General features: G+C 39.0%; 52 protein-coding genes (2 of these 52 cut by a window edge). 32 read left to right on the top strand and 20 right to left on the bottom strand.

Annotation, left to right across the window (positions count from 1 at the left end; all coding sequences use genetic code 11):
• Window positions 1-2,367 carry the 3' portion of a PVC-type heme-binding CxxCH protein gene (locus G9H65_RS09680; RefSeq protein ID WP_166375137.1) on the top strand. It extends 792 nt beyond the left edge of the window, so the window shows 2,367 of its 3,159 coding nt (coding positions 793-3,159); its start codon lies beyond the left edge, outside the window; it ends in the stop codon at window positions 2,365-2,367.
• A gap of 153 nt (window positions 2,368-2,520) precedes the next feature.
• Window positions 2,521-3,705, top strand: a complete 1,185-nt coding sequence (locus G9H65_RS09685; RefSeq protein WP_166375138.1) for a helix-turn-helix transcriptional regulator — start codon at window positions 2,521-2,523, stop codon at window positions 3,703-3,705.
• A 302-nt stretch (window positions 3,706-4,007) separates the two neighbouring features.
• Here G9H65_RS09685 and G9H65_RS09690 read toward each other — a convergent pair whose 3' ends face one another.
• Complete coding sequence (locus G9H65_RS09690; RefSeq protein ID WP_166375139.1) at window positions 4,008-5,711, bottom strand: hypothetical protein; 1,704 nt, start codon at window positions 5,709-5,711, stop codon at window positions 4,008-4,010.
• 173 nt (window positions 5,712-5,884) lie between these two features.
• Here G9H65_RS09690 and G9H65_RS09695 point away from each other — a divergent pair, with 173 nt between their 5' ends.
• The 3 genes from G9H65_RS09695 to G9H65_RS09705 all read left to right on the top strand — a co-directional run bounded on the left by G9H65_RS09695 (window position 5,885) and on the right by G9H65_RS09705 (window position 8,948).
• Entirely contained in the window at window positions 5,885-6,862 is a 978-nt protein-coding gene (locus G9H65_RS09695; RefSeq protein WP_166375140.1) for a glycosyltransferase family 9 protein, read from the top strand.
• A gap of 3 nt (window positions 6,863-6,865) precedes the next feature.
• The gene (locus G9H65_RS09700) at window positions 6,866-8,170 is read left to right on the top strand and encodes a GntP family permease (protein ID WP_166375141.1); all 1,305 of its coding nucleotides are present in this window, start codon (window positions 6,866-6,868) and stop codon (window positions 8,168-8,170) included.
• Window positions 8,171-8,258: 88 nt separating this feature from the next.
• Window positions 8,259-8,948, top strand: coding sequence for a hypothetical protein (locus G9H65_RS09705; RefSeq protein WP_166375142.1), 690 nt, complete (start codon window positions 8,259-8,261; stop codon window positions 8,946-8,948).
• Here G9H65_RS09705 and G9H65_RS09710 read toward each other — a convergent pair.
• The 5 genes from G9H65_RS09710 to rsmA are packed head-to-tail and all read right to left on the bottom strand — an operon-like array spanning window position 8,945 to window position 12,888.
• Complete coding sequence (locus G9H65_RS09710) at window positions 8,945-9,889, bottom strand: NAD(P)-dependent oxidoreductase (protein ID WP_166375143.1); 945 nt, start codon at window positions 9,887-9,889, stop codon at window positions 8,945-8,947. The two genes, G9H65_RS09705 and G9H65_RS09710, sit on opposite strands and share 4 nt — an antisense overlap.
• On the bottom strand, window positions 9,886-10,215 hold the full coding sequence (locus G9H65_RS09715) for a nucleotide pyrophosphohydrolase (protein ID WP_166375144.1): 330 nt from the start codon (window positions 10,213-10,215) through the stop codon (window positions 9,886-9,888). The genes G9H65_RS09710 and G9H65_RS09715 overlap by 4 nt, the downstream gene beginning before the upstream one ends.
• Entirely contained in the window at window positions 10,215-10,667 is a 453-nt protein-coding gene (gene dtd, locus G9H65_RS09720) for a D-aminoacyl-tRNA deacylase (protein WP_166375145.1), read from the bottom strand. The genes G9H65_RS09715 and dtd overlap by 1 nt, the downstream gene beginning before the upstream one ends.
• Before the next feature lies 1 nt (window position 10,668).
• A complete protein-coding gene (gene mgtE, locus G9H65_RS09725; RefSeq protein WP_166375146.1) occupies window positions 10,669-12,045 on the bottom strand; it encodes a magnesium transporter in 1,377 nt (458 codons plus the stop codon).
• Between the two features lie 60 nt (window positions 12,046-12,105).
• Window positions 12,106-12,888 carry a 16S rRNA (adenine(1518)-N(6)/adenine(1519)-N(6))-dimethyltransferase RsmA gene (gene rsmA / locus G9H65_RS09730; RefSeq protein WP_166375147.1) on the bottom strand — a complete coding sequence of 261 codons (783 nt, stop codon included), beginning with the start codon at window positions 12,886-12,888 and terminating at the stop codon, window positions 12,106-12,108.
• Between the two features lie 72 nt (window positions 12,889-12,960).
• On the opposite strand from rsmA, the gene G9H65_RS09735 reads away from it, so the two are divergent.
• From G9H65_RS09735 to G9H65_RS09750, 4 genes are all read left to right on the top strand, one after another.
• A complete protein-coding gene (locus G9H65_RS09735; protein WP_235927489.1) occupies window positions 12,961-16,260 on the top strand; it encodes a PAS domain S-box protein in 3,300 nt (1,099 codons plus the stop codon).
• Window positions 16,261-16,374: 114 nt separating this feature from the next.
• The gene (clpB, locus tag G9H65_RS09740) at window positions 16,375-18,978 is read left to right on the top strand and encodes an ATP-dependent chaperone ClpB (RefSeq protein ID WP_166375148.1); all 2,604 of its coding nucleotides are present in this window, start codon (window positions 16,375-16,377) and stop codon (window positions 18,976-18,978) included.
• 212 nt (window positions 18,979-19,190) lie between these two features.
• Entirely contained in the window at window positions 19,191-19,445 is a 255-nt protein-coding gene (locus G9H65_RS09745) for a type II toxin-antitoxin system Phd/YefM family antitoxin (protein WP_166375149.1), read from the top strand.
• Window positions 19,442-19,702: a Txe/YoeB family addiction module toxin gene (locus G9H65_RS09750; RefSeq protein ID WP_166375150.1), complete on the top strand. Its 261-nt coding sequence runs from the start codon at window positions 19,442-19,444 to the stop codon at window positions 19,700-19,702. Before G9H65_RS09745 ends, G9H65_RS09750 begins: the two co-directional genes overlap by 4 nt.
• 93 nt (window positions 19,703-19,795) lie before the next feature.
• On the opposite strand, the gene G9H65_RS09755 is transcribed toward G9H65_RS09750, so the two are convergent.
• The 3 genes from G9H65_RS09755 to G9H65_RS09765 are packed head-to-tail and all read right to left on the bottom strand — an operon-like array spanning window position 19,796 to window position 22,734.
• On the bottom strand, window positions 19,796-21,286 hold the full coding sequence (locus G9H65_RS09755; RefSeq protein ID WP_166375151.1) for an aldehyde dehydrogenase (NADP(+)): 1,491 nt from the start codon (window positions 21,284-21,286) through the stop codon (window positions 19,796-19,798).
• A complete protein-coding gene (locus tag G9H65_RS09760) occupies window positions 21,286-22,125 on the bottom strand; it encodes a fumarylacetoacetate hydrolase family protein (RefSeq protein WP_166375152.1) in 840 nt (279 codons plus the stop codon). Before G9H65_RS09760 ends, G9H65_RS09755 begins: the two co-directional genes overlap by 1 nt.
• 18 nt (window positions 22,126-22,143) lie before the next feature.
• Window positions 22,144-22,734, bottom strand: a complete 591-nt coding sequence (locus G9H65_RS09765) for an IMPACT family protein (RefSeq protein ID WP_166375153.1) — start codon at window positions 22,732-22,734, stop codon at window positions 22,144-22,146.
• A 26-nt stretch (window positions 22,735-22,760) separates the two neighbouring features.
• Here G9H65_RS09765 and G9H65_RS09770 point away from each other — a divergent pair, with 26 nt between their 5' ends.
• The 16 genes from G9H65_RS09770 (at window position 22,761) to G9H65_RS09845 (ending at window position 38,018) form a co-directional block, all read left to right on the top strand.
• A complete protein-coding gene (locus G9H65_RS09770) occupies window positions 22,761-24,314 on the top strand; it encodes an NFACT RNA binding domain-containing protein (RefSeq protein ID WP_166375154.1) in 1,554 nt (517 codons plus the stop codon).
• Window positions 24,315-24,411: 97 nt separating this feature from the next.
• Entirely contained in the window at window positions 24,412-26,085 is a 1,674-nt protein-coding gene (locus G9H65_RS09775) for a sodium/sugar symporter (protein WP_166375155.1), read from the top strand.
• A gap of 9 nt (window positions 26,086-26,094) precedes the next feature.
• The gene (locus G9H65_RS09780; protein WP_166375156.1) at window positions 26,095-26,745 is read left to right on the top strand and encodes a hypothetical protein; all 651 of its coding nucleotides are present in this window, start codon (window positions 26,095-26,097) and stop codon (window positions 26,743-26,745) included.
• A gap of 4 nt (window positions 26,746-26,749) precedes the next feature.
• A complete protein-coding gene (miaA, locus tag G9H65_RS09785) occupies window positions 26,750-27,658 on the top strand; it encodes a tRNA (adenosine(37)-N6)-dimethylallyltransferase MiaA (RefSeq protein WP_166375157.1) in 909 nt (302 codons plus the stop codon).
• A 183-nt stretch (window positions 27,659-27,841) separates the two neighbouring features.
• Window positions 27,842-28,033 (top strand): hypothetical protein, encoded by a 192-nt coding sequence (locus tag G9H65_RS09790; RefSeq protein ID WP_166375158.1) that lies wholly within the window; start codon window positions 27,842-27,844, stop codon window positions 28,031-28,033.
• 342 nt (window positions 28,034-28,375) lie between these two features.
• On the top strand, window positions 28,376-28,567 hold the full coding sequence (locus tag G9H65_RS09795) for a hypothetical protein (protein WP_166375158.1): 192 nt from the start codon (window positions 28,376-28,378) through the stop codon (window positions 28,565-28,567).
• A 403-nt stretch (window positions 28,568-28,970) separates the two neighbouring features.
• Complete coding sequence (locus G9H65_RS09800; protein WP_166375159.1) at window positions 28,971-30,002, top strand: sensor histidine kinase; 1,032 nt, start codon at window positions 28,971-28,973, stop codon at window positions 30,000-30,002.
• Window positions 30,002-30,721 (top strand): LytR/AlgR family response regulator transcription factor, encoded by a 720-nt coding sequence (locus G9H65_RS09805; protein ID WP_166375160.1) that lies wholly within the window; start codon window positions 30,002-30,004, stop codon window positions 30,719-30,721. The genes G9H65_RS09800 and G9H65_RS09805 overlap by 1 nt, the downstream gene beginning before the upstream one ends.
• 43 nt (window positions 30,722-30,764) lie before the next feature.
• On the top strand, window positions 30,765-32,072 hold the full coding sequence (locus tag G9H65_RS09810) for a PQQ-dependent sugar dehydrogenase (protein ID WP_235927490.1): 1,308 nt from the start codon (window positions 30,765-30,767) through the stop codon (window positions 32,070-32,072).
• Between the two features lie 6 nt (window positions 32,073-32,078).
• Window positions 32,079-32,543, top strand: a complete 465-nt coding sequence (locus G9H65_RS09815; protein WP_166375161.1) for a (2Fe-2S)-binding protein — start codon at window positions 32,079-32,081, stop codon at window positions 32,541-32,543.
• 2 nt (window positions 32,544-32,545) lie between these two features.
• Complete coding sequence (locus G9H65_RS09820; protein ID WP_166375162.1) at window positions 32,546-34,648, top strand: xanthine dehydrogenase family protein molybdopterin-binding subunit; 2,103 nt, start codon at window positions 32,546-32,548, stop codon at window positions 34,646-34,648.
• Between the two features lie 70 nt (window positions 34,649-34,718).
• A complete protein-coding gene (locus G9H65_RS09825) occupies window positions 34,719-35,294 on the top strand; it encodes a sugar O-acetyltransferase (protein ID WP_166375163.1) in 576 nt (191 codons plus the stop codon).
• Window positions 35,295-35,305: 11 nt separating this feature from the next.
• Window positions 35,306-35,779, top strand: a complete 474-nt coding sequence (locus G9H65_RS09830; protein ID WP_166375164.1) for a cyclophilin-like fold protein — start codon at window positions 35,306-35,308, stop codon at window positions 35,777-35,779.
• Window positions 35,780-35,822: 43 nt separating this feature from the next.
• A complete protein-coding gene (locus tag G9H65_RS09835; protein ID WP_235927491.1) occupies window positions 35,823-36,530 on the top strand; it encodes a carboxymuconolactone decarboxylase family protein in 708 nt (235 codons plus the stop codon).
• A gap of 1 nt (window position 36,531) precedes the next feature.
• Window positions 36,532-36,939: a (R)-mandelonitrile lyase gene (locus G9H65_RS09840; protein WP_205753294.1), complete on the top strand. Its 408-nt coding sequence runs from the start codon at window positions 36,532-36,534 to the stop codon at window positions 36,937-36,939.
• Between the two features lie 161 nt (window positions 36,940-37,100).
• Window positions 37,101-38,018, top strand: a complete 918-nt coding sequence (locus tag G9H65_RS09845; protein ID WP_166375165.1) for an alpha/beta hydrolase — start codon at window positions 37,101-37,103, stop codon at window positions 38,016-38,018.
• A gap of 215 nt (window positions 38,019-38,233) precedes the next feature.
• Here the strand turns inward: G9H65_RS09845 and G9H65_RS09850 are convergent, their stop codons facing one another.
• The 7 genes from G9H65_RS09850 to G9H65_RS09880 form a co-directional block, all read right to left on the bottom strand.
• Window positions 38,234-38,545 carry a helix-turn-helix domain-containing protein gene (locus tag G9H65_RS09850; RefSeq protein ID WP_166375166.1) on the bottom strand — a complete coding sequence of 104 codons (312 nt, stop codon included), beginning with the start codon at window positions 38,543-38,545 and terminating at the stop codon, window positions 38,234-38,236.
• On the bottom strand, window positions 38,542-38,895 hold the full coding sequence (locus G9H65_RS09855; protein ID WP_166375167.1) for a type II toxin-antitoxin system RelE/ParE family toxin: 354 nt from the start codon (window positions 38,893-38,895) through the stop codon (window positions 38,542-38,544). Before G9H65_RS09855 ends, G9H65_RS09850 begins: the two co-directional genes overlap by 4 nt.
• Window positions 38,896-39,655: 760 nt before the next feature.
• On the bottom strand, window positions 39,656-39,937 hold the full coding sequence (locus G9H65_RS09860) for a rhodanese-like domain-containing protein (protein WP_166375168.1): 282 nt from the start codon (window positions 39,935-39,937) through the stop codon (window positions 39,656-39,658).
• Window position 39,938: 1 nt separating this feature from the next.
• Window positions 39,939-40,238, bottom strand: coding sequence for a rhodanese-like domain-containing protein (locus tag G9H65_RS09865; protein WP_166375169.1), 300 nt, complete (start codon window positions 40,236-40,238; stop codon window positions 39,939-39,941).
• Window positions 40,239-40,242: 4 nt separating this feature from the next.
• Window positions 40,243-41,016 (bottom strand): PASTA domain-containing protein, encoded by a 774-nt coding sequence (locus tag G9H65_RS09870; RefSeq protein ID WP_166375170.1) that lies wholly within the window; start codon window positions 41,014-41,016, stop codon window positions 40,243-40,245.
• A 140-nt stretch (window positions 41,017-41,156) separates the two neighbouring features.
• Entirely contained in the window at window positions 41,157-42,491 is a 1,335-nt protein-coding gene (locus G9H65_RS09875; protein WP_166375171.1) for a Gfo/Idh/MocA family protein, read from the bottom strand.
• 29 nt (window positions 42,492-42,520) lie between these two features.
• Window positions 42,521-43,882 (bottom strand): 3-keto-disaccharide hydrolase, encoded by a 1,362-nt coding sequence (locus tag G9H65_RS09880; RefSeq protein WP_166375172.1) that lies wholly within the window; start codon window positions 43,880-43,882, stop codon window positions 42,521-42,523.
• Between the two features lie 205 nt (window positions 43,883-44,087).
• On the opposite strand from G9H65_RS09880, the gene G9H65_RS09885 reads away from it, so the two are divergent.
• From G9H65_RS09885 to G9H65_RS09915, 7 genes are read left to right on the top strand one after another with little or no spacing between them, the layout of a single operon-like run.
• A complete protein-coding gene (locus G9H65_RS09885) occupies window positions 44,088-45,251 on the top strand; it encodes a trans-sulfuration enzyme family protein (RefSeq protein ID WP_166375173.1) in 1,164 nt (387 codons plus the stop codon).
• A 3-nt stretch (window positions 45,252-45,254) separates the two neighbouring features.
• Window positions 45,255-46,343 carry a complex I subunit 1/NuoH family protein gene (locus G9H65_RS09890; RefSeq protein WP_166375174.1) on the top strand — a complete coding sequence of 363 codons (1,089 nt, stop codon included), beginning with the start codon at window positions 45,255-45,257 and terminating at the stop codon, window positions 46,341-46,343.
• 60 nt (window positions 46,344-46,403) lie between these two features.
• A complete protein-coding gene (locus tag G9H65_RS09895; protein WP_166375175.1) occupies window positions 46,404-48,815 on the top strand; it encodes a TonB-dependent receptor in 2,412 nt (803 codons plus the stop codon).
• A gap of 2 nt (window positions 48,816-48,817) precedes the next feature.
• Complete coding sequence (locus G9H65_RS09900) at window positions 48,818-49,972, top strand: DUF4249 domain-containing protein (RefSeq protein WP_166375176.1); 1,155 nt, start codon at window positions 48,818-48,820, stop codon at window positions 49,970-49,972.
• A gap of 36 nt (window positions 49,973-50,008) precedes the next feature.
• Window positions 50,009-51,019: a ferrochelatase gene (gene hemH, locus G9H65_RS09905; protein WP_166375177.1), complete on the top strand. Its 1,011-nt coding sequence runs from the start codon at window positions 50,009-50,011 to the stop codon at window positions 51,017-51,019.
• Window positions 51,020-51,023: 4 nt separating this feature from the next.
• Window positions 51,024-51,890, top strand: coding sequence for an EamA/RhaT family transporter (locus tag G9H65_RS09910; protein ID WP_166375178.1), 867 nt, complete (start codon window positions 51,024-51,026; stop codon window positions 51,888-51,890).
• A gap of 10 nt (window positions 51,891-51,900) precedes the next feature.
• Window positions 51,901-52,293 (top strand): DUF6941 family protein, encoded by a 393-nt coding sequence (locus G9H65_RS09915; RefSeq protein WP_166375179.1) that lies wholly within the window; start codon window positions 51,901-51,903, stop codon window positions 52,291-52,293.
• A gap of 134 nt (window positions 52,294-52,427) precedes the next feature.
• Here G9H65_RS09915 and G9H65_RS09920 read toward each other — a convergent pair whose 3' ends face one another.
• The 4 genes from G9H65_RS09920 to G9H65_RS09935 all read right to left on the bottom strand — a co-directional run.
• Window positions 52,428-53,318 (bottom strand): YicC/YloC family endoribonuclease, encoded by an 891-nt coding sequence (locus G9H65_RS09920; protein ID WP_166375180.1) that lies wholly within the window; start codon window positions 53,316-53,318, stop codon window positions 52,428-52,430.
• A gap of 4 nt (window positions 53,319-53,322) precedes the next feature.
• The gene (locus tag G9H65_RS09925) at window positions 53,323-55,758 is read right to left on the bottom strand and encodes a glycosyltransferase family protein (protein ID WP_166375181.1); all 2,436 of its coding nucleotides are present in this window, start codon (window positions 55,756-55,758) and stop codon (window positions 53,323-53,325) included.
• Between the two features lie 10 nt (window positions 55,759-55,768).
• Window positions 55,769-56,197 (bottom strand): FKBP-type peptidyl-prolyl cis-trans isomerase, encoded by a 429-nt coding sequence (locus G9H65_RS09930; protein ID WP_166375182.1) that lies wholly within the window; start codon window positions 56,195-56,197, stop codon window positions 55,769-55,771.
• 83 nt (window positions 56,198-56,280) lie between these two features.
• Window positions 56,281-57,671, bottom strand: the 3' portion of a protein-coding gene (locus G9H65_RS09935; protein ID WP_166375183.1) for an endonuclease MutS2. It continues 1,051 nt past the right edge of the window; 1,391 of the gene's 2,442 nt are visible here — the last part of the coding sequence; the start codon falls outside the window, past its right edge — the gene reads right to left on this strand; the stop codon is at window positions 56,281-56,283.

The following is a 57,671-nucleotide window of genomic DNA, read 5'->3' on the forward strand; positions in this document are numbered from 1 at the left end:
GAAGTTGAATCTCGTAGAGCTTTAGTTCAGGCGGCCGTGGACGAAAAAAACTGGATGTGGCATAATGATTTTAAGATACCCAATGGTGTACACGTATATGGTAGACGTTACAATCCATTTGGACCGGATAATTATCCTGCAGAGATTGAAAAAATTCGTCAAATGACGCAAGTTCGCCAACAGGCAATTTGGTTAGCTGCTCGGGAAGGGAAGGTATTAGATGTTGAAGCAGAGGACAAAAAAACAAGATCTTTACCTGCGGTAACGACCAATTACAATCCAGAAAAAAATGGAAGTTTACGTTACTTATATGGAGAGGAGGCACTAAAAACGATTCAGGTTCCAGCAGGGTATAAATTGGAGTTATTTGCTTCTGAGGAGCAGTTCCCCAATTTGGCTAAGCCATCTCAAATGACTTTTGATAATAAAGGCCGACTTTGGGTAGCGGCTATGCCGACATATCCACATTACAAGCCGGGTGATCCCAAACCCAATGATAAATTATTGATTTATGAGGATACGAATGGCGATGGTAAAGCAGATCGTGAGATTGTATTTGCAGATCATTTACAGTTGCCTGTAGGTTTTGAAATTACACAAGAAGGAGTTTTTGTGAGTCAAGGAACCAATCTGGTATTATTGAAAGATACCAATGGCGATGATAAGGCAGATAGCAAAGAAATCATATACAGTGGTTTTGATGACCATGATTCTCATCATGAAATCCATGCCTTTGTTTCGGATGAATCAGGAGCTATATACATGGGAGAAGGAGTATTTTTGCATACCAATGTGGAAACACCTTATGGAACCGTTCGTGGTACCAATGGAGGATTCTATCGATTCAATCCCACCCGCAGGCATCTAGAAAGAGTAGCTCAATTGTCGATTCCAAATCCTTGGGGAATAGCTTTTGACCGCTGGGGGCAGAATTTCTTTGCGGAGACATCTGGCCCAGATGTTCGCTGGATGATGCCGGGAAGTGTTTTAAGCCGATACGGTGAAGCCAACCATAAGTCCTATAATTTGATTGAGGAAGCACATCGAGTTAGACCAACCTCTGGATTGGAATTCATTTCCAGTAGACATTTTCCTGACGAAGTTCAAGGAGATATGTTGATTAACAATACCATTGGATTTTTAGGGATGAAACAACATCAAATCTGGGATGATGGTACAGGATATAAGTCCAAACACCGGGTAGATTTGGTTAAAAGTGATGACCGTAATTTTAGACCGGTGGATATGGAATTTGCACCTGATGGTTCACTCTATTTCATTGATTGGCATAATATCCTTATTGGTCACATGCAACACAATGCCCGCGATCCTTTGAGAGATCATACCCATGGTCGTATTTATCGAATTACCTATCCATCTCGTCCATTGATTAAACCAGCTAAGGTATTTGGAGCTTCTATTGATGAATTATTGGAAAACTTGAAGTTACCTGAATACCGTACTAGGTACAGAACGCGCCGTGAATTGAGGGGTAGAAATGTAACTGAGGTGATTGCAAAAACCAAAGCTTGGGTAGCAAAATTAGACAAAAAAGACCCATCCTATGAGCATCACGCTTTGGAAGCTCTCTGGGTTACTTGGGGGATGAATAAAATCGATCAAGTTTTGTTGTCTCAGTTGCTACAAGCGAAAGATTATCATGTTCGCGCTGCGGCTGTAAGAGCAGTGCGTTATAATGGACATCAATTGGCTAATCAAGCAGCTTTATTAAGTCAGGCTGCTCAAGATCAGCATGGTCGTGTTCGTTTAGAAGCCATCGTTGCTGCCTCTTGGATTGGTCCTGCGAAAGGTTTACCCATTTTAGCTTTGGCAAAAGCGAAGCCTTTAGATGATTGGATGATACATACCTATGAGACAGCCTTGGCACATTTAAGTGGAAAAGGAGTGGAGCGTAAAAAAGAAGTTTATGGTGCCACGAATTTAAAGGGGGCGGATTTAGCATCTTATACTGCTGGAGGTGCCTTATTTGGAAAGGAAGGATATTGTGGAACCTGTCATCAATTGGATGGAAAGGGACTTACTGCATCAGGATTTCCTCCATTATCGGGTTCGAAATGGGTGACAGGAAATCAAGATCGCTTGATCAAATTAGTCTTGAAGGGCTTGATGGGGCCTATGACAGTTAATGGAGTTAAATATTCTGGTCAAGTGCCAATGACTCCTTTTGGTGGTCTTATGAACGATAAAGAAGTGGCGGATGTGTTAACCTATATTCGAAATGCATTTGGAAATAAAGGTTCTGTGATTAGCCCACAAAAGGTGAAGGAAGTAAGAGCTACTATTATAAGTAAAAAGGATTTTTATCAAGTGGATAAGCTCCTTTCTGAACACCCATTGGAAGATTAATTGGGTCTTTCGTAAAAGCAGCTTATCATGTAGGCTGCTTTTTATTTTTTTTTACCAAGTATAATGTGTCATTTTGTACTTTATTATATTAAACTCTACTCTTAATCAAACATCAACCTTGGGGTTTAAATATCCTAGGTTCTTCCTTTTTTTATGGAAAAAATTACCATAAACTATTATCTGTATTTTTTAGGATTCTTATTTTTCGCATTTGGAACTAGCTTATTACTAAAGAGGGGCTTATTGGCAACTCGCTTTCTCGGCTTACAGTTCATCCAATTAGGAATTCAACTCTATTGCAGTTATTACATTCAATTACCTCTTATATTGGATCACCCAAATTATTTCAGAGTGATATCCCCTTTGTTTTATTTAATAGGGCCATTGTCTTATCTCTTTCAGCATTTTTTATTGTACCCAGAAAGAAAATTCAAGACAGTTTATTTTTTGCACTTTTTGCCATTTACTATTCATTTTTTAGAATTTTTACCCCTTTATCTAAGCCCTGAAGCCATCAAATTAGCTGAAATTAATCAGGTTATCAGTGAAAACACCTTCAATACTTCAAAGTCTAATTTTGGACTGATTTCGATGAAATATCACCTGTATTTTAAGAGTATATCCTATATTGCTTATTTGGCCTTGATATCTTATGAATTATTTAAATATTATCAATCTGTTTCGAAGTCATTCTTGGTAAAGAACAAGCTCATAGTTTTTTGGTTGACCGGGGATCTCTTTTTGAAAATTGTCGTTTTAGGATGTCATATTGCTTTTAATCTGATCTATCAAGATCAAGTGCAGATGATGGCTCGAGATTTTTTATATGCTGGGGAATTTGCTATTATGGCTTTATTTCTTTTTCTAAATCCACGATTATTGGATGGCCCATTTTTAAAAGGCTTAGTTTTTCAACATTCTCATCGAGAAATTCAAGAAAAAACAGAAGGTTTTAAGGAGTTTGGATTTGATAATTCAAAAATCAATGTAAAGAATAAATCAATTTTGGAAAAATTAGATCGATATTTTGAATCAGAGTTTATTTTTTTAAAACCCAATATTTCTTTGAATTTGGTTGCGCATAGTTTAAAAATTAAACCTAGGTTGATACGTATATGCCTGCAAGATGAGCTTGACTTTTCCTTTACAGACTATGTAAATTCGTGGAGAATTCAATACGCCGAGGAGCAATGTCGCGATAATCCTCGCTGGAAATCCTACAAAATCGAGGTTATAGCCACAGAATCGGGCTTTGGTACTCGTCAAAGTTTCAATGCGGCTGTGAAGAAGCTAAAAGGTGTTTCCCCCGGTCAGTACTTTGCTAAGTACATGAATTGATGTTCTCATGTTTAAATTTCATTTAAAATTTTAACAATCGATTTGTTCTCTTTTTAAAATTCGTAAAGAATATTTTTTAGTTAATTTTTCTTTACATGTACTCGAATTAAACATTTTGTGATTGCAAATTATTCGTGTACCTTTGAAGTGTTATAAAAATGAATTATCTCTTGAGACGGTTTGTGTTGTTTCTCTTAGAGTTTTCTTATAACCCCGAAACTGATATAATTTAGAACACGGAGTAATGTAAATCCAAGATTCAATGAATCTTGGATTTTTTTTGTGCCTAATTTGCAAGGTAATTATTTTAACACCAGAGTATGTAATTGGGAATCCACCTGAATGATTTGCTTCAATGCATATAATGCGTTCTTTGACGAAGGTACTTGTGTATCTAAATTCCAAAGATAGAGCTTGTATATCCCTGTTTTAAGTGATTCATGATTGATTCTAATGGATCCGTAATCAGCTCGATAGTTTTCCATGCTTAGGAAGTTCTTTTTTCCATTTAAAGCAAATTGTATCGGAAGAATGTAGCTGTGGTTTATTTTATCTGTTGGCTTTAGAATCATAAACCACTGTTTTTTGATTCCAGAGCTAAAAGGGAACTGTTGAAATTCTAACCAATAATAGTGATTCATCCAAGTAGCATGCTTTTGCTGCATGATTTCTTTATATTCCTTAGATTGAATTGGAATAGAAATTTCACTAATTGGTTTCGTATTTGACTGTTCTAATGGATTAATCCATGGATGATTCATCGAATATATTCCTTTCTTTTCAGCTTCTAGAAGTATAGGTTTGGCATTCATTAAAAATCCAGAACTGACAGATAAGATTGTTTGATTATTTTTCCAGTTGATTCTGTCTGCAATGAAACTCATTTTTTGGTATTGTTGGGCTATACTATGGTTAAAATATGAAAGCCCATAAAATGGAATACTATACAGTAGCATCCCTATTAAAAGTATGTTGTGATAGCGTTTATGGCTGTGTAACAACATATGTAAATATACAATGATGATGGATAAGGAAGCATATAATTGAAAGCGACTATAAATGGTATAATGTTCTGCAGATCGAACTAGTGCAATTAAACCTGCTGAAAAGAGTATAAAGGTTAAAATTCCTAAATATGTACCCTGGTCTTTGTTTTTTAAATTGAATTTACTGTGATCGATACTAAAAAAGGTGAAAATACTAACTACGATGAAACCTATAAACCATGAAAATACTAGTCCAATTTTCGGAAATTCCATAGCACTTGCTCCGATGAATCCCAAGAAAGACAAAAGGATATGCTTGATATTCCAATGAAATTTCACGGCTTGTCCCATGTGATAGATCTGTAAATAAAAAGCAAAGAATAGTAATAAGCAGATGCCTATGATGAAGGCATTTTTCCAATTCTTTTGTAATAAATAAACGTATGCGAGCGCAATAAAAACAATAAAGCCATTTCCAAATGTAAAAGATGCAAAAAAGGCTAATACGATGGACCATGTTAAGGCATAAGCTTTGTCTTCCGTAATTAAATAAAGACTAGTGAGTAAAAATAATGTTACATGTCCATGCTGTAGCCCTGTGATAGCCCAATTGGAAACTTCGTGGTATTGGGGTTGCAACCAAAGGAAAGCCACTGGAATGAAATAAACCAAATGGAGCTTTTGCCTTTTAAATAAGCGATATAATAAATATAGAATGAGGATTAATTCGCTTAAAGTAAGCCAAATTAAATGCTGGAAATTTACTTGGCCAACTAGTAAATAGTCTATCCAAGTAACAAGTCTAGGTATTACAATGGAATGATCGTTATCGACACGAAAAAGTGCTTGAAAAAAATCGGACCAGTTCCAAGGTGTATTTTTAGTGGTATTGATAAACTCTAATAAAGTGACATCATCTTGATAGGGGAAATCAAAACTGAAATAGAGTATGTAGCACACAAATATTCCAATCAAAGTTAAGATGAGTATGGCTGAAATAAAGGTAAGTGCTTTAGACATAGGCAAAATTAATCTCCAAATTTAAGGAAAATTTAAAGAATAGACTTGAATGAATTTAAGTCTTATTGTGGGTAAATATGCTAGGTTCTGATTTTTTAGTTTTATTTTTGAAAACCTATATAGATCTGGAAGAAATTTCTGGTTCTTTTAAACCTATTTAAATTTTATAAATCATGTTTCATCGAGTGACCTATGCGATAGGTTCATTGGCGTATTTTTTAAGCCTCAGTTGCCGTATACTTTTCAAACGTTTATTTCAACCAACTAAAGTACATATTGGTATTCTCATGGATGGCGATCTAGGAGATATGGTTGCCTCCGAACCTATTTTAGGGGCCTTACAGCAGAAATTCGGAAATGTTGCTATTTATTGGATTACCGAAAAACGCTATTTCCCCTTATTTTCTCAACACCCATTAATTTCCGAATTGCTGGATGAATATTCCTTGTTGGTAGCTCGGTTTTTATTGTCATGGAATCCTTTTACGCAATTTTATTTTTTACAATTAAGTGATTTCAGAATAGATCCTGTATTTCAGATTTCTTTACAAAATGAGAAAGCTGACGCATTGGGGATTCGATTGAACAATTACTATCACCAATATAATTTATTGGAAATTTCATCCCAATTAGCTGATTTAGGTAGGATGAAAGGCCAACCTCATTTGTATGTGGATGATCAAGAATTACGATTTGACTTACCAAAAACGTATTGGCTGGTTCATTGTAAATCCAATGCAGGATTACGAGATTGGAAGGATGAACACTGGCATCAACTCATTTTGGATGCTATAGCTACTTGGGGAGTTCATGTAGTAGAAATAGGTATGAAGAATCCATTGAAATTGAAACACCCTCAATTTACCTCTTTGGTAGGTCAATGTAATTTGATGGAAACTATGAAAATCATACAGGGTGCATCCTTTTTTATCGGTTTGGATTCAGGTCCCACTCACATGGCGAATGCTTTTCAAATTCCCGGATTGGTGATTTGTGGAGAATTTACTTACTTTAAAAAATATATGTCTTATTCTGGTTTTTATCAGGAAAGTAAGCAGACAAAAGTGATGTTTAATCCAGCGGGTAGGGCAGATGGATTAGGATATGATGAAGTTTGGCAACAATTAGTTGCCCTACAAGAAAATAAATAGCCTATGCTATTTCTGATTACTTTAGGAGCGATCATTTCTTTGGTTTTAGCTATGACTTGGCTAAAATTACCTCCATTTGTAGCTTTTACGGGGGTTAGTATCTTAGCGGGTGTTGCCTTTCAATTAAGTCCAGAAATTATATTTAAAGCTATCCAAGAGGGGATGGGCAGTACCCTAGGTTCCATTGCAGGCATACTTGCATTTGGTTCTATTTTAGGGAAGTGGGTCGGAATCAGTGGTGCTGCGCAAAAAATGACTGAAGTCTTATTGAAGCTTTCGGGTACTCGATACGCTCGAATTGCTTTTATGTTGGCTGGTTTTTTGGTAGGACTTCCACTTTTTTATTCGGTAGCCTTTATGTTGTTGGCGCCACTAGTGATTTCTGCGGCAGCTAAATTAAAACAACCTGCTACATTTTTGGCATTGCCCATGCTCGCCTCTTTGACGGTTACCCAGGGCTATTTACCTCCACATCCAGCACCCTTGGCAATTATGCAGGAGTTTGGTGCCGACTTGTCCAAAACAATGTTGTATGGTGTGGCTATAGCCATCCCGGCCATTTTAGTTTCAGGTTTGTGGTTTGGTATGACTACTAAAAATATAACCACTCCAGCTAATCAAGCATTTGTTTTTGTAGATAATGAAAAAAGAACCAATGGTCCTCAGTTATCCACGTTTGCTAGTTTCTTGATGGTTTTATTTCCAATCATTTTATTAGCTCTTGGCTCTTTTGGTTCCAATACCTTCCCATCCATTGCGGCGTATATTTCTAATCCTGTATTTTCCTTATTTCTCTCTGTTTTGTTGGCAGGTATTTTGTTAAAACGGATCGGATTTAGTTCAGATACCTTATTGAGTACCTCCATGGTATCGATCAAAGATATTGCAGGGATATTATTGATTTTTGGGGGTGCTGGGGCTTTGAAACAGGTATTAGTCGTCGCTGGGGTCAGTCTGGCCGTAGCAGATAGTCTAGGTTCCTCTACTTGGAATGTTTATGTATTAGGTTGGACTATGGCTGCTATCATTCGTGTTTGTGTCGGTTCTTCTACGGTGGCGGGTATTACTGCTGCAGGTTTTATGAAAGTGATTTTGGTGAATTCTACTGCGGACCCCAACCTCATGGTTTTAGCTCTTGGAGCAGGGAGTATGATGTTTTCACATGTGAATGATACTGGATTTTGGTTATTCAGAGAATATTTTTCCTTGAATTTTAAGGATACGATTCGATCTTGGACCCTGATGGATACGTTAGTCTCCATCACTGGACTAATAGGAGTGTTGGTTTTGGACCAAATTCTATTTTAGCGATGCTGTTTGATTCCCAACAGACTGACCTAAGTCATTGTTTCATCCATTAGATTTGTCTAATTTAGTTCGAACATCCCTAATTTGTATGAAAAATTTCTTGTACTCCCTTGTTCTACTAGCCGTATTTTCATGTCAATCTTCCCAATCTGAAAATCAAGAAGTGCTAGTTCCTAATTTGATTTTAAATGATGTGCTGGCTTGTAAAGATCTGGCGGGCTTACAAGCTCAGTATGGTAAAGAATCCCTCGTGGCAGATACTACTTGGATTTTGAATGAAGATACTTTGCGTGGTTCAATTCTGTATCCCAATACCAACAAGCAAGTTTTTATCATGTACCATCAAGGGCAAATATTGGATGTATCTTTGCTTGGAAAACAGTCTTTATGGAAAACGAATTCGGGATTATACTTGGGTTTAAAAGTACTTGATGTGGAGAAATTGAATCAAAAGAATTTTACTATATCGGGTTTCGATTGGGTTAACGGAGGCATGGTGGTTAGTTGGGAAGGAGGAAAACTGGGAGGGGATAATTTGACGCACGTGGTTCAATTTAGTAATGCTGAAAACCAACATGAAGGACTTTCCGATATGGAGTACGGTCAAATATCTGGAGAAGCTGAATTTGATATTCGCCATCCGTTGATTCAAAAACTAAATCCTAGTATAGATCAATTAGCCCTTGTGAAACCTTATGTACCTTCCAAATCAGAAGGTCAATCCATGGGTAAGCATATTACTAAATCTCAGATGCCCAAGATAAAGAAAAAGCATTAATTGACCTGATTGATTGCTTTTCCTGCTAAAAATCCAGCCAGCGTAGTGATGAGGCTTTGAATAATGCGTGTTCTTGCCTCAAAGCTCAACCAGGCATTATGCGGTGTGATGTAGGCATGATTAATTCCTAGTAAAGGATGATGTATATTGGGTGGTTCTTGATCTAATACATCCAATAAAGCCGCGGCAATTTGTTTTTCTTGTAGGGCTTTGGCCAATGCCAAAGAATCGACCAATCCACCTCGGGAGCTATTGATTAATATCGCATGCGATGGCATCCAAGCTAAAAATTCAGCATTGATGAGTTGATCTGTTTGTGGGTTTAATGGGCAATGTAAACTGATCACATCACAGGTTTGAGCTAATTCCTTTTTAGATAAATAAGTCCTGTTTTTAAGTTGTAAATCACGTGTATGGTGATAATATACTTGCATTCCCAGGCTTTCGGCCATATTGGCAAAACATTGTCCAATGTTCCCCATACCAATAATACCTAGTTTCTTGTCAGCTAATTCGGTCAAAGGACTTAATGAATAGGACCAATCGTTTTTACTCCATTCTCCAGCTTGTACGGATTGATTGTGTAGTTCCACTCGATTACACCAAGCCAATAAGAGGGCCAAGGTATGCTGAGCCACCGAATAAGTGCCATAGGCAGGGACATTGGATACTTGAATTCCTCTTTCTTTACATGCTTGAATGTCGACGGAATTATACCCCGTGGCTGCTACTAGGACTAATTTCAATTGCGTGAAATGAGACAACGCTTTTTCATTGACCAGGCATTTATTCGTGACTAATACGGCTGCGTTCGGGTCTCGTAAGTTAATATCAGCTTCATTGGTTTTTTCGTAGAAATCAACTTCTCCATAAGCACTCAATGAAGTTCTTGAAATATCTTGTTGAAATAAGGCTAAGCCATCTAAAATTACAATTTTCATGCTTTTAGTTTCGGATTATTGTGATGCCGATCTTGGTCTCTGAACGATTTTTTAGCTAAATTTTGCTCAAGGGCTTTTTCTAAATCGATGCCCGTTTGGTTTGCTAAACAAATTAGAACAAACAACACATCGGCCATTTCATCCCCCAAATCTTTTTGTTTGTCGGACTCCTTTTCTGATTGTTCCCCATACCTTCTGGCGATAATACGTGCCACTTCTCCCACTTCTTCCGTGAGCATGGCCATGTTAGTCAGTTCATTAAAATAACGGACACCTACGGTTTTAATCCATTGGTCAACTTGTTTTTGTGCTTCTTGTATCGTCATTAGTTTGGGTGTTGAGAATCTATGATGATGGTTACTGGGCCGTCATTGACTAGGCTAACTTGCATGTCGGCTCCAAATTTGCCTGTTTGTATAGGGAATCCTAGCTTGTTTTCTAATTGATCTATGAGGTGATGGTACAAAGGAATGGCATGTTCGGGTCTTGCCGCTTCGATAAAACTGGGTCTATTTCCCTTTTTTGTTTGGGCATGTAACGTGAATTGGCTCACCAAAATGATTTGGCCCTGAATGGCTTTGATATCCAAATTCATTTTGCCTTCAGCATCTGAAAAAACTCGAAGGGCACTGATTTTATTGGCTAAATAAAGGCTGTCTGCCTCGGTATCTTGCTGATGTATCCCGACTAATATTAAAAAGCCTTGTTGTATTTGGGCATTGATTTGACCATCAATTTCAACTTTAGCTTCCGAAACACGTTGAATGACCGCCAGCATGTTAGAGCAATAAATAGACGATTAGGAAGTAAACCCCATAACCCAGAATGTCATTGGTTGTCGTTATGAATGGTCCACTGGCTACCGCAGGATTGATGTTTAATTGATTCAATACCAAAGGTGTAATGGTTCCCATCAGCGAGGCTAACATAACTACGGCGAACAAAGAAATTGAAACTGTTACCGAGAGCATGATTTCACCATGATCCACTAACATGGAGCATCCAAATGCAAATGCGGCTGCAATTAGTGCATTGATCAAGGCCACAATCAATACTTTTTGAAGACGTTTCCAAAGTGTAGTATCCAAGCCACTTTTATCCGCTAAACTTTGTACGATCAGCGAAGAAGATTGAATTCCTACATTGCCTCCCGTGGAACCAATTAAGGGGATAAAAGCTGAAATAGCCGGCATGATGGAAATAGAACTATCAAAACGGTCAATGATTTTAGCGGCTAAAAAGCTACCAACCATACCTCCGATTAACCAGGGTAAACGGGAACGTACTAATAACCAAATGGAGTCATCTTCCTCTACGTCTTCCGAAATACCGGCCATGACCTGAATATCTTCTTGTGCGGATTCGGTGATGAAATCGACCATGTCATCGATGGTAATTCTGCCTAATAAACGTCCTTGTATATTAACGACAGGAATCGCTTCTAGGTCATATTTTTGCATTAAATCGGCTACTTCTTCTCCAGAAATATAGGTTTGAACCGAAACGATTCCATCGGCATCAAATACATCTTGGATTTTGGAACCTCTTTTGGCTAAAATGATTTTTTTCAAGGAAACAGTTCCCATCAATAAACCATCGTCATCAACTACGTATACGGCATATACTTTTTCAACATCCTCGGCTTGTCGACGAATCTCTTCTACACACTCGGTGACCGTTTGTTTGACATTGATTTTGATTAACTCTTTTTGCATTAAACCACCGGCACAATCTTCATCGTAATGCATTAAATCAATGATGAAACGGGCTTGCTCCCGGTCTTTTAATAGGGCAATTACCTCCTCGCGTACGCGTACAGGTTGCTCATTTAATATATCCACTGCATCATCGGAATCGATGACATTGATGTAACTAGCAATTTCTTTGGAATTGAAATTTTTCAGAAACTTTTTACGGTCATCTGAGTCCAAGGTTGAAATAATTTCAGCGGCTAATTTAGTATCGAGTAATAGAACAATGTATTTGGCTTCTTCACCACTTAATTCATCCAAAATACTGGTAATATCCGCTGCAAATAGATCTTCAATTTTGGCCAGTATAGCCTCGTTGGATTGCTCAGCGATAAGTAATTTGATTTCCTCTAAAAACTCTTTGGTGAGTTCAAACGGAAGGTGTTGTGGGTTGACTACTTCCATGGATTTCGCTGAGGTTTGAAAATTTCGTATCTAAATTAAGAAATATTTGCTGGATTTCGGCTATGCGCCTACATAACCATTGGCTTTCCACAATTCGGTCAGTTCGGAAAATTCAGCTACACCTAATTGCTCTGCTCGTTTGCTTAATAAAGGGTGATCGGGCAACTGCATCGCTCTAAGTGCATTTCTTAATGTTTTCCGGCGTTGGTTGAAGGCCATTTTGACCACTTGTTTGAATTTTTGGGGATCACACTCTAATTTTTTGTCCCAATTTCTCACGACCCGAATAACACCAGAATTTACTTTTGGTGGAGGAGTGAATACCTCCGGCCCAAGGGTAAATAAGTATTCCACATCAAAATAGGCTTGAAGCAAAACACTTAGAATGCCATAATCTTTATTCCCGGGTTTAGCGGCTAGCCGCTCGGCTACTTCTTTTTGCAGCATTCCAACCACTTCCACGCATTGATCCTTGTACTCTAGGATTCTAAAAAATATTTGGGTCGAGATGAAATAGGGGAAATTGCCCACAACGGCGAATTTTTCATCCCCAAAGATGTTTTCAAGTGGGTATCTCAAAAAGTCCCCATCGATTAAACGAGGTCCGGTAAATTCTAAATAATTCTTTCTTAAATAAGCCACAGACTCTTGGTCAATCTCAATGAGGTAGGTTTCATATTCTTTCTTTTTGACTAAATATTGAGTCAAAACACCCATTCCAGGCCCAATCTCCAATACCTTTTGATAGGCGCCTTGCGGATTCAGTCCATTGACTATACGCTGGGCGGCGTCTAAATCCTTTAAAAAATGTTGTCCTAAACTCTTTTTTGCTCTTACTTGCACGTGCTGATGGGGCTTTAAGAAGTAAAATTACGCCCTTTTTTGTACATTGTAAGCAAAATTTTGAATAAAGCCATGGCAGGTTGGGCACAGAAATCCAAAGACGAATTAATTCAGGAAATTAGACAACTAAAAAATCAGTTGGATGTAATCGAAATGACAGAATCATCCTTTACCGGAACTTCTGCCAAAGAGAATCTCATTCGGACTTTAGAGAGTTTAAAGCTTTTTGGAATCATCATGGCCTTGGATGGAACCATCACCCATGCCAATGTCTACACGCATAAATTGTTAGGTTATGAGCCCAATGAGTTAAATGGTAAAGATTTTTTTACTACTTTATTGCCTATCGAAGAAAGGCAGGGTCGTCGCTCAGCTTTTAATCAAGCTATAGCCAATGGTGGATTATTTGAAGAACGCGAAAGAATCTATGTAACGAAATCAGGGGATACTAAGTGGGTGGAAGTAAATTCCACCATAGTTAGTGAGCTAGATGAGCAGACCTATTTAAGTATCATTGGTGAAGATATCAGTGAACGGAAAAAAGTTAGTGAAGCATTAAGTCGATCCAATGCGCAGTTGCAGGATTTGATTAATAATACGACCGACTTAATCCAAATTACGGGAATTACAGGGCGTTTTCTCTTTGTCAACCGAGCTTGGTTAGAAACCATGGGTTATACAGAAGATGAAGCGAGAGATTTGAAGTTACAGGATGTATTGCACCCAGAATTTGCTTCCAATACCTTAAATCAGTTGGATTTATTAAGTAAAGGAAACGAGATTCCCGAATTTACCGCGGTATTTAGAAGAAAGGACGGTCGCCGCTTATACGTCAGTGGTTCAGCCACGTGTCGGTTTGAAAAAGGTGTACCCACGGCTTTCCGATGTATTTTACATAACTCCACTGCCAAAGTCCGTGCCGAACGGGCCAGTAAATTATACTCCTCCATTGCTCAGGTGACGATTAATTCGTCCAATTTGGATGATCTATATTCCAATATCCACAAGCAATTAGGGGAAGTGATTGATGTGAAGAATTTCTTCATCGCTCAATATGACCCTGCCAAAAGCTTCTTGTATTTTCCTTATTACGTGGATGAATACTTTAATTCTAGGGTTCATTTTACCAAAAGGAAATTGGGGAATGGTTTGACGGAATATGCCATCATGGCCAATAAGCCTTTGATATTACACGATGATGATATTCATCAATTAGCCAATGAAAAGAAAATTTACTTATATGGGGTTGTTCCTAAGGTGATGCTTTGTGTGCCGCTTCGTATTGGTGACCGGGTGACGGGAATTATCGGAGTGAAATCCTATGAGCGTTCCAATAAATACGAAAACCGAGATTTGGAGCTATTGGACTTTATATCGGGTCAGGTGGCTTTGGCCATTGCAAGAAAACAGGCAGAAGAGGCTTTAGCGCGTGAAACGGCTCGACTGAATGCCATTTTTGAAGGTAGTTCCCACTTAATGTGGTCGGTGAATAAACGCTTGTTTTTGACCAGCTTTAATCACGAATATTCGGATTTATTGGTTGAGCAAATTAGTATTAGTCCTCAGATTAATATCAGTGCCGAAAAAATGGGCTTTCAGCTCTTAGCTCCACCCGAGCGCAGAAGGATGGAAGAAGGTTATAAAATGGCTTTTAGGGGGCAAAAACAGCATTTTGAATTGGAACTTTTAACCAAAAATGGGGAGGAGAAATGGCTGGAAATTTATTTGAATCCTATCTTTTTGGAGCATGGGACAATCGAAGAAGTATCGGGTATTGCCCGTGATATTACGGATTTAAAGAAGTATCAACATGCCTTGGTGGAAGCTCGTGAACAGGCAGAACGCTCTTTAAAAGTGAAGGAACAATTTCTGGCCAATATGAGTCATGAGATTCGTACGCCTATGAATGGGGTAATTGGCATGGTGGATTTATTGAGCGATACCCCTTTGAATGAAGATCAGGTTGATTATGTGCAAACGATTAAAAAATCATCCGAGACCTTACTGCATATTTTAAATGATATTTTGGATTTAGCCAAAATAGAAGCGGGTAAGATGGTCTTGCACCCAAGTGATTTAGTCTTGGATGATGTGCTAGATCGTTTGATGGCCTTGTTTTCCCAAGTGGCTTGTCAAAAAGGAAATACGTTGGAATATCACTTGTCCAAAGACTTACCCGAAGTGGTGGTCGCAGATGAGACACGATTGTTACAAATTCTATCCAATTTGACCTCCAATGCCTTGAAATTCACAGAACATGGGAAAGTGAGCATTGATGTATCAGGAGAAAATATCACCCAAGAATCATTGGATTTAGTCGTGAAAGTACAGGATACTGGTATTGGTATCAGTGCTGAAAATTTAAAAATATTGTTTAGTGCTTTTCAACAACTAGATAATTCTACCTCTAAAGTCTATGGTGGAACAGGTTTAGGATTAGCCATTTCTCGCGAATTCTGTAAAATGATGCAAGGGGATATTGGCGTAGAATCCACTTTGGGTAAGGGAAGTACATTTTGGTTTAAAGTCCATTTGAAAGTAGGAAAACAAGAATTGGTTCAAAGAAATAAAGACGCAGATAAGTTTGTCATTCAAGGAAAATTAGAAGATATACAGCCTCATATTTTGTTGGTTGATGATAATTCGACCAATCGAAAAGTGGCCTCTCAAATATTAGCTAAGGCCGGATGTATCGTTCAAACAGCCTCTAGTGGGAAGGATGCTATTGGTTTATTGAGTAAAAGCCATGAGTTTGATTTGATCTTGATGGATATTCAAATGCCTGAAATGGATGGTATGCAGACTACCCAACATTTGAAACAATTGGGCTTAGTTAGTTTGCCGCCCATCGTAGCTATGACGGCCTATGCCATGAAGGAAGATCGCGAGCGTTTTTTAGCTGTGGGAATGGATGATTATTTGGCGAAACCGATTCGCGCTCAACAGTTAATTCAAATGGTAAACCATTGGGTAACCAAGGGGGAGAGAACGCATGTGAAACAAGAGGCCATCAGTAAAGAGCATTCGGTCAATCCCATTGATCAAGAGGCATTGGATTCCTTATTAGAAGCCACAGGTGGGGATATGGATTTTGTGAAAAGTATGTTGTGTGATTTTATTCAAGAGGCCAAACAGCAAATACAGGATGCCGAAAGTTCTTATCAGAAGAATGATTGCAAGGGTGTACAATCGGAATTACATACGTTAAAAGGTAATTCAGGAACCTTGGGTGCTGCCGAGGTGTATACGATTTGTCGGAAAATAGAGGGCAAGGCAAAGCTCTGTGATTTCAAAGAATTTGAATTAGAAATCGAATTATTGAAACAGGCCTTGCACCGTTTTGAAGAGGCGGTTCAAGTACAATATGCCTGATTTTCGGACAAAATGGCTTATTTTGAAATTTAAATAAAAGACAAATAGGTCATTTTTTCCGATTTTTTACACTGGATTCAAATTTGAAAGGGAGATGTCAAATTGAAAAAACAGATGAATCCTAAAAATTACACTTCCCAAGCGAGTATTGTGATTCAAAATTCAGTGGAATTGGCTACCAATGCGGGCCAGCAAGCCATTGAAACGGGTCACTTGTTGGCCGCAATCTTGCAAGATGATACCCAAACGGTTTCATTTTTGCTGAAAAAGTTGGGAGTATCATCCCAACAAATTCAAGAAAAGTTAAGTAAAATTATTAGTTCTTATCCTAAGGTTTCCGGAGAGCCCTTTTTGAGTAATGGATTGCAACAATCCCTTCAAAAGGCAGAAAAATGGAAAGAAACCATGGGGGATTCGTACATCAGCGTGGAAGTATTATTTATTTCTTTGCTGGATGGGAATGACGCCGTTTCGGATGCCTTGAAATCCTTAGGCCTCAGTACCACTTCATTAAAAAATGCCATTGTAGAACTTAGAGGAAATAGAAAAGTGAACGATCCACATGCAGAGGGTACTTACCAATCCTTAGAAAAATACGGTAAGAATTTGAATGATTTGGCCAAGGCTGGGAAAATTGATCCCGTGATTGGTCGAGATGAGGAGATTCGACGTGTCTTGCAGATTTTATCGCGTAGAACTAAGAATAACCCTATCTTATTAGGGGAACCTGGTGTTGGTAAAACAGCCATTGTAGAAGGTTTGGCTCAAAGAATTGTATCGGGTGATGTGCCAGAAAACTTAAAATCCAAGATTGTGATGTCCTTGGATATGGGTTTATTGGTTGCAGGAGCTAAATACAAAGGAGAGTTTGAGGAGCGATTAAAAGCGGTCATCAAAGAAGTAACAGATTCCAATGGGGAGATTGTTTTGTTCATTGATGAGATACATACCTTAATTGGTGCAGGTGGAGGAGGAGAGGGAGCAATGGATGCGGCTAATTTATTGAAACCAGCTTTGGCTCGTGGAGAATTGCATGCCATAGGTGCTACCACCCTGAAAGAATATCAAAAGTATATTGAAAAAGATAAGGCTCTGGAGCGTCGTTTTCAGGCAGTTATGGTGGAAGAACCCGATGTGGCTGATGCGATTTCTATATTACGTGGTATTAAAGATAAATATGAGTTACACCACGGGGTAAGAATCCAGGACGATGCCGTAATTGCAGCTGTTGAATTATCCAATCGCTATATTTCAGATCGCTTTTTGCCAGATAAGGCCATTGACTTGATCGATGAGGCTGCTGCAAAAATGCGCTTGGAGATAGATTCTGTGCCAGAGGAAATTGATGATATCCAACGCAAAATCATGCAATTGGAGATTGAACGAGAAGCGATTCGCCGGGAGAATAATAAGGAAAAAGAAACGATTTTATCCAGAGATTTAGCTGATTTATCTGAAAAAAGAGATGGCCTAAAGGCCCGTTGGCAAGCAGAAAAGTCTGTTTTAGATACGATTCGTTCCGAGAAAGAGAAAATTGATAAGTTGAAATTAGAGGCTGAACAAGCGGAACGCCAAGGTGATTATGGCAAAGTAGCGGAGATTCGTTACGGCCGTTTAGTGGAGTCGGAACAAAAGTTGAAAGATTTGCAATCAGCCTCTGCAGGAGAGAATACCATGTTGCAAGAAGAGGTAACCGCCGAGAATGTAGCAGAGGTAGTAGCTAAGTGGACAGGTATTCCGGTAAGTAAAATGTTACAAACTGAGATAGACAAATTGTTGCACTTAGAGGATGAGTTGCACAAACGTGTAGCAGGGCAAGATCAAGCCATTGAATTGGTTTCTGATGCGGTTCGTCGCTCCCGTGCAGGTTTACAAGACCCTCGTCGCCCGATTGGATCCTTTATATTTTTAGGTACTACAGGCGTAGGCAAAACGGAATTAGCGAAGTCGCTGGCCGCCTATTTATTCAATGACGAGAATGCGATTGTTCGTATTGATATGTCGGAATACCAAGAGCGTCACGCGGTAAGTCGCTTGATTGGAGCGCCTCCAGGATATGTGGGATATGATGAGGGAGGACAATTGACAGAGGCGGTGCGGAGAAAACCTTATTCCGTGGTATTGTTGGATGAGATAGAAAAGGCCCATCCAGATGTTTGGAATATCTTATTACAAGTACTCGATGAGGGTCGATTGACGGATAATAAAGGTAGAACAGCCAATTTCAAAAATACCATTATCATCATGACCTCCAATATTGGTAGTCATTTGATTCAGGAAAAAATGGGACACATGGAGGGTTGGAATAATCAAATTATCTTGGATGAGACCAAAGAAGAGGTAATGACTTTATTGAAGCAGGTGGTTCGTCCGGAGTTTTTGAATCGTGTGGATGAAGTGGTATTATTTGAACCTTTATCTGAAGAACATGCTCGTAAGATTTTGGGTATTCAGTTCAAAGAAATCCAACGTCGATTAGCTGAACAGCAAATTACCTTAGAAGCTACGGACGAGGCTTTAGCTAAATTGGCCAAGGATGGCTATGATCCTAATTATGGAGGTAGACCGATGAAACGAGTACTTCAACGAGCTGTTTTGAATGAATTATCGAAAGAGATTTTATCAGGAAACGTGAAAAAGGATTCAGCTGTTTTGATGGATTTAGATGCGGAAGGAAATGTGATTTTTGATAATGTTCCGAATCCAGAAATAGTATAAATTGGGGTAATTTAGGAAAAGCCTGAGGAATATTTCTCAGGCTTTTTTTTGTAACGTTGTCAAGGTTTGGAACCTTGCCAACGTTGGAAAATCGGGTTTATTGTATCAGTTTATTGATTATAGATATTCATTGAAATTGATAAAAATAAATCAATTGTTTTTTTATTTATGTACATAATATTGTACTTATATTTGTACAAAATTATTTTACTATGCTGACAACTTCCATCTCCGATTTCAGAAAAGATATCAAACGGTACTTAGACCAAGTAACGGGTAATTTTGAAACGTTGATTATAAATCGAGGAAAAGATAATGGGGTGGTAATCATGTCATTGTCAGAGTATAATTCCCTTTGCGCCACTCAGCATGAGTTGTCATCAAAGGAGAATATAAAAAGGCTGGATGCTGCCATTGGAAAATTGAGGTCAGGTGATGTTTTAAGTAAAAGCCTAATGGAAGAATGAAATACATCTTTGTAGATGAATCTTGGGAAGATTATGTGTATTGGCAACAGACTGACAAAAAGAAACTAAAGCGAATTAATGATTTATTGAAAGATATTTCGCGAAATCCATTTGATGGTATTGGTAAACCTGAGCCATTAAAATTTAAATATGCAGGATTTTGGTCCAGAAGAATCGACGAGGAACATCGTTTGATCTATCAATTTCGAGATGGTGAAATCTTAATTGTTAAATGTCGATTTCATTATGATGAATAGAAAAGCCTGAGGAATATTTCTCAGGCTTTTTTTGTAACGTTGTCAAGGTTTGGAACCTTGCCAACGTTGGGAATATTGGGTTTATTGTATCAGTTAACTGATTAACTCTGCGGGGAAGTTTTGGTAGCAAATTGGACGAGTAAAACGGTATATGGCTTGAGTGCCTACCGATGTTCCTCTGGAATCACTCGTGGCAGGGAATGGTCCTCCGTGAACCATCGCTGGAGATACTTCTACACCAGTAGGGAAACCGTTCAACAAAATCCGGCCTACGCGTAAACTTAAAGCTTCAATAAGTTCGGGAAATGCTTTGATCTCATCGATGGTTCCATGAATGGTACCCGTTAATTGACCGGGTAATGACTCAATAAATGCAATCATTTCCGCTTGATCTTCCGCTACCACCGCCAAGGTACTTGGCCCAAAAACTTCTTCTAATATTTGTTGATCTTTCATAGCAGCCTGAGCTGAAGTGACGAACAAGCTTGGTGAAGGAATGGCTTGGGTGGTGAATCGCTTTACAGCAGGATGTTGGTCTAATTTTTCGCAACCTTTGGTAAATGCTTGCGCAATCCCTTGTGTTAAAAACGCATTCAACGACATCGTGTCCAATTGAGTAGCTAAATCCTGAAGAAATGCTTCATCCGATTTTTGAATAACAATTAACCCTGGGTTAGTACAGAATTGTCCTTGGCCTAAACAAACCGACTGACTGAAATTAGCCGCAAGACTAGCTCCATGGGCGGCAAGTCCTTCCGATAAGATTACCACCGGGTTAATACTTCCCATTTCAGCATACACAGGGATTGGTATAGGACGTCTAACAGCTAAATCATACAAGGCTTTTCCTCCTCGGTAAGATCCTGTAAATGCCACGGCTTGTATATCGGGGTGCTGCACTAAATAGCCTCCTATTTCATGGGAAGTAGTATGTACCATGGAAAAAATACCTTCTGGCATCTCTGTTCTTTTTGCTGCTTTTTGGATAGCTCTTCCAACCATTTCACAGGTATTCGGATGGGCAGGGTGAGCTTTGAAAACGACGGGGCAACCGGCAGCTAAAGCTGCCATGGTATCCCCACCAGCCACAGAAAATGCCAAAGGGAAGTTACTCGCTCCAAATACAGCCACAGGTCCTAATGGAATCTGTTTTTGGAATAAACTGGGTTTAGGTAAGGGTTGACGATCAGGCATAGCTGGATCATCAATGGGATTAACCCATGTTTTGTTTTTAATGAAATTAGCAAAGGCCAAAACCTGTCCTGTGGTACGTCCACGCTCTCCTTGAATTCGAGCTGTTGGAAGTCCTGCCTCTAAACAAGCCATTTCAATTAATGGATCACCAATAGCCATGATTTCTTCTGCAATGGCTTCTAAAAACAAGACTCTTTTTTCATCGGATGTTTTTCTTAAGCTTGCAAATGCCGTTTTCGCTTTAGCAATAGCTAAGTCTACTTCTGCGGTTGTTGCTTCATAAAATGGCGTAGAAATGGCAATGCCTGAATCTGCTTGCATGCCTTGAAAAGTACTTGTACCTAGTTTGGAAAATGAATTTCCTATGATTTGTTCACCTGTAAGGTTCATTATGCTACAATTTGAATTAAAGTTCCAATGGGTTCAATTTGAATTTCGATGCGATCGCCTGATTGCAAGGTAAAAGGATGATCTGGTACCACGCAGGTGCCTGTCATAAGGAATGTACCTTTAGAAAAGGTCATTTCACGAGTCAGGTATTCCACCAATTCAGCGTGAGTTCTCTTCATTTGAGATATTTGAGTATCTCCTTGGAAAACTTCATTCCCGTCACGGAAGATACGCATGTCAATCACCGTTTCTGGTGCCAAAGGTTTGTCTGTCACCAATAAACAAGGTCCAATTCCCGCAGCTCCATCATATACTTTGGCCTGAGGTAAATACAATGGATTTTCTCCTTCAATATCCCTTGAACTCATGTCATTGCCAATGGTATAACCCGCTAATTGACCTTGAGCATTCACGAAAAGGGTTAATTCAGGTTCTGGGACATTCCAGGCTGAATCTTTACGAATTCTCACTTGGCCACCTTGCCCAACGGCTCTGTGGCTATTTCCTTTATAAAAAATTTCTGGTCTAGGTGCCGAATATACTTTGTCGTAAAATGTATCTCCTCCCGACTCCTTGGATTCTTCCATTCTTGCCACTTTGCTGCGCAAATAAGTCACACCTGCCGCCCAAATCTCTTGTTGGTCTACTGGATGCAACAAATGGATATCCCCAAAATTCACTTCTGTACCGTGTGCAAAGGCGCTGGCACAAGCTTCAAATAAATTTTCTTGATTGATGAAATCATCCCAAGAAGTTGCTTGATGAAAAATGGATTTGTCCGATTGACTGGATTGAATGACATGTCCGTGAGGGGTACGGTACAGCTTAAAATAGTTCATTTGAAATAGGTTTATGTATTAATGTCGGCTAATCTTCTCCAATGCTTTCATTACTTCTGTTGCATTTCTTTGTGTAAATGAAAGATTGAAAGTACAAAGATTGTCAATTTTTTGATTTAGTATTCGAATTGGTAATTTTTTGCAGATTTTCATGACTTCATTCAGCTCTGAATAAGGGAAGTGGAGTTCTTCTTCCACCAAAGGTTCATATTCAATGATTTCTGCCTGAGTCAAAGCATCTAAACTCGCTTCTTTGTAAGCATGAATTAATCCTGGAACACCCAACAAGGTACCACCAAAATATCGAATGACTGCAATGAACACATAATGCAATTGCTGTGATAAAATGGTATTCAAAATCGGTTTACCCGCACTTCCTGAAGGCTCTCCATGGTCATTGGAGCGGGCTTCTTCCGGACTAAAACCCAATCGGTAGGCATAACAAATATGTCGGGCTTTGGGATGTAATAGGGCTAACTCTTGAAGTCGACTTTTAATTTCTTCCAGATCTTTCACCGGATAGGCCATGCCGATGAACTTACTTCCTTTATCTTTGTACAGACCTTCCGAAGGTGAAGCAATGGTTAAATATGAATCTTGCTTGGACATGAAGAGAATTAAATTCCCCGCAATTTATGCACAATAATTATTATTTCTTGCGAGTACTTGCTTCAACCTTACGTCAAAAATTGATGTATGCTCGTTTGAAGCAATGTTTTTCTCAGGAAAAGGATGAATTAGTCTTGGGTTTTGAGCGACAAAATGGAGATGAGTTTTGGATGAAGTGCTGTTTGGGACCTCAATTTTCTTGTTTGCAATTTCCCGACAACTTTCATCGGGCAGGGAGGAATTCTGTGGACTTGTTTTCTGATGTCCTGTTGGCAGAGGTTCAAGAAGTAGAAATGTATGAAAATGAACGCGCCTTTAGCCTTCATTTTTTAGGGGACTTTGTGCTACTTTTCAAAATGTATGGCAATAGAGCCAACATCATTTTGTTTCGTGATGGGGAGTTTCAAAGTCTTTTTCAGTCTAGATTAAAGAAGGATGCCGAAATTTCTCTTTCCCAATTACATCGATCTTTAGATCAAAGTTGGGAGGCGTTCCAAGCGAATGACGGGAATTATTCTGCCTTATTTCCCACCTTTGGCAAAGAGATAAAAGCTCATCTGTTCAATTTAGGGTATGAAAATGCCCATTTGAAAGGTCGGTGGGAGATACTTCAAGCATTAAAAAAAGAGATAGAAAATCCTACATTTTATGTTTACCATCGAGAAGATGGAGTATATCTGAGTTTATTAAAATCCGAGGGAGAAGCTTTGTATGTAGGACATGATCCATTAGAAGCATTAAATGCATTATATAAGTATCATTATTCCATTGGGGAGTTTCTCAAAGAGAAAAATCAGTTATTGAACTTTTTTCAAAGAGCTCAAGACAAGACTCGTCTTTATCTTCAAGACTTATTGAATCAAGGGAACAAGCGAGGAGCTAGTGTACCTTATGAAGAGATCGCCAATATCATCATGGCACATTTGCATTTGATTCCAGCCAATGTTACTTCCATAGAACTGCCTGATTTTTATCGTGATAGCACGATCAAAGTCAAGCTGAATGCCAGTTTAAGTGCGACTCAAAATGCAGAAAATTTTTACCGCAAGTCGAAAAATTATGCCAAAGAACTAGCCCATTGGCAAGAGCAAGTGGATCGTAAGAAGGAAGAAATCAAGGTATGGGAACGGTGGGAGCAAGTAAATCAAGCCACCAATAGAAAGCAGTTGAAAGCATTTATTCCGCTATTAACGAAAGATACTTCTCAAAAAGCCGTAGAAGAAATACCATTTAAGGTATTTGATGTACAAGGTTGGACAGTTTGGGTAGGTCGAAATGCCAAAAACAATGATTTATTGACCATGAAATATACCAAACGCCACGATGTTTGGTTGCATGCTCGAGATGTGGCGGGTTCTCATGTTGTAATTCGAAATCCTCAGCAAAAAGTAGTACCCAAGCAGGTCATTGAGGAGGCCGCAGGCTTGGCGGCACATTTTTCCAAAAGGCAGCATGAAAGTTTATGTCCGGTGATCATCAGTTCAAAAAAGTACATTAGAAAGACGAAAGATTTATTAGCCGGTCAGGTGATTGTAGACCGCGAAGAAGTGATCCTTGTGCCACCGGCAAGAATGGATTAAATCACATTTTGTCTAACTATTCTGCAATAATTTTTTATTTTCCTTTGGATTCCTCTAAATTAGTAAACTTTTGACCCATTCACTTTTATAAAAAACTATGCAATCTCAAGGTTTACAATTACTCGATTACCTCGTGTTCCTCTTTTATTTTATTGTTGTTTCCGGATATGGTTACTGGATTTACAAACAAAGACAATCTAAAATTTCTAACTCCAACGACTTCTTTTTAGCAGAAGGTTCATTGACATGGTGGGCTATTGGAGCTTCATTAATCGCCTCTAATATCTCGGCAGAGCAGTTTATTGGTACTTCGGGTGATGGTTTTAGATTAGGTTTAGCCATTGCTACCTATGAGTGGATGGCAGCAGCTACCTTGTTAATTGTGGCTATTTTCTTCATGCCGATTTATTTGAAGAATAAGATATTTACCATGCCTCAGTTCTTGACTCAGCGCTACAGTCCTACGGTGAGTTTGATCATGGCGGTATTCTGGTTGATGTTGTACATTACCGTTAACTTAACATCTATTTTGTATTTAGGGGCTTTGGCCGTTACAACGATCTCAGGTGTCGACTTTACCGTATGTATGATAGGTATGTCGGTATTTGCTATTTTCATCACCTTAGGTGGTATGAAAGTGATTGGATATACGGACGTAATTCAAGTGGTGTTCTTAGTGTTAGGAGGTTTAGCTACTTCTTATTTGGCTTTGAATATGGTGACGGATCGTTTTGGCGGTTCAGGAGTAATTGACGGAGTGAATCACTTATTAACCAAGGCTCCAGAGCATTTCCACATGATTTTGCAAAAAGGAAATCCTAATTATCCAAGTTTACCAGGTTTAGCTGTGTTAGTTGGGGGTATGTGGATTATCAATTTGAACTATTGGGGATGTAATCAATACATCACTCAACGAGCTTTAGGAGCAGATTTAAAAACAGCTAGAAATGGTATTTTATTTGCCGCTTTCTTGAAGTTGATGATGCCGATTATTGTGGTTTTGCCAGGTATTGCAGCCTATTTATTGTACAAAGATGGCATGTTTCAAACAGAGATGTTGAAAGATGGTGTATTGAACAAAGATAATGCCTATCCTGTATTATTGAATTTATTGCCAACAGGTTTGAAAGGACTTTCATTTGCGGCTTTAACCGCAGCCGTTGTAGCTTCTATGGCAGGAAAAGCCAATTCCATTTCAACCATTTTTACGCTCGATATTTACAAGAAATACATCAACCCGAACGCTTCTGAAAAGAAATTGGTGAATGTGGGTCGTTTTGCCGTGGTAGGAGCCATGGTTACTTCTGTGATTGTTGCCCCGATGATGGGTATAGATAAAAAAGGAGGATTTGAGTTTATCCAAGAGTACACAGGTTATGTTTCTCCGGGTATTTTTGCCTTGTTTACCTTAGGTTTCTTCTGGAAAAGAGCTACTTCCAAAGCTGCTTTAGTGGCTTTATTGGGCGGGGTAACCTTTTCGATTATGACCAAATACATTCCTACTTGGACAGGAGTAACTGAATGTATGTTTTACTCTTCTTTCCCAGATGAAACAGGCCGCATGATGATTCCATTTATGGATCGTATGGCTTGGGTATTTATTTTCTGTGTGACATGTATGGTGGTTATTTCATTGGCTGATCCAGAAAGCAAAAACAATCCTAAGGGATTAGAAATTGACGCAAGTATGTTCAAAATGTCCCCTTCATTCATTGTTGGTTCGGTGGTGATATGTACCATTTTGACTTTCTTATATACCTATTTCTGGTAATCTCGAAACATGAAAGAAGTCTTTTTTATTCTTTTATGTTTACATATTGCGGGAGGAGGCCTAGGCTTATTGGTGGGGACTTTGATACTTTTTTTACGAAAAGGGGATAGCAACCATCGAAAACTAGGCCTTCTTTTTTATGGGGGCATGTGCCTGGCTGGAGTCACTTCCTTGGTGATGGCTATCTTGCACCCCAATTACTTTTTGTTCATTGTCGGGATTTTTACTTTGTACATGAATCTGAGTGCCAAACGCTACCTTCGATTTAAGAAAAATGGTCAGGAGGCGCTAGCAATAGATTACGTGATTTCAATATTCATGTTGGTCTTTGGAATTATTTTCATCGCTTTTGGAATCTACCTGCTTATTCAAGCTAAGAATTTTGGTATCGTATTTTTGGTCTTTGGAGGTATCGGACTTCGATTTGTTTGGCAGGATTATCAATTTCAGCAGTCGGGTTACAGTATCCGTTTGGCTTGGCTTTCCAATCATATTCAACGCATGATGGGGACCTATATAGCCTCATTAACAGCATTTTTAGTGGTCAATAGTTCCATTTTCCCTCAATTTATTCCTTCCTTTGTTTTTTGGTTATTACCTGGCTTCATTGTAGGTCCATTGATTGGACGCTTTGTCAAGAAATATACCCGAAAAACCTAAATTCATGAAGGAAAAATTACCCACTTTATTGGTCATTGCTGGTCCCACAGCGGTGGGAAAAACCGCTCTTTGTGTTGAACTGGCCCAAAAGCTACATACAGAGATTATTTCGGCTGATTCCCGACAGTTTTATCGAGAATTGTCGATTGGTACCGCCAAGCCTACTCAAGAGGAGCAAGGGGGCATCAAACATCATTTCATTGATTCTCATACCATTCAAGAATATTTCTCGCCGGGGGATTTTGAGCGAGAAGCTTTAATTCTTTTAGAGAAGCTATTCCAACAGCATGAAGTGGTCATTTTAACGGGTGGTTCTGGACTATATATCAAAGCCTTATTGGAAGGTTTGGATGAAATGCCCGAAGTGGATTTGACGTTGCGTGAGCAATTGATGCAACAATTGTCAAGCGATGGAATTGCGCCTTTGTGGGAGCAATTGCAGCGATTGGATCCAGCTTATGCTGCTCAGGTAGATCAACAGAATCCTCAGCGTATTGTGAGAGCCTTGGAAGTATGTTTATCTACCGGTAAGCCTTATTCCGATTTTAGAAAAAAACAATCTGCAGACCGACCCTTCCAATCCATTAAAATCTGCTTGGATCGACCTAGGGAAGAATTGTATGCACGTATTGATCAACGCATGGATCAGATGTTAGCCCAAGGGCTAGTACAAGAAGCTATCCAATACCAAGATTTCCAGCATTTATATGCTCTAAAAACCCTTGGCTACAAGGAAGTTTATGGACATTTGAGGGGAGAATATGATGAAGCAGAAATGATTCGCTTATTGAAGCGAAATAGTCGGCATTATGCCAAAAAACAATTGACCTGGTTTAGGCATCAGGGAGAGTTTAAGTTTATGCATCCTGATGAGGCTAAGAATCAGTTATTAGGGATTAGTCGTTCAATGTAGAATGAAGAATGTAGAATGAGCCACCACCATTTATATGTTATAATTCATCATTTATAAATTCCTTTCCGCCTGCCGCTTCGCTCATGCTGCGTTCCAATCTTTCGTTGGGATTAACCGTTTAATGTAAAATGAATAATGTAGAATTTTGATAGAAAACTCCGTCGTGCAGTCCTGCGAAATGTGATGAACGCAGCGGTAGACGAGGTTTTGACCTCAGCATGGGCGATGCGCGTTGGCGTCAAAAATATAGGCGATAGCGAAGTGAATCACGGTTCCGCAAAGCGGAATTCGCCTTGGCTGAACGACAAAAAAAGAAGTTTTTTTGTTTCTTTTTTTTCAAAAAAAGAAAATCCATGTGAAATAATGAAACGATAAGTGTCTGATTTTAAATGAAAAGCATTTTAAAATCTTTTGAATTCATCAATTTTCAGAAGCTTAACCTTCTTTGACATTTCTTTTTTTTCATAAAAAAAGAAACAAAAAAAACGAGGAAATACGGTTAATCCTAAGACGAATTCCGCTGCGCGGAACCGATTGTCACTCCGCATACGGCTTTAATCTTTGACGCTTAGCTTTAGCCTACGCACGAGGTCAAAGATGCGCCTTCCGCTTCGCTCATGCTGCGTTCCAATCTTTCGTTGGGATTAACCGTTTAATGTAAAATGAATAATGTAGAATTTTGATAGAAAACTCCGTCGTGCAGTCCTGCGAAATGTGATGAACGCAGCGGTAGACGAGGTTTTGACCTCAGCATGGGCGATGCGCGTCGGCGTCAAAAATATAGGCGATAGCGAAGTGAATCACGGTTCCGCAAAGCGGAATTCGCCTTGGCTGAACGACAAAAAAAGAAGTTTTTTTGTTTCTTTTTTTTCAAAAAAAGAAAATCCATGTGAAATAATGAAACGATAAGTGTCTGATTTTAAATGAAAAGCATTTTAAAATCTTTTGAATTCATCAATTTTCAGAAGCTTAACTTTCTTTGGCATTTCTTTTTTTTCATAAAAAAAGAAACAAAAAAAACAGGAGAAATACGGTTAATCCTAAGACGAATTCCGCTGCGCGGAACCGATTGTCACTCCGCTTAGTACTGTTAGAATGTAGAATGTAAAATGAAGAATATATAATGTAGAATGAGCCATTACTTGGCCTTTCTTTAGAAAATCACCTTGTTTTTTCCTTAAGGAATTCTTGAAAATCATAACATCAGCGCCGTTGGTGGCGATACACAGTCGTTTGTCGAATATAAAATACGATTTTCCATTTAAATCAAAAATGGAAATACATTTGTACCGATTAATCAACTTGTTATTCCATGAACGCCAAAAATTATAGTATCAAATTTAGTTTAATATTTTGGCTCAGTTACTTTACTTATGAGTTCCTGACAGCAGGTACATTTTCAAATCATTATTTTGCTGCTTTTATAAAAGCCTGTGTTAATGTTCCCATCGCATTTTTGATTTCTTATGTTTCACTTCATATCCTTTTTGAAAAATTTTATTTAAACAACAAGAAAGTAATTTTTAGTATTGGAATTATCGTATTGGCCATCGTTGCTATCACATTAAAACGAGCTATCTACTTTTATTATATTTATCCTTACCTAGAGCCACATCCATTTCCTACACCCTTTTTCTTTTTTCCCAAGTTTGTATATGAGTTTTTCAACTTATACTTTATCGTATTTCTCTATGGAATGTTTTATTTCATACGCGTGTGGAATTCTCAGCAGCAATTACTTAAGGACCTCAAACAAGAAAAGACCCATGCTGAATTAGAGCTTCTTAAATCACAGGTACAACCCCATTTTATTTTCAATACTTTAAACGGTATTTATGCTGAAGCATTTAAGAAAACGCCCAAAGTTGCGAATCAAATTATTAAACTTTCTGATTTGTTAGAATACACGCTTTATGATTCGAAAAAAGAAAATGTAGCCTTAATAGACGAGCTGAAATACATCCAAAACTATTTAGATCTTCAAAAAATCAGATTTGGAGATAAGGTAGACATTTCAATTAACGTCTATGATGACATAAGTCATATTCAAATACCCCCTTTATTAATATTACCCATTATTGAAAATTGTTTCAAACATGGTATTAATAATTCGATTAAAAACTCTTGGATGAGAATAGATATTTCAACCAAAACCAATGAACTTACAATAAAGGTGGAAAACAGCATAGAGGAAGGAAGTGAAGATGTAAAACGCTCTAACGGCGGCTTAGGGCTTGAAAATGTAATACGTCGCTTAGCTTTGATATACCCCAATAAGCACGAAATCAATATGTATAAAGAAGCGCATAGTTTCTTGGTGGTATTAAAAATAATAACTGAATAATGGCCTACCGTTGTATTATTATTGATGATGAACGCCCTGCCCGAGATTTAATCAAGGCTTACCTTGATGTCTTGCCAGATTTTGAGGTGCTTGCTCAGTTCGATAATGCCATTGAGGGTTTTGTTTACTTACAGAATAATGAAGTGGATTTAATGTTACTGGATATTCAAATGCCGCGTATGTCGGGCTTTGAGCTATTGAAATCCTTACAAATAAAACCCAAAGTTATTATGACCACAGCTTTTCGTGAGTATGCTGCTGAGGCTTTTGATTTTGATGTATTTGATTATTTAGTGAAACCCATCAGTCAAGAACGATTCTTAAAGGCTATTTCAAAATTTTTGCACTTTCAGGATATCATTAAGCCAAGTTTGGCTGATCCTTATTCTGTCAACAATGCCTATTTGTTTTTGAAAGTAGATAAAGAACAAGTCAAAGTGTATTTAAACAATATCTTATACATCGAAGGCCTCAAAGATTATATGAAGATCTATACAGAGACCGAAATGTATATTGCTTATGAAAGGCTTGGGTTTATGGAAGCTAAATTACCCGAATCAAAATTTGTTCGGGTTCATAAGTCTTACATTATCTCCATCGAAAAAATTGTCACCTATAATCACGATTCTATCAAAATTCATCAATCCGAGATTCCCATTGGTAGAACATATAAGCAAAGTTTTTTGCAAAAAATAGAAGCAGAAAAAGGATATAATTAGCGTTTGGAAATTTTTAGAATTTAAACTTTTAGAAAATAATTGAATGAAAAATCCATCGAACAAGACATGTTTCATTTTATTCTTGGTGATTAGTTCTATGGTACTAGTCTCCTGCAAAAAACTGCCCGAAGGTATACCCAGCAATTCGACAGGTATAAGTCCAGGAGGAAACACGGATAGTAATAGCGGCAAGACAGATGGCACAGTGGGAACTTTACCACCTGTAGAAACACTACCTAAGAATGCCCCAAACTATTTGCCTGCTTTTGCTGGACAAACCAGGGTTATTGGACTTAAAACGGCTAAAGCTTTTCAATCCACTATCTTAACCTCCGAACTTAGGGCTCCTTGGGGCATTGTAAGCCTTCCCGATGGGCGTTTTCTAGTTACTGAAAAAGCTGCGGGAATGATGCGTATCGTTAGCCCTACTGGTACAGTAAGCGCCGCTATAATGGGCATTCCAACAGTGAATTCAGGAAATCAAGGTGGTTTATTAGGACTTTGTATTGACCCTCAATTTGCAGCGAATAGAATGGTTTATTGGGTATTTTCTGAAAATGTAACGGGAGGTACAACTACCTCGGTTGCTAAGGGAAGACTTGCCAATAACGAAACGAGTTTAGAAAATGTAAGCATCATTTATCGAGCAAGCCCCAGTTCCAATAGCAGCGGACATTATGGAGGACGTATTATATTTGATGCCACAGGCAACCTATTGGTAAGTATTGGCGAACGTTTAAATGGCAATACACGACAAATGGCTCAATCTGTAACTGCTTCTTTAGGTAAAGTGATCAGAATTACCACCCAAGGTGAACCTAGTCCTGGTAATCCAAAATTTACTGGCAATGGGGCATTACCAGAACTATACAGCATGGGTCATCGGAATCCCCAGGGATTAGCGCTTCATCCAATTTCAGGCGATGTTTGGCTAGGGGAATTTGGTCCACGTGGCGGTGATGAAATAAATAGGATTCAGGCCGCTCACAATTATGGCTGGCCGACAATAACCTACGGATTGGAGTATAGCGGTCAACCCGTTGGAGCGGGAATTCAACAACAAGTAGGTTTGGAGCAGCCGGTTTATTATTGGGATCCAGTGGTTTCTCCAAGCGGCATGACTTTTTATACTGGAGATTTAATCCCAGAATGGAAAAACAATCTTTTTGTTGCTTGCCTGAGTGGTATGCACCTAGTAAGGTTGGTCATTGAGAATAATAAAGTTATAGGAGAAGAACGCCTTCTTGCCAACCAAAATCAACGATTTCGTGATTTAACAGTTGGAAGGGATGGAGCTTTGTATACTATCACTGACCAAGGAAGATTATATAAAATAGGTTTAAACAATTAACACATTATGGCAAAATACGCGCTTTCAATCAACGGTAAAACGATGTCGGTAGAAGCCGATGCCGATACCCCTCTTTTATGGGTTCTTCGAGATAACCTAAATTTAGTTGGCACGAAATTTGGCTGCGGCATAGCACAATGTGGTGCGTGTACGGTACATCTCAATGGAGAGGCCATCCGCTCCTGTGTGTTACCGATTTCTGCCGTTGGTACTGGCAAAGTGCTAACCATAGAAGGACTTAGTGAAAAGGGTAATCACCCACTCCAAAAAGCGTGGGAAGAACTGGATGTTTCACAATGTGGCTACTGTCAAGCCGGGCAAATTATGGCCGCTTCTGCTTTACTCAAAAGCAATCCTAAGCCTACTGACCAGCAAATTGACGAATCGATCACCAATATCTGTCGATGTGGTACACAAGTGAGGATTCGTAAAGCCATTCATTTGGCAGCTAAACAATCAAAATCTAACTAGTTATGAAATCCATCAATTCTCGTCGAGATTTTCTAAAAGTATCAGCCATTTCAGGAGGAGGAATACTTTTCGGTATGGTATTACCCCAGGTTAAATCAAATGCTACACCAACTGCAGCGGCTGATTTCATGCCCAATATTTACATCAAAATAAAACCTGATGGCAGCATTATTCTATTAGCACCCAATCCAGAAATTGGTCAAGGAGTGAAAACTTCTCTTCCCATGATTATTGCAGAAGAATTAGGGCTTGATTGGAAGAAAATACAAGTGGAGTTTGCACCTTTGGATGTTAGGTATGGCAGGCAGGCAGCAGGTGGTAGTGGTTCTATTCGAGGGCGATTTGCTGAATTACGTAAAATGGGTGCTGCTGCTCGTGAAATGTTTGTCAACGCAGCCGCCCAAACTTGGAATGTCCCAGCGGAATCATGTACAGTGGAAGACGGAATGGTCATTCATACAAGTAGTGGAAAAAAGCTAAGCTTTGGTGAATTGTCCACGAAAGCTGCCAGCATGGAAGTGCCAGCCAACCCCACTTTAAAGGATCCTAAAGATTTTAAATACATAGGCTCTCGTATGACCGATGTGGATGCACACCTTATAACGACAGGCAAGCCACTTTTTGGCATTGATACGCGTAGAGATGGAATGCTCTATGCTATGGTGGCACGTTCTCCGGCTTATGGTAAAACATTGCAAAGTGTTGATGATTCAGCAGCTAGAAAAGTGAATGGCGTTAAAAATGTCATCCAACTACAAAATTCGGTTGCTGTATTAGCAACTTCCACATGGGCTGCGAAAAAGGGAAGAGAAGCTCTTATTATTCAATGGAAAGCTTCAGAAAAATTAGAAAACTCATCGGAGCATTTTGCTGGTTTCAAAGAAATTTTGGAAAAAGGACCAAGTGCCAGAGGTAGAAATGATGGAGATATAGATAGCGTAAAACAACAAGCAAGCAAAAATCTGGATGTATATTATGAAGTACCCACGCTTTCTCATGGGCAAATGGAACCCCTTAATTATTTTGCTGACGTACAAGAAGGCAAAGTAGAGTTGTTTGGCCCTACCCAAGTTCCTGATCAATTGAGGAATGATGTGGCGCAAAAATTGGGTATTAGTAAAGATATTATTACGGTGGGATTACCCAGACAAGGTGGTGGTTTTGGGCGCAAATTGATGACAGACAATGGGGTAGAAGCAGCCTTGATTTCAGCTGCTGCCAAAAGCCCTGTACAAGTGCAATGGACGCGTGAAGATGATATGCAAAATGATTTTTATCGTCCTGCTGAAATGTATCGCTATCAGGCAGCACTTAGTTCAAACGAACTTTTAGCCTGGCATCAATCAGCAGTGGGTATTGGACGGGGTATTCGAGGAGATAGTTATGTGGCGGGTGCATTATCAAATTACCGCTCTGATAGTCAAGGATTTACTAGTAATACACCTACAGGTTGGTGGCGGGCTCCTGGTGCTTGTACCATGGCTTTTGTCGCGGAAAGTTTTTTTGATGAAGTTTGTTCTGAATTGAAGAAAGATCCTGTAGCGTATCGATTGGATTTTTTCAAAAAGGCAAAAGAAGCACCCATTGGACGATTAGGATATGACCCAGCGAAATATCAAGCCGTAGTAGAACTGGTAGCAAAGATGAGTAACTGGGGAACAACACCTCCGGGGGTGTATCGGGGCTTTGCCACTTGGTTTTCTTTTGGCTCTTATGCGGCTCAAGTCGTTGAAGTAAGATTGGAAGCTGGAAAACCCAGAGTAAGCAAAGTATTTTGTGCAGTGCATTGTGGTAGGGTGATTAACCTAAGTGGTGCAGAAAATCAAATTCAAGGAGCCATTGTGGATGGAATCAATCACTCCATGTTTCCTAAAGTTACTTTTGTCGATGGTGCTGTACAAGAAACCAATTTTAATTCCTACCGCTTCCTTCGTATGGAAAATGCTCCATTAGACATTGAAGTGAAATTTGTGGAATCAGATGAAGCTCCAACAGGACTAGGCGAACCAGCATTACCTCCAGTAGCTGCTGCCGTGGGAAATGCTATTTTTGCAGCCACGGGCAAACGCTTAAGAAAATTGCCATTTGTAGAACAACTGGGCTAAAATTTCGGGAAATTGGATCGAGAAGATTATTTTGAAAGCGTAAATTGATGTTGGATAAGCTATAAAATAAATGACGACCAAGATAAATGAAGAGCATGAATTTTTAGAAAATAAACCTCACCAAGGTATTTTATTCCAAGGTGACCCGAAATTTTCTGAAATATTTGAGCAAGTAAATCGGACAAAAAAGCTTTCAGTCGCTCTTAATTCAGCGACTGACCCCGACGAAATTCGGGAAATGATGGGTCAAATAATAGGTAAAACAGTGGACAACTCAACCACTGTTTTTACACCATTTAATACTAATTACGGAAGAAATATCACCTTAGGAAAAAACGTATTTATCAATCATGCATGTTCATTTTTAGATTTGGGTGGTATCACGATCGAAGACGATGTACTGATTGGTCCCAATGTTCAATTAATTACGGAAAACCACCCTTTGAATCCTGAAGAACGCAAATCACTTGTGTTAGAGGCGATTCTCATTAGAGAAAATGCATGGATTGGTGCAGGGGCAATAATTTTGCCAGGAGTTACAATAGGTAAAAACTCTGTGGTTGCAGCTGGAGCTGTGGTTAACAAAGATGTTCCTGAAAATACGGTTGTGGCAGGAGTTCCTGCTAAAATTGTCAAGCAATTATAACATAAATCATAATGAAATTAGATAAAATAGTTGTCTTAAGCATGATACTTTTACCCCTGTTATTTAGTGCTGCATCTTGGAAAATGGTACCTTTAAATAAAGAAAATAAGCCTAAATACACAGAATCTAAAACAGCTGGTAAATTGAACATTAGGATAGGAGAGAAGAGTTATCAAGCTACCCTTGTTAATAATAAAACAACAGAGGCATTCCAAGCTATGCTGCCGCTCACTTTAGATATGACGGATTATAATAGCAATGAAAAGAAATTTGACCTTTCGGTCAACCTCCCGACTCAAGTGGAAGATATTGGGACCATTCATGAAGGAGATATTTTGCTTTGGGGTAATCATACCATCGTGCTTTTTTATAAAAGCTTTAAAACGCAATATCGGTACACTAAAATTGGGAAATTGGATGATGCCCAAGGACTGGCATCCGTATTGGGTAAATCGGATGTAAAAGTTCGATTTGAAATGGAATGAGTTGATTAAAATTTAAATTAAACCAAAAAAGAAAATGATGAATATGATGAAAAAATCAGTTCTGTTGTTTTTTCTTATACTATTTTCGCTAAATATGAATGCACAAAATAACGAAAGTCAAACTTTGAATGCTCAACAGCAGAGTATTGTCAATATAGCAGCTTTAACAGCTGTTGGCAATTTATCCAGCCTAAAAACACAACTACATGCCGGGCTTGATGGAGGGCTTACGGTCAATGAAATAAAAGAAATACTTGTTCAGATGTATGCCTACTGCGGATTCCCTCGCTGCCTGAATGGCATCAATACCTTTATGAGTGTGATAGATGAAAGGAAAGCGAAAGGAATCGTGGATGTTGAGGGAAAAGAAGCATCACCTATCGTAGATACCCAAAGCAAATATGAAACTGGGAAACAAACCTTACAGCAACTGACAGGAATAGAAGAAAAAGGGCCTAAAATGGGAGCGAATGCCTTTGCGCCTATCATTGATACTTTTTTGAAAGAACACCTTTTTGCCGATATATTCAGTCGAGATGTACTTAGCTACCAGCAGCGAGAATTAGCTACTATATCTGTACTTTCCGCGTTGGAGGGAGTTGCTCCGCAATTACAATTTCATTTGGGTGTAGGTTTGAACATTGGCATTACAAAAGGTCAGTTGATGCAGCTTTTTTCAATTATTCAAGCACAAATCGGCGAGAAACAAGCAGAAGTAGCTAAAAATGAATTAGAGAAAATTAAAAAATAACATGGAAATGACGGAAATATTCCCGAAAGGTCAACAATTACCGAATGAATGGTTTAGTGGACAAGCCTTTCTTACACCTTTACAAGCTAAAGACCATAACCACGAATTTTCGACCGGTTGTGTGACTTTTGAGCCAAAAGCACGTACGGTTTGGCATACCCATCCCAAAGGGCAAGTTTTACTGGTGATTGATGGAGTCGGTTTTTATCAGGAAAAAGGTAAAGCTGCTCAGCTTATTCGTAAAGGCGATGTTGTTAATATTCCAGAAGAAACGGAACATTGGCATGGAGCTACCGCTACGACCCCAATGGTGCATATTTCCATCACGAATTATAAGGACGACGTTCAGGTTACTTGGTTAGATCCTGTATCTGACGAGGAATATGAAGCAGCGCATCATGATTCATAGATTTCGGGTGAAAATGATTTCAATGAAATTCTGATTCCACGACTAAGAGTTTATCTATGTGTATAATGAGCATTTGTATTGATTCATTAAAATGGCATTTTTCAGTTCAGCGTATAGTAGGTTTTATGTAAGAACATATATTTTAACCCATAATAAACAACATGAATAAATTAAGCATTATCCTGCTGGTACTTTTCACCTCGGCATTTAGTTATGCCCAACCACCGTCACCCAGTCAAATTCAAGGCCGTTTACCCAAGGGGACAATCATCCATGGCAATATTCCTTACCATAATGATACCCTCAAGAAACATTTATTGGATATTTACCAGCCTGCCCAGATTCAAGGAAAGACGCCATTGGGCGGCAATCCCTTGGTGGTATTTATTCATGGTGGAGGATGGATTGGAAATGATAAATATGCCGATATGGGCTACATGACTGAAACCATCAACGCTATGTTGGAGCAAGGTTTTACGATTGCATCGATTGATTACCGTTTTGCCCAACATGCTGTTTTTCCAGGCATTTTACAAGATTGTAATAAGGCGGTATCATTTCTTTATGACAATGCCGACAAGTACCATCTGGATAAAACCAAAATTGCTTTAATGGGCTTCTCTGCGGGTGGTCATTTGGCCGCTTTAATGGGTACTTCTCATAATAATAAATTGTCAAATTTATATTCTCCTAATGCGTATCGACCGTTTCGATACAAGGCTGTTGTGGATTATTATGGTCCAACAGATCTGACCATTTTTCCAGGTGCAGAAGATCCAAAATCGCCAGAAAGTATTTTGATAGGAGCCACGCCGGTGGATCGGCCCGACTTGGCAAAGGCCGCAAGTCCATTAACGTATATTGATAAAAGCGACCCTCCATTTCTGATTTTCCATGGCGAAAAAGACAATTTGGTTTCTACCAGAAATTCGAAGCTATTAAGTTCTTGGTTAAATCAATATGGCGTGAAAAATGAGCTAACCATTGTGAAAGATGCCCCGCATTTTGGTAAGATGTATGATGTGGAGGAGCTAAGAAAAAAGGTGATTGATTTTCTAAGCAGCGAGTTTAAAAAATGATCACATTGATTCGCTTTTATCGGGGACATAATCATTGACCAAACAAGATCGAATAGGGAATGATAAACCCAATCATTTTATCCCCATAAATTCTAGTATTTTCTAACTATCGCCAGAGCATCTAAGAAAATGGTGTTTTGGCGATATTTTTTAGGATGGTAGGTGGGTTAGTTTAAGTAATTGAATATTGGGGAAGCTATTGGTCAGTAGGGTATTTATTCAATTGTAAAAGTGATTTTTCGTCCTAGTCCCACTTCTAAAAGTTTGTACAAAGTTGAAAGTTGAATGTCACTATGGCCATTTTCTATTCTGGATATAAAGCTTTTTTTCGTCCCCGTTTTTTCTGCTAGTTGTTCCTGGGTCATGGAACGCAAACGTCGTTCTTCTTTGATTACTTCACCAATCGCAAAAGCTTTGGCTTTGATATCGAAATTTATTCTTTTTACAGATCCTAATTTGCCATAGCGATTTTCAAGATGTTCTTCAAATGTCGTGATGGTCTTATTTTTCTCATTTATAGCTTTCATCTTAATTTTTGATTTTTTTCTTCAACATATTCGGCTTTAATCTTTAAAGCTCTGTCAATTTCTCCTTGAGGCGTTTTTTGAGATTTTTTCTGGAAGCCATTGAATAGAACAACCACTTTCCCTTCGTCAAAACAGCAAAATATTCTAAAAATATTACTTTGGAATTCAACACGGACCTCATAAAGTCCATCTGTTCCTTCCAAGTGCTCAAAAAATTTATTTGGTACTCTTTCTGTAACTGTGATAACATATAAAACGTAATCGATTTTTTCTTTTACTTTTTCTGTTTGGTCATTAAAAAAGTCAAGGAAGTAATCTTTGTAAAAGATGATTTGTCTTACAGTTTCCATTAAAAATTTAGAACACTTACAAAGTTAACTAATAATGGAACAAATTTCCAAGCGATGGCAGTGTCTTGATCTATCAATAGCTTGATATTTTTAACTGATATGCAAATCCCTTTTATCTTTCTTTGATATGTGACTAGGGGACTTAGAAGTAGAAATGAGAAAACTATAATACGGCAGTAAATGTAAAAAATTGCCGATAATTAGAAATAGTAAAAAGGATAGAGAATGTCAAAACTAACACTAACTAGCTATTCGAAATGACCCTTCGGAACATGTCGAATTTCCTATAATAATAACTTGACTTAGCATAGAATACTAAGGCATTTCTTTTTTTATAAAAAAGAAAAAAAACTGAAAAAAATACAGTTAATCCTATGACGAATTTCGCTATGCGGAACTGATTGCCTCTCCGCTTAGTCCTGTTAGAATGTAGAATGTAGAATGGAAAATGGAAAATGTAGAATTTCGAATCCCAAAATTGATAGAAAGATCAAAGTCATTCAAGCATTCATAAGTTATAATTCATCATTTACAATTTCCTTCTCGCTTGCCGCTTCGCTCAAGCTTCGTTCCAATCTTTCTTTGGGATTAACCTTTCAATGTAGCGTGTAGAATGAAGAATGTCTTATACTGAAAATGGAATGATGTATGCATTATTTTTCTGAATAACATTCCTATCAGTCTTCAAGAGTGAAAATTACTAGATGCTCAAGAAAATAAACTAGTAAAATCTTAATCCCTATTAACTAATCCCTAATCCCTAAACCCCCAAATACGCCTCCAATCCCCCTTCCAGGTTCTGACATGCTATGCCTTTCGCCAATAGCAATCGACAAGCGATGTAGCTTTGGGTACCATTATAACAAAGGACGGTGATGGGTTGAGGGATCTGTTGGACTTCTTCGATACGATCCAATAATTGATCGAGGGCAATATGAACACCTCCCAGATTAAAGTCGTCCCATTCGCGAGGCGTACGTATATCTAGGAGGTGTAAGTGGCTGATTTGTTCTTTGAAAGAAACAGCCGAAATGGATTGCATCTTAATAGCCAGCAGCCTGCCAAGCGAGCATGCCGCCTACTAGATTACGGACATTGCCGTAGCCTTCACTGCTCAAATACTGTTGCGCACGGCCAGAACGTGCTCCTGAGCGACAATGCACGATGATTTCCGCATCTTTATCTGCTTTAATCTCATCCAATCTTTCAGGTAATTCTCCCAAAGGAATTAATTGAGCTCCAATGTTGAACTCTTCATATTCATTTTCTTCACGGACGTCAATGATGTACAATGCCTCATTGTTATCCATTCTTTCTTTTAATTCTTCTACTGTAATATCCATGTGATTATTGATTTTCTCCACCGCCTACTACCCAAAGATCAATCGTATCTCCTGGGTGTATGCTTGTTCCTGTGCATGTGGCACAAACTTGTTTAAATACGACTCCCGGTTGGTAGGCATCATTGGCTTCGTAATAAATTTTACCTACGGTCAGGTTCATCCCAGCCAAAATAATGTTAACCTCATCCAAGGGTTTACCCACTAAATCCGGTAATTCCATTTCCACATTCGCCGTTCCATTACCAATGAATAAATCCACCATGGTTCCTTTGGGAATTGTAGCTCCTGCCTCAATCTTCCGTCCATTCACTTGCATTTCAATCACCTCCTTCACTCTTGGGTCATTGATTTCATGCACAATTCCCTTTCTCAATCCAGAAATCAACAGTTGTTGCTCGGCACTTCGCACCGATAAGCCTATCAAGCCGGGCATTTTGATGGTAGGAGGGGTTTCCGAATTGATGGTGATGTAAATTTTTCTTCCCGACTTCACCAAGGCATTAGGTAAAGGGTATTGAGAAAGTATGGTCAAAGGAGGTTTATCCGCGGTAAAAGTGCAATCAGAAATTTCATAGGTGAGGTCATTGGATTCGACCAATTCCTCCATTTTCTCCATGCTCATTCCCTTCAAATTAGGCACTTTGATGGTTTCCCCATGATGGGTGCTCCAAGGCAAATACACAAAAAAGAACCCGAAAAATAAAACCAGAAATAAGGAGATCAGAATCGCGATGTGCGTGTATAGATCTTTTTTGGTTTGGGTAGGGATTTTCATCATGAGGGATGCGTTCAAATATTGGATGCAAGTTAGGGAATTGTCGGGAAAACAAAAACCCATTTTGTCAACCGATTCCTTTGTTTGGACATAAAAAAACCGGGTAGTCTTTCAACCACCCGGTCCATATACTCAGCTGATTCTTAGTATTTGAATACTTTTGAACCGGCCATTACTTCTTGTGTTTTCTCGTTGAAAGTAACTCGCTCTCCTGTACGATACGCGGCATTCGCCATGATCGTTGCAATGGAGTGTTGGTAACCTGCTTCAATCGGAGCATTGGGAGTTTTGCGTGAACGTACGCATTGCATCCAGTTTTTGATGTGCTCAAATGTTAAGCTATCACCACCCGTGTTAGATCCTGTCTCTACTTTAGGACCTTCAATTTTCAAGGTTGGCAATAAGTTTGCCTGCATGCCCATACCCCTTGCATCTCCTTCACTTAATCCTCCGTTAGGAGAAATCATGTTGGTATCTAAGTTCAATTCACCACCATTGGAGTAGTAAATTTCTTTCGTGCCACCTGCTCCATTGGAGAAACGTGAGGTAAAGCTTACTTGGAAACCTTTGTTCGGTTGATCCGCTGGGCCATAATCAAATACCGTAGTCATGGTATCTGCATTTTTACGTCCATCGTTCCATTGATAAATACCTCCATTGGAAACGGCAGAACGTGGATGCGCTAAGCCAGAGAACCAGTGCACGGTATCAATTTGGTGCGACATCCATTGACCTGGAATTCCAGAAGAATAAGGCCAGAATAAACGGTATTCTAAATATTTACGAGGATCAAAGGAGTCTTTTGGACGGTTCATCAAGAAACGGTTCCAATCGATATCCGATTCCTTTAAGTCTTTGCAAAGGTTGACTCTTCTCCAGCGACCAGGTTGGTTGACGTTCCACATCAATTCCACCATTTTGATATCACCGAACTTGCCCGACTTGATGAACTCATCAGCTGCCCAGTAGTTGGCACCACTACGACGCTGAGATCCGATCTGAACAATTTTACTGGATTCCTTTACGGCTTTTAATACAGCACGAGCATCTTCCATGGTTTCAGCCAATGGCTTTTCTGCATACACGTCACAACCCGCTTTCACGGCTTCAATCGTGTGCAATGCATGTTGGAAATCGGCTGTTGAGATAAATACAGCATCTACGCCTTTGGCGGCATATAACTCGTCGTTGTTACGGTATGTCGTGATTTTGCTTCCTAATTGGGATTCCAAATAAGCCTTTCCTTCTTCGCGTCTACGGTTCCAAAGGTCAGAAACTCCCACCATTTCAAAATTCATTTCTTTTTGTAAAACTTTGAATGGAGGAACGTGTGAAGAACGGTGACGGTCAGAAAAACCTACACAGGCTACACGAACACGGTCATTTGCTCCAATAATCTTGCTATAAGATTTAGGACTGAAGGCAAATGTTCCTAGGGAGGCAACAGCGCTCTTTTGGATGAAATCTCTTCTTTTCATGTTAAAATTATTTTTTGAGGTATCGGTTATTAGTTAATTTCTCTGATTTTGATGTTTTTATAAAAAACAGAATCTCCATGTTCTTGCAACAAGATAGGTCCTTTCGCTTTCATACCAAAACCAGGCCATTTACTGTATTTACTATGAGCTACTAAAACTTTGTAAATATTGCTTCCACGAACATATTCGATCACTTTGAAGCCATTTAGCCAGTGCTGAACCACGTTGTTAGGATAAACCACCACACGACCACGATTCCAATCACCAATCTTTTTGATAGCACGTTTGTCTTTGTCGGAAGGAATCAAATCATACAAACTAGACAAAGTTCTATTGCCGACTGTTCCTAATTTAGCATCTGGGTGCTTATCGTCATCCAATACTTGGAACTCTAAACCGATGGCCGACATGCCTGAGTTATAGGATTCATCCACAAAGTATTTCACACCCGAATTAGCTCCTTCGGTTAATTTGAAATCAAAAACCAATTCAAAAGCACCGAATTGATCATTAGTTAAAATATCACCACCATTTCCTGACTCTTTACCACCTTTACTATTTACGTGTAAAGTACCATCAGATTCTACTGTCCAAACCGACGGAGGTGCCGTGGTTTTGAAAGCCGAACGCCAGCCGCTTAAATCTTTACCATTAAACAATAATTTATAACCTTGTGCTTCTTCTTGTGGCGAAAGGGTATTTAAGGTATAATTTTCAACAGGTGTCGTTTTGTCCAAAGGACGAGGACGCATTTGGCTTCCTGTCTGAATCTTGATGTTTTTCCACATCACCTGTGTACCTTCTTTTTGATCTTTACCAATGGCATGAACTTGGAAAGCAATGAATCCTTTGGCCGTCATATCATCCACCAAATAAGTAACCGGAATGTTATTCACCCAAGTACGGATGGTCGTTCCGATAGCCTCTATACGATAGTGATTCCACTCGCCTTTTTTGAAAGCTTTTTTGGCAGCTACATTTTTTTCAACCGGATATATCCAGCCACGACGAGCCTCATCGTATAGTCCACCTGACCAAGCACGGTCCGAGGGATCAATTTCCACTTGATATCCATGAACACGTCCATTCATAACGTCTGGAGAGGAAAGGCTGCGGATTTGGATACCTGAGTTCATGGAGTTATCCACTTTCAAATCCACTTCTAAGATAAAATCACCATATTCCTTTTCGGTTGCCATGAATGAATTGGGCGTATTGGCTACGGTAGTACCTACCATGACACCATTTTTCACTTCGTATTTGGCTTGTCCGTTGAGTTGTTTGAATCCTTTGAACGTTTTACCATCGAAAAGATTGGTCCATTGTTCATTTTGTGCCAGAGCAGGCAACAATACCCCTAAACTAAGGAGTAGGGTAAATAATTTTTTCATAGTTTCTTTTAAATGTATTAATTACTCGTAAAAGTCCTAAAAAGAATTGATTTACTCAAATTCTCCTGATTAATCCTCGAATTTTTCTATAGGGTCTTGACCTTATTTTAAAATGGATGAATTGGGCAAGGAATCCATTCAGCTGAAATATTAAATTTGATTTTCGGGCTATTCCATTAAATTTGTAGATTAAATTTTCGCCTATATGAAGAAACAAACCCAAGCTATCCGAATTCAAGCCAAGCGATCACATAACCGTGAGCACTCCGTGCCTTTGTACCTTACTTCAAGTTTTACCTTTGAGGATTCAGAGCAGGGAAGGGCTATTTTTGCGGAAGAGATTCCTGGTAATATCTATTCTCGTTACCAAAATCCCAACGTAGATGAGTTTGTAGAGAAGATGTGTATGTTGGAAAATGCAGAGGCGGGTTTAGCTTTTTCAACCGGGATGGCGGCTATTTTTTCTTCCATAGCTGGTTTATTGAAGCAAGGAGATCATGTGGTAGCCTCTAATGCGCTATTTGGATCTGCAATTCAAATCTTAACAAAAATTACCGCAAAATGGGGCATAGAGTGCACTTTTGTGGATGGTCACGACATCAAAGCTTGGGAAGCAGCGATCAAGGACAATACCAAATTCTTTTTCTGTGAAAGTCCTTCCAATCCGGGTTTGGATTTAATTGATATTGCTGAATTAGCTGCGTTAAAACAAGGGAAGGATATCATATTAGCGGTCGACAACTGTTTTGCTACGCCTATTTTGCAAACACCTTTGGATCTGGGAGCTGATTTAGTCATTCACTCGGCTACGAAATACATTGATGGACAGGGACGTGTGCTAGGAGGGGTTGTTTGTGGAAAAGCTGAATACATCACTGAAATTCGTTTTTTTGCTCGTCATACAGGTCCATCTTTATCTCCTTTCAATGCTTGGGTATTGTCGAAAAGCTTAGAATTATTGGATTTACGCATGCAGAAACACTCGGAAAATGCTATGGCATTAGCAGAGGCTTTACAAGGTCATCCTGCCATAGAAGCAGTTAAATATCCTTTCTTAGCGAGTCATCCCCAGTTTGAGCTAGCGAAAAAGCAAATGAAATACGGAGGAGGAATTCTGACTTTGGACATCAAAGGTGGTTTTGCTCAAGTACAAAAATTAAGTCAATTGCTTCAAATCGTTTCTATTTCACCCAATTTGGGAGATACCCGTACTATATTAACGCACCCTGCATCAACCACCCACTCGAAATTATCAGTAGAAGATCGTGCGGCGGTGGGAATTACGGATGGACTAGTGCGTGTAGCGGTAGGTTTGGAAGCGATTGAGGATTTGAAAGAAGATTTCTTAAACGCGTTAAATCAACTCTAATCCATGTGGATAGCCCTAGTGGTCTGTTTGGCTTTATTGACGATCAATGTGGTGGTGGGTGTTTACGTGGAGCGTAAATTATCTGCCTTCATGCAGGATCGTCTGGGACCAATGGAAGTTGGTAAATGGGGCTTACTTCAAGTTTTTGCTGATTTATTGAAATTGTTCCAAAAGGAAGATATTGTTCCCGCATCGGCTCAAAAGCAGTTGTTTTTATTTGCTCCTTGGATTATATTTTTAGCTGTCTTTGGTTCTTTTTCTGTGATTCCATTGAGCTCGGGTAATTTTCTACAAGGTAGCCAAACCGAAATGGGCATCATGTTACTCATGGGAATCGTGTCCTTGGACTCCTTGGGGATTTTATTGGCAGGATGGACTTCCAATAATAAATATTCCCTTTTAGGGGCTATCCGATCTGCAGCACAGCTGATTTCGTATGAGATTCCCATGGGATTAAGCATACTTTGTGTGGTATTAATCTCCTCTAGCTTAAATTTACAAGAGATTGCATTGCAGCAAGGTATCTTCAGTCAAAAGACCAACTACCTTTTTGGTTTGTCTTTTTTGAATTGGGATGTAACACAGGTAGGAGGGATATTGACCTGGAATGTGGTTCGTGTACCTTTCTTTTTCTTCTTGTTCATTTTGTTTTTTATCACCAGTTTGGCAGAAGCCAATCGAGCGCCATTTGATATACCTGAAGCAGAATCTGAATTGGTAGGAGGTTTTCATACCGAATATGCTGGTATGCGCTGGGCCTTATTGTTCTTGTCGGAGTACGGCATGATGCTCTTGGTCAGTGTATTAGGTGTCATACTTTTCTGGGGGGCTTGGTATTCGCCCTTTCCTAATATAGGAAGTTTACGCCTAGCAGATTGGACCAATGGTACGCCTGGAACCATTACGGCCACCATCTTGGGATTTATCTGGTTGATGTTAAAGACCTATGTATTGATTGCCATTCAAATGTGGGTTCGTTGGACTTTACCTCGTTTACGAGTGGACCAATTGATGTATTTATGCTGGAAAGTATTAACTCCAGCCGCTTTGGCTTTCGTCGCAATATCTTCGATTTGGTCGATGTTCATGTAATTTCATTTCTACTTATCAGGTATTATACGTATCATTGGTTTTATTACCTCAAACCAAAGTATGATAAAACTCTTTACTAGAGTCTTTTGTGTCTTATGTTGTCTTTTCATCTTTCACAAAAGCTATTCACAATCCACCACTACCACCTTACCTTATTTAGAAGGAAAAGTTACTGATGCTCAAACAGGGGAACCGCTTCGTGGGGCGGATATTTCTGTTGATTTTAAGAAATCAGGAACAACAACGGACTCCTTAGGTCAATACCGTATTTACTTACCATATGGTGAATTTGTGGTTAAAATTAGCCATGTAGGATATAATCCATTTAGGGCAAAGATATACATCAAAACGAATACCACACTTCATGCCCAATTAAACGATGTCACAAAGCAGTTAGAAGAAGTGATAGTTTCTAGTGCGGCGACCAAGCGGGATATTCAAACTCCTTCTTTGGGAGTTACTGTCCTGAGTTTAAAAGGAATTAAAAAGCTTCCTACCATGATGGGGGAGGTTGATGTGATTCGAAGTTTACAAACACTCCCTGGGGTTTCTTCTGTGGGTGAAGGAGCGAATGGTTTAAATATTCGTGGTTCCAATGTGGATCAAAACCTGATTTTCATTGATAATACGCCCATTTTCAACCCAACTCACATGTTTGGCTTGTTTTCGGTGTTTGCCTCAGATGCCATTAGGGATTTAGAATTATATAAAGGAGGCGTTCCTTCCCGTTTTGGAGGAAGAACGGCGGCGGTTTTGGACATCAAAATGATCGAACCCAATACGGATAAGTTTAAAATGCAGGGAGGAATTGGTTTGGTTTCCAACCGTGTGATGGCAGAGATTCCTATCATCAAGGAGAAATTATCCATATTAGTTGCTGGTCGACTTTCTGTCAATGATTTTATGTTCAAATGGTTTGCACCAACGGAATTAAAGAATATCCGGGCCAATTTCATGGATGTGGCGACTAAAGTTTTTTATCGCCCTAACAATAAAAATACGATTTCCATTTCCAATTATTTAAGTCAAGATTTCTATCGGGTAGATTCTTTATTTAGTATCGAAAACGTTATTGCTAAAAGGACATCCTTTGATTATGGACATAATAACGTAGCCATACATTGGAATCATTATTTTTCAGATAAACTGAATATGATGTTAAGTGCTACTAGCACTTTATATAAAACGAAAACCTATTCTCCTGATACAGTCAATACCATCGATTTACTTAGCTCCATTGATTACAAAAATGTACACATGAGCTTTGATTACCAGCCTAGAGAAAGTCATAAAATGAATTTTGGGGCCATGGCTACGCGCTATTATGTGAAGCCCGGATCTTTGAATGATGGGGTGGTTTCTCGTGTAGCTAGAGTGGTTTTACCTGATGAACAGTCTGTTGAAGCAGCTATTTATGCAGATGATGAATGGACTGTTAGTCCTAAGTTTACCATTCAAGCTGGATTACGATATGCTCAATATTGGCGTTTAGGTGCAGGTATTGTCAATGAATACGCTCCAGGTAGGATGCCATCTACTAATTCCATCATTGGAAAAAAAGTATATGGTGATGGGGAAGTGATGGCTTCTTATGGTGGCTTAGAGCCCCGTTTGACCATGAAGTATTCCTTAGCGGAGAACACCACTATGAAATTTGGCTATAATCGTATGCAGCAATTCTTCCAATTGCTCTCCAATAATACGACACCATTACCTACTTCTCGTTGGAAAACGGCTGATTCATTCATCAAGCCACAGCAATCGGATTTTTATTCCTTAGGATTTTTTAAAACCTATAATGAGAATGTGTACGAAGCATCCTTGGAAACCTATTACCGAGATGTTAGAAACACACTTGATTTTGTTTCTGGAGCTAATTTGCAATTGAATCCAACGATAGAAACTCAATTGATTACTGGGAAAAGCAAGGCTTATGGGGTCGAGTTAATGGTTCAAAAGAAGAAAGGGGAAGTTTCAGGCTGGGTAAGTTATACCTATGCTCGTGCTTTCAATCAAATGATTGGGGATTTTCCAGAGATTCAAGCGATCAATGGTGGGGAATGGTTTGCTACCAATTATGACAAGCCTCATACCTTTAATATGATGTTGAATATTCAACCAACCACACACCATAGTTTCTCGTTTACATTTGCTTACAATACGGGTCGTCCATTCTCTTCTCCATCAGGAAGTTATGAGATAGGAGGAAAGCGATATCCTGTTTTTGCTTCACGTAACAATGACCGAATTCGAGATTACCATCGTTTGGATTTTTCATGGACCATCAGTAACCCATCCATGGTAAAAAAGAGATGGGAGGGAAGTTGGGTCTTTACCGTATATAATTTATATGGTAGACAAAACCCTTATTCGGTATTCTTTAAATCGAATAAGCAAGCACTACAAGCCTATGAGCTAAGTGTATTTGCAGCCCCATTTGTTTCTTTGACCTATAATTTTAAATTTTTATAGAAATGCCTACTAAGTTAACTAGCTATATTTTCTTGAGTTTTGCCTTGGTTTTTATGACTTGGGCCTGCATTAATCCCATCAAGGATTTTGCACAAATAGACTCGACTTCCTACATGACCATTGAGGCGGACATTGTTAATGACCCAAGCCTTTGTAAAATTCGCTTGACCAGTTCAGCCAATAAAATCATGTCGGTACTTTCATTACCTGTGACGAAAGCCGATGTGTACATTGTTGATCAAGCAGGTATTAAAACTACCTTTAAAGAAGTGACGGGTGTTGCAGCAGGTACCTATTTGCCGCCAACAGGTTTTGCAGGTAAAGTGGGTTCTACCTATCAATTATACATCAAAACCTTGGATGGACGTCAGTACCAAAGTAGTCCAGAAGAGATGAACCCTGTACCTGAGATTGAAAATATTGTTACTCAATTTGAAGTATTGGATCAATATTCCCAAGGGGATGTTCGTCGGGCTGGATATACCGTTTACCTTGATTTCAAAGACAGTCCCAAAGAAGGAGATTACTATATGTGGAATTGGAAACATTATGAGCCTATTTCCATATGCGCTTCCTGCGGAGGTGGTGGAACTTGGAATTTCAGACAAAATACGTGTATTACACCTGCAGTAGCTACGGATCAAATCTTGAACTATACCTGTGATGGTAAATGTTGGGATATTATGACCAATAATGATTTGAATGTATTTTCAGATGTTTTGACCAATGGTCAACGCATTGTAGGTCGTCAGGTAGCTCGTGCTCCCTTTGATAATTATACGCCTTATTACTTTCGTTTAGAGCAAAGGGGTATTTCCAAAAATGCGTTTACATTTTATCAAAGTTTGATCGCTCAAGTACAATCTAGCGGTTCCTTGTTTGATGTTCCTGCCGAAACTCGGTTTAGTGTCAATGTGAAATCGGTAACGAATCCTACGGAAAAGATTTTAGGAATCTTTAATGTTTTCTCTGTCAGTAAGAAAATCTTTTATATTGACAGAACTAAGGGTATTCCTCCAGGAGAAAAGGCATTTATTCCACAAGTTCCTGGTGAAATGTTTTTCTGTCCTGGAGTTTCTCCAGGTTGTCAAGACCGAGTTCCTTGCTTTGAAGGGCCAACAAGAACAAAGATTACACCAGAAGGGTGGACTTTATAAGATTTTTGCATCATCTTTGCGGCAAATTAGGTATATATGATAGGAGTTTTATTGGTTAATTTAGGTACTCCGGATGCTCCGGATACTGGTTCTGTACGTCGATATTTGCGAGAATTTTTAATGGATGGTAGGGTAATCGATATTCCATATCCATTTAGGTTTCTTTTGGTGAATGGCATCATAGCTCCCTTTCGTGCCCCTAAATCAGCTAAGATTTACCAGCAGTTATGGGAAGAACGAGGTTCCCCATTAAAGTTTTACGGAGAGGATGTACGGGATGAATTACAAAAGAGTCTAGGTTCGGAATACGTGGTTAAATTAGCTATGCGCTATCAAAGCCCCGATTTACCTTCGGTTTTGAAGGAAATGGAAAAGATGCAATTAGACAAACTGATCATCATTCCATTGTTTCCTCAGTATGCCTCTGCCACTACAGGTTCTGTGTATGAACGTGTGATGGAATTGATGAGTTCATGGCAAATCATGCCCAATATTTCCTTGGTGAGTTATTTTTATCAACGCCCGGGTTTTGCTGCATATTTTGCTGAAAAAGCTAAGAAATACCAAGCTGAACATGACTTTGATTATTACTTGTTTTCGTATCATGGGGTTCCTGAACGCCACATTCGAAATGGGGATATCACAAAAAATACCTGTGTATTTGGTACTTGTTGTGAACAAATCACGGAGAAAAATCACGGATGTTATCGTGCCCAATGCTTTGAAACCACTCGTTTGATTGCTAAGGAGATGGGATTGAAAGATGGAACATTTGGAACGGCATTTCAAAGTCGATTAGGTAGAGACCCTTGGCTTCAGCCGTATACCGATGAGACCATTAAAAAATTAGTGAAAGAAGGGAATAAGAAGATATTGGCTTTTTCTCCAGCCTTTGTGGCTGATTGTTTAGAAACGACCATTGAGGTAGGGGAAGAATACAAGGAATTGTTTGAAGAAGCAGGAGGGGAGCATTGGCAATTGGTGGAAAGTTTGAATAATTCTCCTGAATGGGTAAGTTTCTTGAAGGATTTGGTGCAACAATCATAAGGTCATGATATACTTTGTTTTAAGTGTTTTCTTTGCCATTTTATTATTGGTTAATTTTCGGATGCATGCCAAATTTGGCGTGGATACTAGTTTGACCATACTTTTAAATTATCCCATTTGTTTTTTAACAGGCTGGGCAGTTCGGCCCAATGCCTTACCTTTTCATTGGCCTGATATGTCCTATTCCATGGGAATGTTGGCCCTAGGTTTGGGTTTTGTAGTGACTTTCTTACTAACAGGTTTTTCTACCCAGAAAAACGGGATGGCCACCACCTCACTGGCTAACAATATCTCTTTGGTTATACCTGTGCTATTTAATTTATTAATTTGGAATCGGGGAGGAGCTGATTGGACTTGGCAAATAATCGTTGGTTTACTTTTAGCTTTTGGGGCCATTTATTTTTGTAGTCCTCAAATAGATGGAAAGGGGCAAAATAAGTCTTTGACTGCCTTATTATTGGTTTTTGTTGGTTATGGGATTACCAATACTGCCTTTAATTTTTTGAATGCGGAGGTTGCGACTGAAGCAGGAGGAACCATTCCTTTTATGCTGATGATCGTCGCTGGGGCGATTGGTGCATCGGTGTTAGAATTAATTCGAGGAACGATCCTCGGGAAATTTACTTGGAATAAAGCTTCTGTAATAGCGGCTTTGCCTCTAGGGTTGCCAAATTTCTTCTCCTTTTATTTTTTATTGAAAACCTTGGATTACTTTGGAAACAATGGGGCTATTGTTTTACCCATTTTTAATATTGGTGTTATTGTTGGCTCCACGGCCGTTGCTTATTTGTTTTTTAAGGAGAAAATTAGCGGTCGACAGAGCATTGGAATTAGTTTAGGCTGCATCGCCATTGTGCTATTATTGCTTTAAAGAAATATATATGGAAGTAGAAATATTCACTTTGGCAGATTTTGCTGCCGACTATGGACAAGGTAAATTGGTGATCAATGGCACCTTTGATAATATCACAGCCAAAGAGTTTCCTGCCATACATCCCTCTTGCGCCATTGTAGCACGTATTCGTATAGCGAATAAAGAGGCGGGATTGCATTATTTTCAAATAGATGCCTTAAATCCAGAGGGTGATAATTTCCATGAGCCTTTCAAAGGCGAGTTCACTGTAGTAAAGAATCCCAATGCGGATCATACCACCTTGAATATCATTTGGAATTTAGTTCATTCCAAATTAGATATGCCCGGAAAATATGCTTTTGAATTTTACTATGACGGGGAATTCAGAACAGGTCTGAGCTTGACAGTAGGGGTAATGTAGAATGTAGAATAATTGGTTAAGTTTTATATTTCTTTTCACTGTTTAGTAAGTGAAAATTTTACATTATTCATTCTTAATTCTTCATTCTACATTCTTAATTCTTCATTCTTCATTCTACATTCTTCATTCTACATTTATAAAACATTCGCTGTTTGCTCCTTGATTTTTTCCAATTCGTCTTTCATGTTAACCACGATCCGTTGGATGTGCGAATCATTGGCTTTGGAACCAATGGTATTGATTTCTCGGCCAATTTCTTGAGCCATGAAGTTTAATTTTTTACCATTTCCTTCTTTCAAAACTTCTAAGAAATACTCTAGGTGAGTCGCTAAGCGAACTTTTTCTTCTGATATATCGAATTTCTCGATGTAATAGACCACCTCTTGTTCGAAACGATTCTGATCAAAATCTTCGTTCAATCCTAAGTCTAATAAAGACTTTTTCATCCGTTCACGGATATTAGGCATACGGATCAAATCTTGCTCTTTTACGGCATCTAAGCCCAATTTAATAGCAGCGATGTACTCCTTGAACTTCTCCTCTACCACATTCCCTTCGCGTAAACGAAAAGCTTTACATTCTTGTGTTGCTTCTTGTACGATCTCAAAGATGGATTGCCAAAGTGCTTCGACCTCTTCCTCCGTTTCTTGCGTTTGTTCTGCTTGAATGGTATTAGGCATGGATAAGGCATGTAAATACAAGGCGGTTTCATTGACAGACTCTACTCCAACTTGCTTCGCTACTCGCTTTAATTCACTGAATAGTTCTTCAATATGCTTTTCAGGCAATAAGCTGGTAGAAACCGTTTCCGAGGCTTTTTGCATAGTCAATGATAACTCTATTTTTCCTCGTTCTAATTGCTGAGTGAGGTAATTTCTTACTTCAATTTCTCTGGCAGAAAGCGATTTCGGTAAGCGACAAAATAAATCGGTGAACTTGGAATTCAAACTCTTGACCTCTACTTTGATTTGAAGATCTTGTATTTCTTTTTGGGCCTTCCCAAAACCGGTCATCGAATAAATCATATACTTAAACTTTCTTTTTTCTAAACTCTAATCCCAAGGACAATCCTAAGAATATAATCAATCCTATGGAGGCTAATCCATCTATTTTACCACCCGTTTCTACTGAATTAGGTGCGAACTTAAATTCAATTTGATGTTTACCTGCCGGAACAACCATGGCGCGTAATACATAATTAGCTCTTACATGTGGCATTTCTTTGCCATCAATATAGGCCTTCCAATCTTGATTTCCACGGTAATAAATTTCGGAGAAAACGACTAGTCCTGATGCACTTAATTGGCTTTGATAAGTTAATTTATTTGGGGCATATTGACTTAAAGAAACTTGTCCAGAACTAGGAAGAGGCTGGAAATTGCCTAGGTATTTTTTGTCTCGAATTTCCAAAATGGCTTCTTGTGCTGGGTTAATTTTCTCAATGGCATTCAAGGCCTCATCAGCATTATTGGTCCATTTGATTTGAGATACTACCCAAGCATTACCTAAGGCTGTTGGATTAGTTTGAGCAATAGGTCTGTTAGTAGAATCCATACCAATCACATATTTGGTATTCAACATATTCAATACAGTCATTTGCGCAGGACTTCCAGTAAAATATTTTTCAACCAATTCTTGGTATCGACGAAGCTTAGCCCCGTGATATCCTCCAATCGAATGGTGGTAATAACTGGTAGTGGCATCATTCATAAATGACACCGTTGAATTCAGTACTCGGAATTGACTTTTGTCGGATAATATTTGCTGATCGGCTGGACTAGGTTCAATTTGTTCTTCTAATGTACTTTTAGAAACAAAAAAATCTTTTCCAAAATAGCGCTTAGCCACGGGCGCCACATCTAAGACCAATAAAAGTACGATGCCAAATACCCAAATACTCTTTTTGACTTTTTCTAAAGTGCTGACAAATACTAAAGCCGCTGCAAACAAAATGAAGAAAAAGCTTCTCCAAGCATCAGATGTAAATAAGGCAATACGGTCCAGACGAATGCTATTCCAAATGGCAGAGTTCAGATTGGCATCTTGTATTAATTGCATACCATCCTGAGGTCCTTTGAACGAAAGAAATAAGTCAGGCAAGATGGCTAAAACAAGGCATAAGCCTGCGGTTAGACCAAAGGAGATGAATAAAGGTTGCTTGATCTGTTGAAAGCTGGGTTTCTCCTTGGATAATTGAATCAAGCCCAACATGGCTAGGGCGACCAATCCAAATTGTACAAAAGACAAGACCATGGTAATGGCTCTAAACTTGTTGAAAAGTGGAAAATAGTCGAACAAAAAGCCATTAAAGCCAAAGTTTTTCCCCCATGAAAAGGTGGTAAATAATACCGTGATGAAGATGATCCACCATTTTTCTTTACTTTTTACATAGAGCGCTGCAAACAAAAATAAGAAGATGATAACAGCGCCAGCATAAGCTGGTCCTGCCGTATAACTTTGCTCTCCCCAATAGGTAAATCCTTTTTCTACAAAACCCAAAGTCTGTTCTTCTGGTATTCCAGCATCTGTCATGGTTTTAAAGGTGTTGGATTTTGTTCCTCCCAAATCGCCTTGAGAAGCACCACCCATGAAATTCGGTATTAATAAAGTCCCTGTTTCTGCTATTCCATAAGACCAATCAAAGGCATATCCTTTATCCAGTCCATCTCCACGAGACGCGTTTGCTTTTAATTCGGAAGGTCCTCTTGTCGTTTCTTTACTATACTCATAGTTATTCCATAAACGCATGGTATGAGTGCCTAAAGCCAAAACTAAACCTAAAGCCATCAGCAGTCCATTGATTAGCCAACGTTTAAACTGTCCCGTTTTAATGGCTTCACTCAATAAGTAAAGCTTGATGGCGCCTATGATGAAAAATAAATAATAGGTAATTTGAATGTGGTTAGCATATAATTCAAGTGCCATACCCAAGGTGAAAATAGCCAAACCCAGCCATTTTCTTTGACCCCAGCACAGTCGTAAACCCGCTAAAACCACAGGAGCATAAGCCAAAGCTAAAACTTTAGAAGTATGTCCTGCTGGTATGATGACCATGTTGTAAGTGGCAAATGCATAGGCAACAGCACCAGCAAATCCTAAGATAGGAGAGATGCCCATGGCCCATAAAAACAGGTACATGCCAAGCAATTGTAAAAAAATTAGATTGACAGGGTTAGGTAGGATATTTGTAATCCAGCTACCAAGGTAGCTGGAGATACTGTTGGGATAAGATCCTGAAATCTGGTAAGACGGCATTCCACTAAACATGGAATTGGTCCACCAAGCGTCTTGTCCCGTTTCATTTTTAAATTGAACACTTTCCCTTGCCGCAGCTTGCGCCTGCTGTATGTCGTGCTGAATTAATACTTTCCCTTCTAACACGGGACCGCAGTATATAAATGCAATGATGACAAAGCCTAGTATGACTAAACCGTGAGGCAAAAAGGAACGAAAATCAATTTTCATACTGAGGGAATTATTTAATCGCGACTAATTCTAATTCAAAAGTTAAATCTTTTCCAGCCATAGGATGATTCGCATCCAAAGTCACATGTGTATCTGTCAAATCAGTAACAGTTACCTCAAGAACATGTCCACCATCTTGGTGCATGTTTAAAGTAACGCCTAATTCTACTGGAATATGCGATGGAATTTGGTTTCTTTCAATGGTCAAAGTGTTTTCTGGAGAATGCTCACCATATGCTTCCGCTGCTGGAATGGTAATGGTTTTTTTCTCACCAATAGCCATACCCGTTACACCATCATCAAATCCTTTGATAACCATGCCTGAACCTAATTGGAATTCTAATGGGTTACTTCCTACGGATGAATCAAAGATACTGCCATCGGTATGTTTTCCTGTGTAATGAACGGCAACCTGGTCGCCAGTTTTTGCAATAGACATAATGTATTGTTAAGTGTAAAAAATCAGGGACAAAGGTCAGTATTTTTTTATTAATCGATGCATGAATGCAGGAAGATTTTCGGCTATTTCATCGTAATGACACTGATGCCAGCACCTCCACGGTCAGCATGCTCATCCTGAACCTGCTTAATTTGAGCGTAGCGTTTTAATTGTTCTCTGACCAAACTCCGTAAGATACCATCTCCCTTGCCATGCAATATGCGCACTTCGGGTGCTCCTAAAAGTAGCACATCATTGATGTATTGATCCAAAGTTACCCAGACTTCCTCTCCTCTTTTACCTCGTAAATCCAGCGTTAAGCTAAATTGAGCCATCCTATCATTAATATCAATGCCTTTTAATGGAGAAGTTTTTGTTTTCTCCGATTTAGGCGCTTGTACTTTTTGTAAGCGCTTTAACTTGATTGTCGAGCTAATAGAGCCCAATGCCAGTAAAGCATCTTTTCCTTTAATTTCCAATACTTGTCCTACGGTGGGGTCACTTCCTCCATCTTGAATCGCCACCCAATCACCTACGGTAATGGGACCGCTAATGACCTTGACTACAGGATTCGAAGAGGGTTTTGGTTTTACGGGGGCTTCAATCAGTGATTTTTGCGCAAAATCATCCAACTTCTCTCGAATTACTTTGGTTGCTTCCTTGCCTGCCGCCTTTTCTTTGATTTCTCGAATGGTTTGCTCAATGCGTTGATTGGCTTCTTTGACCAATTGCTTGGCTTCAGCTTTAGCCTTATTAATGATGTTTTTTTGCTCATCTTGCAAATGATTTTTCAAGTGCTCATACTGTTGCTTGATGGCATCTACTTGTTCATTTTGAAGACTAAGGCTATTGTTTTTACTCTGCCAAATCTGCTTTTCAGTTTCTGTTTCTAATAATAATTTATCAAAATCGACCTGCTTTTTGCCCAATTTTTTCCGGGCATTTTCAATGATCCCTGCTGGTAAACCTATTTTTTGGGCAATTTCAAAGGCGAATGAACTACCCGGTTTTCCCATATCGAGTATAAACATGGGTTCCAAATGGGCGGTATCATAGCGCATAGCGGCATTGAACAATCCTTCTTTTCGATCGGCTAAACTTTTCAAATTGCCAAAGTGGGTATTGATAGCCCCATAGCAACCTTTATCGGCTAATTTCTCTAGGATTGCTTCTGCAATAGCTCCACCCAAAGAGGGTTCGGTACCTGTTCCAAATTCATCCACCAGCACTAAGGTTTTGGCATTGGCATGTTGAAGGAAGTAGCGCATATTACTCAAGTGAGAACTATAGGTACTTAATTCATTTTCTAAATTCTGCTCATCCCCCATATCTAGGAAAATTTGCTGAAAGAAACCCATGCTAGAACCTTCTTCAATAGGAACCAAACAGCCCGATTGGAAGAGATATTGTAAAAGTCCAACCGTACTAAGTGTCACTGATTTACCTCCTGCATTAGGCCCTGAAACCACCATGA

This window comes from Aquirufa ecclesiirivi (assembly GCF_011250515.1).
Classification (GTDB): domain Bacteria; phylum Bacteroidota; class Bacteroidia; order Cytophagales; family Spirosomataceae; genus Aquirufa; species Aquirufa ecclesiirivi.

Coding starts and splice junctions, on each gene's coding strand:
- G9H65_RS09865 (WP_166375169.1), bottom strand. CDS start 40,238: ATGGATATTACAGTAGAAGAATTAAAAGAAAGAATGGATAACAATGAG.
- G9H65_RS09895 (WP_166375175.1), top strand. CDS start 46,404: ATGATAAAACTCTTTACTAGAGTCTTTTGTGTCTTATGTTGTCTTTTC.
- G9H65_RS09775 (WP_166375155.1), top strand. CDS start 24,412: ATGCAATCTCAAGGTTTACAATTACTCGATTACCTCGTGTTCCTCTTT.
- G9H65_RS09855 (WP_166375167.1), bottom strand. CDS start 38,895: ATGGAAACTGTAAGACAAATCATCTTTTACAAAGATTACTTCCTTGAC.
- clpB (WP_166375148.1), top strand. CDS start 16,375: ATGAATCCTAAAAATTACACTTCCCAAGCGAGTATTGTGATTCAAAAT.
- hemH (WP_166375177.1), top strand. CDS start 50,009: ATGATAGGAGTTTTATTGGTTAATTTAGGTACTCCGGATGCTCCGGAT.
- G9H65_RS09885 (WP_166375173.1), top strand. CDS start 44,088: ATGAAGAAACAAACCCAAGCTATCCGAATTCAAGCCAAGCGATCACAT.
- G9H65_RS09845 (WP_166375165.1), top strand. CDS start 37,101: ATGAATAAATTAAGCATTATCCTGCTGGTACTTTTCACCTCGGCATTT.
- G9H65_RS09840 (WP_205753294.1), top strand. CDS start 36,532: ATGGAAATGACGGAAATATTCCCGAAAGGTCAACAATTACCGAATGAA.
- G9H65_RS09750 (WP_166375150.1), top strand. CDS start 19,442: ATGAAATACATCTTTGTAGATGAATCTTGGGAAGATTATGTGTATTGG.
- G9H65_RS09795 (WP_166375158.1), top strand. CDS start 28,376: ATGAACGCAGCGGTAGACGAGGTTTTGACCTCAGCATGGGCGATGCGC.
- G9H65_RS09700 (WP_166375141.1), top strand. CDS start 6,866: ATGCTATTTCTGATTACTTTAGGAGCGATCATTTCTTTGGTTTTAGCT.
- G9H65_RS09875 (WP_166375171.1), bottom strand. CDS start 42,491: ATGAAAAGAAGAGATTTCATCCAAAAGAGCGCTGTTGCCTCCCTAGGA.
- G9H65_RS09920 (WP_166375180.1), bottom strand. CDS start 53,318: ATGATTTATTCGATGACCGGTTTTGGGAAGGCCCAAAAAGAAATACAA.
- G9H65_RS09690 (WP_166375139.1), bottom strand. CDS start 5,711: ATGTCTAAAGCACTTACCTTTATTTCAGCCATACTCATCTTAACTTTG.
- G9H65_RS09880 (WP_166375172.1), bottom strand. CDS start 43,882: ATGAAAAAATTATTTACCCTACTCCTTAGTTTAGGGGTATTGTTGCCT.
- G9H65_RS09820 (WP_166375162.1), top strand. CDS start 32,546: ATGAAATCCATCAATTCTCGTCGAGATTTTCTAAAAGTATCAGCCATT.
- G9H65_RS09710 (WP_166375143.1), bottom strand. CDS start 9,889: ATGAAAATTGTAATTTTAGATGGCTTAGCCTTATTTCAACAAGATATT.
- G9H65_RS09925 (WP_166375181.1), bottom strand. CDS start 55,758: ATGAAAATTGATTTTCGTTCCTTTTTGCCTCACGGTTTAGTCATACTA.
- G9H65_RS09735 (WP_235927489.1), top strand. CDS start 12,961: ATGGCAGGTTGGGCACAGAAATCCAAAGACGAATTAATTCAGGAAATT.
- miaA (WP_166375157.1), top strand. CDS start 26,750: ATGAAGGAAAAATTACCCACTTTATTGGTCATTGCTGGTCCCACAGCG.
- G9H65_RS09790 (WP_166375158.1), top strand. CDS start 27,842: ATGAACGCAGCGGTAGACGAGGTTTTGACCTCAGCATGGGCGATGCGC.
- G9H65_RS09825 (WP_166375163.1), top strand. CDS start 34,719: ATGACGACCAAGATAAATGAAGAGCATGAATTTTTAGAAAATAAACCT.
- G9H65_RS09800 (WP_166375159.1), top strand. CDS start 28,971: ATGAACGCCAAAAATTATAGTATCAAATTTAGTTTAATATTTTGGCTC.
- mgtE (WP_166375146.1), bottom strand. CDS start 12,045: ATGGAAGTAGTCAACCCACAACACCTTCCGTTTGAACTCACCAAAGAG.
- G9H65_RS09755 (WP_166375151.1), bottom strand. CDS start 21,286: ATGAACCTTACAGGTGAACAAATCATAGGAAATTCATTTTCCAAACTA.
- G9H65_RS09810 (WP_235927490.1), top strand. CDS start 30,765: ATGAAAAATCCATCGAACAAGACATGTTTCATTTTATTCTTGGTGATT.
- G9H65_RS09930 (WP_166375182.1), bottom strand. CDS start 56,197: ATGTCTATTGCAAAAACTGGCGACCAGGTTGCCGTTCATTACACAGGA.
- G9H65_RS09715 (WP_166375144.1), bottom strand. CDS start 10,215: ATGACGATACAAGAAGCACAAAAACAAGTTGACCAATGGATTAAAACC.
- G9H65_RS09760 (WP_166375152.1), bottom strand. CDS start 22,125: ATGAACTATTTTAAGCTGTACCGTACCCCTCACGGACATGTCATTCAA.
- G9H65_RS09685 (WP_166375138.1), top strand. CDS start 2,521: ATGGAAAAAATTACCATAAACTATTATCTGTATTTTTTAGGATTCTTA.
- dtd (WP_166375145.1), bottom strand. CDS start 10,667: ATGCTGGCGGTCATTCAACGTGTTTCGGAAGCTAAAGTTGAAATTGAT.
- G9H65_RS09770 (WP_166375154.1), top strand. CDS start 22,761: ATGCACAATAATTATTATTTCTTGCGAGTACTTGCTTCAACCTTACGT.
- G9H65_RS09805 (WP_166375160.1), top strand. CDS start 30,002: ATGGCCTACCGTTGTATTATTATTGATGATGAACGCCCTGCCCGAGAT.
- G9H65_RS09910 (WP_166375178.1), top strand. CDS start 51,024: ATGATATACTTTGTTTTAAGTGTTTTCTTTGCCATTTTATTATTGGTT.
- G9H65_RS09815 (WP_166375161.1), top strand. CDS start 32,079: ATGGCAAAATACGCGCTTTCAATCAACGGTAAAACGATGTCGGTAGAA.
- G9H65_RS09915 (WP_166375179.1), top strand. CDS start 51,901: ATGGAAGTAGAAATATTCACTTTGGCAGATTTTGCTGCCGACTATGGA.
- G9H65_RS09900 (WP_166375176.1), top strand. CDS start 48,818: ATGCCTACTAAGTTAACTAGCTATATTTTCTTGAGTTTTGCCTTGGTT.
- G9H65_RS09860 (WP_166375168.1), bottom strand. CDS start 39,937: ATGCAATCCATTTCGGCTGTTTCTTTCAAAGAACAAATCAGCCACTTA.
- G9H65_RS09705 (WP_166375142.1), top strand. CDS start 8,259: ATGAAAAATTTCTTGTACTCCCTTGTTCTACTAGCCGTATTTTCATGT.
- G9H65_RS09830 (WP_166375164.1), top strand. CDS start 35,306: ATGAAATTAGATAAAATAGTTGTCTTAAGCATGATACTTTTACCCCTG.
- G9H65_RS09765 (WP_166375153.1), bottom strand. CDS start 22,734: ATGTCCAAGCAAGATTCATATTTAACCATTGCTTCACCTTCGGAAGGT.
- G9H65_RS09835 (WP_235927491.1), top strand. CDS start 35,823: ATGATGAAAAAATCAGTTCTGTTGTTTTTTCTTATACTATTTTCGCTA.
- G9H65_RS09890 (WP_166375174.1), top strand. CDS start 45,255: ATGTGGATAGCCCTAGTGGTCTGTTTGGCTTTATTGACGATCAATGTG.
- G9H65_RS09850 (WP_166375166.1), bottom strand. CDS start 38,545: ATGAAAGCTATAAATGAGAAAAATAAGACCATCACGACATTTGAAGAA.
- G9H65_RS09870 (WP_166375170.1), bottom strand. CDS start 41,016: ATGATGAAAATCCCTACCCAAACCAAAAAAGATCTATACACGCACATC.
- G9H65_RS09745 (WP_166375149.1), top strand. CDS start 19,191: ATGCTGACAACTTCCATCTCCGATTTCAGAAAAGATATCAAACGGTAC.
- G9H65_RS09695 (WP_166375140.1), top strand. CDS start 5,885: ATGTTTCATCGAGTGACCTATGCGATAGGTTCATTGGCGTATTTTTTA.
- G9H65_RS09780 (WP_166375156.1), top strand. CDS start 26,095: ATGAAAGAAGTCTTTTTTATTCTTTTATGTTTACATATTGCGGGAGGA.